This window comes from Streptomyces sp. NPDC059452 (assembly GCF_042750035.1).
In the GTDB taxonomy this organism is placed as follows: Bacteria; Actinomycetota; Actinomycetes; order Streptomycetales; family Streptomycetaceae; genus Streptomyces.
Genome location: NZ_JBHYVE010000021.1, coordinates 1 through 57,671, shown reverse-complemented (window position 1 = coordinate 57,671; position 57,671 = coordinate 1). Strand labels below are relative to the sequence as shown.

At 71.9% G+C, this 57,671-nt stretch carries 45 protein-coding genes, 8 tRNA genes and 1 riboswitch (1 of these 54 running past the window's edge); of the genes, 30 read left to right on the top strand and 23 right to left on the bottom strand.

Translation table 11 applies throughout. The annotated features are described in order from the left end of the window. From ACFW9Z_RS25615 to ACFW9Z_RS25590, 6 genes are all read right to left on the bottom strand, one after another. Positions 1-710: the 5' portion of a sensor histidine kinase gene (locus ACFW9Z_RS25615; RefSeq protein WP_384644819.1), read on the bottom strand. The gene continues 607 nt to the left of window position 1, outside the view; the window shows 710 of its 1,317 coding nt (coding positions 1-710); it begins with the start codon at positions 708-710; the stop codon falls past the left edge of the window. Between the two features lie 69 nt (positions 711-779). Beyond that, positions 780-1,604 (bottom strand): ABC transporter permease, encoded by an 825-nt coding sequence (locus ACFW9Z_RS25610; RefSeq protein WP_384644817.1) that lies wholly within the window; start codon positions 1,602-1,604, stop codon positions 780-782. Further along, positions 1,601-2,707, bottom strand: a complete 1,107-nt coding sequence (locus tag ACFW9Z_RS25605; RefSeq protein WP_384644815.1) for an ABC transporter ATP-binding protein — start codon at positions 2,705-2,707, stop codon at positions 1,601-1,603. Before ACFW9Z_RS25605 ends, ACFW9Z_RS25610 begins: the two co-directional genes overlap by 4 nt. 172 nt (positions 2,708-2,879) lie before the next feature. After that, a tRNA-Gly gene (locus tag ACFW9Z_RS25600) sits at positions 2,880-2,955 on the bottom strand. Between the two features lie 78 nt (positions 2,956-3,033). Next, positions 3,034-3,105 (bottom strand) — tRNA-Gly (locus ACFW9Z_RS25595). Between the two features lie 200 nt (positions 3,106-3,305). Beyond that, positions 3,306-3,641, bottom strand: a complete 336-nt coding sequence (locus tag ACFW9Z_RS25590) for an Lsr2 family protein (protein WP_384644813.1) — start codon at positions 3,639-3,641, stop codon at positions 3,306-3,308. Between the two features lie 421 nt (positions 3,642-4,062). Between ACFW9Z_RS25590 and purS the strand changes: the two genes are divergently transcribed. The 9 genes from purS to purM all read left to right on the top strand — a co-directional run bounded on the left by purS (position 4,063) and on the right by purM (position 13,777). Next, the gene (gene purS, locus ACFW9Z_RS25585) at positions 4,063-4,314 is read left to right on the top strand and encodes a phosphoribosylformylglycinamidine synthase subunit PurS (RefSeq protein WP_015610108.1); all 252 of its coding nucleotides are present in this window, start codon (positions 4,063-4,065) and stop codon (positions 4,312-4,314) included. After that, complete coding sequence (gene purQ, locus ACFW9Z_RS25580; protein WP_384644811.1) at positions 4,311-4,991, top strand: phosphoribosylformylglycinamidine synthase subunit PurQ; 681 nt, start codon at positions 4,311-4,313, stop codon at positions 4,989-4,991. The genes purS and purQ overlap by 4 nt, the downstream gene beginning before the upstream one ends. After that, a complete protein-coding gene (purL, locus tag ACFW9Z_RS25575) occupies positions 4,988-7,237 on the top strand; it encodes a phosphoribosylformylglycinamidine synthase subunit PurL (protein WP_384644809.1) in 2,250 nt (749 codons plus the stop codon). The genes purQ and purL overlap by 4 nt, the downstream gene beginning before the upstream one ends. Positions 7,238-7,354: 117 nt before the next feature. Beyond that, positions 7,355-7,897, top strand: a complete 543-nt coding sequence (locus tag ACFW9Z_RS25570; RefSeq protein ID WP_384644807.1) for an ArsR/SmtB family transcription factor — start codon at positions 7,355-7,357, stop codon at positions 7,895-7,897. 29 nt (positions 7,898-7,926) lie between these two features. Then, positions 7,927-8,826 (top strand): M23 family metallopeptidase, encoded by a 900-nt coding sequence (locus ACFW9Z_RS25565; protein ID WP_384644805.1) that lies wholly within the window; start codon positions 7,927-7,929, stop codon positions 8,824-8,826. Between the two features lie 37 nt (positions 8,827-8,863). Continuing rightward, a complete protein-coding gene (locus tag ACFW9Z_RS25560; RefSeq protein ID WP_384644803.1) occupies positions 8,864-9,667 on the top strand; it encodes a sterol carrier family protein in 804 nt (267 codons plus the stop codon). A 185-nt stretch (positions 9,668-9,852) separates the two neighbouring features. Beyond that, entirely contained in the window at positions 9,853-10,740 is an 888-nt protein-coding gene (locus tag ACFW9Z_RS25555; RefSeq protein ID WP_384644801.1) for an META domain-containing protein, read from the top strand. A 373-nt stretch (positions 10,741-11,113) separates the two neighbouring features. Then, complete coding sequence (gene purF / locus ACFW9Z_RS25550) at positions 11,114-12,640, top strand: amidophosphoribosyltransferase (protein ID WP_384644799.1); 1,527 nt, start codon at positions 11,114-11,116, stop codon at positions 12,638-12,640. 63 nt (positions 12,641-12,703) lie between these two features. Beyond that, positions 12,704-13,777: a phosphoribosylformylglycinamidine cyclo-ligase gene (gene purM, locus ACFW9Z_RS25545; protein ID WP_384644797.1), complete on the top strand. Its 1,074-nt coding sequence runs from the start codon at positions 12,704-12,706 to the stop codon at positions 13,775-13,777. A gap of 149 nt (positions 13,778-13,926) precedes the next feature. Here the strand turns inward: purM and ACFW9Z_RS25540 are convergent, their stop codons facing one another. Together ACFW9Z_RS25540 and ACFW9Z_RS25535 are read right to left on the bottom strand one after the other, a co-directional pair. Next, complete coding sequence (locus ACFW9Z_RS25540) at positions 13,927-14,184, bottom strand: DUF3073 domain-containing protein (RefSeq protein ID WP_384644795.1); 258 nt, start codon at positions 14,182-14,184, stop codon at positions 13,927-13,929. A 324-nt stretch (positions 14,185-14,508) separates the two neighbouring features. After that, positions 14,509-15,600 carry a Leu/Phe/Val dehydrogenase gene (locus tag ACFW9Z_RS25535; protein ID WP_384644793.1) on the bottom strand — a complete coding sequence of 364 codons (1,092 nt, stop codon included), beginning with the start codon at positions 15,598-15,600 and terminating at the stop codon, positions 14,509-14,511. A 175-nt stretch (positions 15,601-15,775) separates the two neighbouring features. Between ACFW9Z_RS25535 and ACFW9Z_RS25530 the strand changes: the two genes are divergently transcribed. Both ACFW9Z_RS25530 and bldC read left to right on the top strand, forming a co-directional pair. Next, entirely contained in the window at positions 15,776-16,720 is a 945-nt protein-coding gene (locus tag ACFW9Z_RS25530) for a hypothetical protein (RefSeq protein ID WP_384644973.1), read from the top strand. Between the two features lie 700 nt (positions 16,721-17,420). Further along, on the top strand, positions 17,421-17,627 hold the full coding sequence (gene bldC, locus ACFW9Z_RS25525) for a developmental transcriptional regulator BldC (protein WP_003949541.1): 207 nt from the start codon (positions 17,421-17,423) through the stop codon (positions 17,625-17,627). Positions 17,628-18,332: 705 nt separating this feature from the next. Here the strand turns inward: bldC and ACFW9Z_RS25520 are convergent. The 3 genes from ACFW9Z_RS25520 to hrpA all read right to left on the bottom strand — a co-directional run bounded on the left by ACFW9Z_RS25520 (position 18,333) and on the right by hrpA (position 23,020). Further along, positions 18,333-18,710, bottom strand: coding sequence for a DUF6274 family protein (locus ACFW9Z_RS25520; RefSeq protein WP_384644791.1), 378 nt, complete (start codon positions 18,708-18,710; stop codon positions 18,333-18,335). Between the two features lie 173 nt (positions 18,711-18,883). Then, positions 18,884-18,958: transfer RNA gene (locus tag ACFW9Z_RS25515), tRNA-Asp, on the bottom strand. A 114-nt stretch (positions 18,959-19,072) separates the two neighbouring features. Continuing rightward, positions 19,073-23,020, bottom strand: a complete 3,948-nt coding sequence (gene hrpA, locus ACFW9Z_RS25510; RefSeq protein ID WP_384644789.1) for an ATP-dependent RNA helicase HrpA — start codon at positions 23,018-23,020, stop codon at positions 19,073-19,075. A 126-nt stretch (positions 23,021-23,146) separates the two neighbouring features. Here hrpA and ACFW9Z_RS25505 point away from each other — a divergent pair, with 126 nt between their 5' ends. The 3 genes from ACFW9Z_RS25505 to ACFW9Z_RS25495 all read left to right on the top strand — a co-directional run bounded on the left by ACFW9Z_RS25505 (position 23,147) and on the right by ACFW9Z_RS25495 (position 25,405). Further along, the gene (locus ACFW9Z_RS25505) at positions 23,147-23,596 is read left to right on the top strand and encodes a hypothetical protein (protein ID WP_384644787.1); all 450 of its coding nucleotides are present in this window, start codon (positions 23,147-23,149) and stop codon (positions 23,594-23,596) included. A 64-nt stretch (positions 23,597-23,660) separates the two neighbouring features. Further along, a complete protein-coding gene (locus ACFW9Z_RS25500; RefSeq protein WP_384644785.1) occupies positions 23,661-24,554 on the top strand; it encodes a DsbA family protein in 894 nt (297 codons plus the stop codon). Further along, positions 24,551-25,405: a cytochrome c biogenesis CcdA family protein gene (locus ACFW9Z_RS25495; protein ID WP_384644783.1), complete on the top strand. Its 855-nt coding sequence runs from the start codon at positions 24,551-24,553 to the stop codon at positions 25,403-25,405. Before ACFW9Z_RS25500 ends, ACFW9Z_RS25495 begins: the two co-directional genes overlap by 4 nt. A 42-nt stretch (positions 25,406-25,447) precedes the next feature. Here the strand turns inward: ACFW9Z_RS25495 and ACFW9Z_RS25490 are convergent. The 4 genes from ACFW9Z_RS25490 to ACFW9Z_RS25475 all read right to left on the bottom strand — a co-directional run bounded on the left by ACFW9Z_RS25490 (position 25,448) and on the right by ACFW9Z_RS25475 (position 27,462). Next, a tRNA-Phe gene (locus ACFW9Z_RS25490) sits at positions 25,448-25,521 on the bottom strand. Positions 25,522-25,542: 21 nt separating this feature from the next. After that, positions 25,543-25,617 (bottom strand) — tRNA-Asp (locus ACFW9Z_RS25485). A 39-nt stretch (positions 25,618-25,656) separates the two neighbouring features. Then, positions 25,657-25,729, bottom strand: a tRNA-Glu gene (locus tag ACFW9Z_RS25480). Between the two features lie 80 nt (positions 25,730-25,809). Further along, the gene (locus ACFW9Z_RS25475) at positions 25,810-27,462 is read right to left on the bottom strand and encodes a metallophosphoesterase (RefSeq protein WP_384644781.1); all 1,653 of its coding nucleotides are present in this window, start codon (positions 27,460-27,462) and stop codon (positions 25,810-25,812) included. A gap of 111 nt (positions 27,463-27,573) precedes the next feature. Between ACFW9Z_RS25475 and ACFW9Z_RS25470 the strand changes: the two genes are divergently transcribed. From ACFW9Z_RS25470 to ACFW9Z_RS25445, 6 genes are all read left to right on the top strand, one after another. Then, complete coding sequence (locus tag ACFW9Z_RS25470; RefSeq protein ID WP_199863126.1) at positions 27,574-27,924, top strand: metallopeptidase family protein; 351 nt, start codon at positions 27,574-27,576, stop codon at positions 27,922-27,924. Beyond that, on the top strand, positions 27,921-28,397 hold the full coding sequence (locus tag ACFW9Z_RS25465; RefSeq protein WP_384644779.1) for a CrcB family protein: 477 nt from the start codon (positions 27,921-27,923) through the stop codon (positions 28,395-28,397). Before ACFW9Z_RS25470 ends, ACFW9Z_RS25465 begins: the two co-directional genes overlap by 4 nt. Then, a complete protein-coding gene (locus tag ACFW9Z_RS25460) occupies positions 28,394-28,774 on the top strand; it encodes a fluoride efflux transporter FluC (protein WP_384644777.1) in 381 nt (126 codons plus the stop codon). Before ACFW9Z_RS25465 ends, ACFW9Z_RS25460 begins: the two co-directional genes overlap by 4 nt. A 391-nt stretch (positions 28,775-29,165) precedes the next feature. Next, positions 29,166-29,750, top strand: coding sequence for a hypothetical protein (locus ACFW9Z_RS25455; protein ID WP_384644776.1), 585 nt, complete (start codon positions 29,166-29,168; stop codon positions 29,748-29,750). A gap of 228 nt (positions 29,751-29,978) precedes the next feature. Beyond that, positions 29,979-32,075, top strand: coding sequence for a DEAD/DEAH box helicase (locus ACFW9Z_RS25450; protein ID WP_384644774.1), 2,097 nt, complete (start codon positions 29,979-29,981; stop codon positions 32,073-32,075). Positions 32,076-32,292: 217 nt separating this feature from the next. Beyond that, positions 32,293-32,366 (top strand) — tRNA-Lys (locus tag ACFW9Z_RS25445). Between the two features lie 136 nt (positions 32,367-32,502). Here ACFW9Z_RS25445 and ACFW9Z_RS25440 read toward each other — a convergent pair. Next, positions 32,503-33,075, bottom strand: coding sequence for an SMI1/KNR4 family protein (locus tag ACFW9Z_RS25440; RefSeq protein ID WP_384644772.1), 573 nt, complete (start codon positions 33,073-33,075; stop codon positions 32,503-32,505). 87 nt (positions 33,076-33,162) lie between these two features. Between ACFW9Z_RS25440 and ACFW9Z_RS25435 the strand changes: the two genes are divergently transcribed. From ACFW9Z_RS25435 to ACFW9Z_RS25410, 6 genes are all read left to right on the top strand, one after another. Then, complete coding sequence (locus ACFW9Z_RS25435) at positions 33,163-33,552, top strand: hypothetical protein (RefSeq protein ID WP_384644770.1); 390 nt, start codon at positions 33,163-33,165, stop codon at positions 33,550-33,552. Between the two features lie 15 nt (positions 33,553-33,567). Further along, positions 33,568-33,641 (top strand) — tRNA-Met (locus ACFW9Z_RS25430). Positions 33,642-33,776: 135 nt separating this feature from the next. Next, on the top strand, positions 33,777-34,595 hold the full coding sequence (locus tag ACFW9Z_RS25425; RefSeq protein WP_384644768.1) for a MerR family transcriptional regulator: 819 nt from the start codon (positions 33,777-33,779) through the stop codon (positions 34,593-34,595). A 142-nt stretch (positions 34,596-34,737) separates the two neighbouring features. Beyond that, entirely contained in the window at positions 34,738-36,066 is a 1,329-nt protein-coding gene (locus tag ACFW9Z_RS25420) for a PP2C family protein-serine/threonine phosphatase (RefSeq protein WP_384644971.1), read from the top strand. A 207-nt stretch (positions 36,067-36,273) separates the two neighbouring features. Next, positions 36,274-36,426: riboswitch (cyclic di-AMP (ydaO/yuaA leader) on the top strand. 11 nt (positions 36,427-36,437) lie between these two features. Then, positions 36,438-37,481 carry a M23 family metallopeptidase gene (locus ACFW9Z_RS25415; RefSeq protein ID WP_384644766.1) on the top strand — a complete coding sequence of 348 codons (1,044 nt, stop codon included), beginning with the start codon at positions 36,438-36,440 and terminating at the stop codon, positions 37,479-37,481. A 254-nt stretch (positions 37,482-37,735) separates the two neighbouring features. Further along, complete coding sequence (locus ACFW9Z_RS25410; protein ID WP_384644764.1) at positions 37,736-38,680, top strand: aldo/keto reductase; 945 nt, start codon at positions 37,736-37,738, stop codon at positions 38,678-38,680. 188 nt (positions 38,681-38,868) lie between these two features. Here the strand turns inward: ACFW9Z_RS25410 and ACFW9Z_RS25405 are convergent, their stop codons facing one another. From ACFW9Z_RS25405 to ACFW9Z_RS25390, 4 genes are all read right to left on the bottom strand, one after another. Beyond that, entirely contained in the window at positions 38,869-40,443 is a 1,575-nt protein-coding gene (locus ACFW9Z_RS25405; protein WP_384644762.1) for a PrsW family intramembrane metalloprotease, read from the bottom strand. A gap of 196 nt (positions 40,444-40,639) precedes the next feature. Then, complete coding sequence (gene trmB / locus ACFW9Z_RS25400; protein WP_384644760.1) at positions 40,640-41,638, bottom strand: tRNA (guanosine(46)-N7)-methyltransferase TrmB; 999 nt, start codon at positions 41,636-41,638, stop codon at positions 40,640-40,642. Beyond that, a complete protein-coding gene (lhgO, locus tag ACFW9Z_RS25395; protein WP_384644758.1) occupies positions 41,631-42,887 on the bottom strand; it encodes an L-2-hydroxyglutarate oxidase in 1,257 nt (418 codons plus the stop codon). The genes trmB and lhgO overlap by 8 nt, the downstream gene beginning before the upstream one ends. 233 nt (positions 42,888-43,120) lie before the next feature. Then, a complete protein-coding gene (locus tag ACFW9Z_RS25390; RefSeq protein WP_384644755.1) occupies positions 43,121-44,707 on the bottom strand; it encodes a sporulation protein in 1,587 nt (528 codons plus the stop codon). Between the two features lie 877 nt (positions 44,708-45,584). Between ACFW9Z_RS25390 and ACFW9Z_RS25385 the strand changes: the two genes are divergently transcribed. After that, positions 45,585-47,696 (top strand): asparagine synthase-related protein, encoded by a 2,112-nt coding sequence (locus tag ACFW9Z_RS25385; RefSeq protein WP_384644754.1) that lies wholly within the window; start codon positions 45,585-45,587, stop codon positions 47,694-47,696. A gap of 162 nt (positions 47,697-47,858) precedes the next feature. On the opposite strand, the gene ACFW9Z_RS25380 is transcribed toward ACFW9Z_RS25385, so the two are convergent. Continuing rightward, on the bottom strand, positions 47,859-49,961 hold the full coding sequence (locus ACFW9Z_RS25380; RefSeq protein WP_384644753.1) for a sigma-70 family RNA polymerase sigma factor: 2,103 nt from the start codon (positions 49,959-49,961) through the stop codon (positions 47,859-47,861). 284 nt (positions 49,962-50,245) lie between these two features. Then, positions 50,246-51,223 (bottom strand): TetR/AcrR family transcriptional regulator, encoded by a 978-nt coding sequence (locus tag ACFW9Z_RS25375; protein ID WP_384644751.1) that lies wholly within the window; start codon positions 51,221-51,223, stop codon positions 50,246-50,248. A 343-nt stretch (positions 51,224-51,566) separates the two neighbouring features. On the opposite strand from ACFW9Z_RS25375, the gene ACFW9Z_RS25370 reads away from it, so the two are divergent. Together ACFW9Z_RS25370 and ACFW9Z_RS25365 are read left to right on the top strand one after the other, a co-directional pair. After that, complete coding sequence (locus tag ACFW9Z_RS25370) at positions 51,567-53,048, top strand: NAD(P)/FAD-dependent oxidoreductase (RefSeq protein WP_384644749.1); 1,482 nt, start codon at positions 51,567-51,569, stop codon at positions 53,046-53,048. A gap of 471 nt (positions 53,049-53,519) precedes the next feature. Continuing rightward, positions 53,520-55,262: a SpoIIE family protein phosphatase gene (locus tag ACFW9Z_RS25365; RefSeq protein ID WP_384644747.1), complete on the top strand. Its 1,743-nt coding sequence runs from the start codon at positions 53,520-53,522 to the stop codon at positions 55,260-55,262. A gap of 27 nt (positions 55,263-55,289) precedes the next feature. Here the strand turns inward: ACFW9Z_RS25365 and ACFW9Z_RS25360 are convergent, their stop codons facing one another. Then, positions 55,290-56,633 (bottom strand): MFS transporter, encoded by a 1,344-nt coding sequence (locus ACFW9Z_RS25360; RefSeq protein ID WP_384644969.1) that lies wholly within the window; start codon positions 56,631-56,633, stop codon positions 55,290-55,292. 149 nt (positions 56,634-56,782) lie between these two features. Here ACFW9Z_RS25360 and ACFW9Z_RS25355 point away from each other — a divergent pair, with 149 nt between their 5' ends. After that, on the top strand, positions 56,783-57,340 hold the full coding sequence (locus ACFW9Z_RS25355) for a MarR family winged helix-turn-helix transcriptional regulator (RefSeq protein WP_384644745.1): 558 nt from the start codon (positions 56,783-56,785) through the stop codon (positions 57,338-57,340). Positions 57,341-57,671: the final 331 nt, after the last annotated feature.

Below are 57,671 nucleotides of genomic sequence, written 5' to 3'. Positions count from 1 at the left end.
ACGTCGTGCATGTCCCGGCCGAACCGCAGCCGCTCCTCCGCCACCGCCAGCCGGGCCTGCATGTCCCGCGCCTCCTCCGCCTGCCACATCACCGTCAGGCTCCAGGCGCTCGGCCGGGCCGAGACGAGCACCAGCAGGATGACGACGAGCAGCGAGAGGGCCGCCCCGAACAGCAGGCCGCCGGGCACCCCGACGGCTGCCAGGAGCCCCACCACGACTGCCGCGAAGGCCGCGCTGCGGAGCAGGTACGTCCGGACGGGGACGAGGAGCACGTACGGGGTGGCGAACGCCAGGGGGAGGTCCAGCACCAGCAGGGCCAGCCCCGCCTCGGTGATGGCGTCCACCGCCGCCAGGGCCACCAGCAGGCCGGTCAGCACCGCCAGGAGCGCCAGCGGGAGCCGCAGCCGACGCGGCGGGAAGGGCTCCGCGCCCCGGTAGTGGGCGAAGGCGGGCCCCACGTTGCGGTTGCTCAGCACGCACTGGAGGGCGTTCACGGCGAAGAACGCCACGCCGAGGGCCACCGGCACCGGCCCCTGGCCCAGGACCGTGCCGAGCGGCATCAGGCCCCAGGACAGCAGGAAGGCCCAGGGGAGGGTGCAGAGGGTGACCCGGGTGTAGAGGTCGATGCGCTGGAGCTTGGTCCGCTCCTGCCAGCCGCGCCGCCAGCCCCGTACCCGACCGAGCCCGATCACCTCGTCCAGCTCCTTCATCTCATCCCCGTGACCATGACCGTGACCATGACTGTGACTGTGACTAGCGCTTTCGCCGTGGCCCGGTGCTCAGCCGCGCGGGTCCCAGCGGAACCACCGCTGCACAGCAAACACCGCCAACGCGGTCCAGGCCAGCGCCGCCACCCCGGCCGTGACCAGGTCGCCGCTCTCCGCGCCGCCGAGCCAGCCGTGCCGTACGAGGGTCATCACACCGGTCAGCGGCAGCAGTTCCATCATCGAGGCCAGCCGGTCCGGGAAGATCTCCAGCGGGACGAAGATCCCGGAGCCGAAGAGCGAGACGAAGAACAGCGGCAACGTGGTGAGCTGCGAGGTCTGGACCGTCCGGGTCACCGCGGAGGTCGCGGCGGCCAGCGCGGACATCATCACGAGGCCCACGACCAGGCCCAGCAGGAACAGTTCGGGGCGTTTCGGCGCGGTCAGGTCGAAGGCGACCGCCCCGGCGCCGACCAGCAGCACGCACTGGAGGAGCGCCAGCGCGATGGCGGGCAGCGCGGTGGCGGTCAGGATCTCGCGGTCGGTGATCTCGCCGGTCCGCAGCCGCTTGAGGACGAGTTCTTCGCGCCGGGTGACGTACCCGGTGACCAGGGTCATGTAGACGACCTGGACCAGCACGATGCCGATCCCCCCGGTGAGGGCGACGCCCGCGATGGAGAAGCCGGTGCCGGCGAGGTCGATCTGCTGGAGCGAGGACCGGATCGCGAAGATCATCACGACCGGCAGCACCAGGGCCACGAAGATCGCGGACCGGTTGCGGATCAGCAGGATCAGCTCGGCGCGGGCGAGGGCGGTGAGCCGCCGTGCGGAGGCGGACGCCTTCGAGGGGGCGGGGCGGGGCGCCACGCGGTCGTTCGCGAGGGCGGTGGGCGTCGTCATGCCGTCACCTTCTTCTTCGTCTTGTCCATGAAGCGGGCGGCCGAGGACTTGGTGTCCGTGGAGCCGGCGGCCCCGGTTTCCGCCCCGGCCCGGCGCGGGTCGTCGGCCCGGGAGCGGAGCTGGGTGTTCGCGATCTGGAGGAACGCCTCCTCCAGGGAGGCGGAGCGCGCGTCGAGCCCGAGCAGCGCGACGCCCGACTCCTTTGCCCATCCCAGGAGTTCGTGCAGCGACTCCTGGAGCGTGGCGGTGCGGATCTCGATCCGCTGCCCCTCCGCCGCGGCCCGCAGCCCGAGCGGAAGGTGCCCCGCCGGTACGCCGTCGGGCAGCGTGAACCGGATCCGGGCGGGCTGCGACGCCGTGACCTCGGCGGTCGTCCCGGACGTCACGATCTGCCCCTGGTGCATGATCGCCAGCCGGTCCGCGAGCGCCTCGGCCTCCTCCAGGTAGTGCGTGGTCAGGAGTACGGTCGTGCCGCCGTCCCGGAGCGCCCGGATCAGCTCCCAGGTGTCCCGCCGGCCCTCCGCGTCCAGCCCCGTCGTCGGCTCGTCCAGGAAGAGCACCTCGGGCCGCGAGGTCAGGGCCAGCGCCAGGTCCAGGCGCCGCTTCTCCCCGCCGGAGAGCTGCTTGACCCGGACCCCCGTACGGCTCGTGAGCCCGACCATCTCCAGGGCCTCGGCGGCGGGGCGGGCGCCGGTGGTGCACGCCGACCACATCCGCGCGGTCTCCATGACGGTGAGGTCGGAGGGGAAGCCGCCCTCCTGGAGCATCACCCCGGTCCGGGGCCGGACGGCGGCGCGTTCGCGGTACGGGTCGTGGCCGAGGACCCGGATGGTCCCGGAGGTCGGGAGCGCCAGGCCTTCCAGGAGCTCCACGGTGGAGGTCTTGCCCGCGCCGTTCGTCCCGAGCAGGGCGAACAGCTCGCCGCGGGCCACGGAGAAGGAGACGCCGGAGACGGCCTCGAAGCCGTCCTTGTAGCTGCGGCGGACCCCGTCCGCCGCGATCACGGTCTCCGTGGCCGCCGCCCCCGTGATCACCGTCGTTCCCGCGTCGGTCGTGCCACCGTCTCCGTGCGGTCGGTCGCTGAGAAAGTCGTCGCTGGTCATGCTTCGAGCTTTCCGCCGCAGCGGGCCCGCGAGCAGTGCGCGCTGTCACCACTGCTCATGACAAACGTCATGCCCGTCATGTCATGCCCCTCATGACATGACGGGCATGAGGGGAGAGGACTCGGACAACGGCAAAGGCCCTGACCGAAATCGGTCAGGGCCTTTGCCTTTCTGGAGCGGACGACCAGGTTCGAACTGGCGACCTCAACCTTGGCAAGGTTGCGCTCTACCAACTGAGCTACGTCCGCAGTGCACCCACTCGGCTTTCACCGGTGGAGCGAGCACTACTCTACCTGATCCACCGGAGTGGTCGAAGAGTCGTGCAGAGCGGGTGACAGGAATTGCACACTGCGCCTTCCCCCTGGAAGGAGGATGTTCTACTACTGAACTACACCCGCACGCTGCTGGGGGTTTCGGCTTTTCGGCCTCGCCCCTCGGCGTGCTCCAGACTCTAGCCGACCTGCGGGGGTGTCGCGCAAGTCGGCTCCCGGTGGGGCCCGGTCGCGGCCCCGCGCACCCCGCCTGACGGAGCGTCCGCCACCCGGCGAGCGTCCGCCCGTGGGACGGACGCTCGCGCCCCGCTCCTCAGCCGGCCGAGTCAGTCGGCCGCGTTGAACGCCTCGTAGACCTTCTTCGGGATGCGGCCCCGGGCCGGCACCTCCATCCGGTGCGAGCGGGCCCAGGCGCGGACGGCCGCGGGGTCCGGGGCGAGGGAGGTGTGGTGGTACGTGGCGGGGGTCCTGCCGTGCTTGCTGGCATTTGTCTGCTTTCGGCCCGCTGCCATGTAAGGCGCCAGGGTCTTCCGCAGTTTCTTCGCGTTGGCGGGATTGAGGTCGATCTCGTACGTCTTCCCGTCCAGGGCGAAGGTGACCGTTTCCGCCGCTGTTCCCCCGTCGATGTCGTCGGAGAGCGTAACCACTACGCGCTGGGCCACGGATATCGGTCCTTTCCTACGGCGTCGGCGCGTCGGGCGTGCGCCGGTGGGCCGGCCTTCCGGCTGTTAGGCGGATACGGATCGACTGATGTCGACTGTTCCGGTGTTCCCGGGGCAATGCTGCTTTCCCCGGTAATCATTTGTACAGCGGTGGGTACCGCATTGTGAAGCCCAGCCAATTACATCCGCGTGTCCGTGCGCAATCCGGGGCGTGATTTTTTCCCAGGACTTTTCCCGTACGTTGTCGCGGCCGATATCCCGGCGTGATCCGGTCCGGGCGCGGGGCGTCTCCCCGCCGCGTCCGTTCCGTCCGATATCTACCCGCGTAGAATTTTCGGCCAGGTACGCTGAGTGGACCCGCGGGGGTCTGGGGAACCCCCCGGAGAGACAGCCGCACCACACCACCACACCGGGAGTGCCAGTGGCACGCGTCGTAGTCGACGTCATGCTCAAGCCGGAGATCCTCGACCCGCAGGGACAGGCGGTGCAGCGTGCGCTGCCCCGTCTCGGCTTTGAGGGAATCGCGGACGTTCGTCAGGGAAAGCGTTTCGAGCTGGAGGTCGAGGGGCCGGTGGACGACGCCGCCCTCGCCCGTATTAACGAGATGGCCGAGACCTTCCTCGCCAACACCGTCATCGAGGACTTCACCGTGAAGGTGGAGGAGGAGAAGTGACCACCCGTATCGGCGTCGTCACTTTTCCCGGCACCCTCGACGACCAGGACGCCCTGCGCGCGGTCCGGATCGCGGGCGCGGAGCCCGTATCGCTCTGGCACCGCGACAAGGATCTGCACCAGGTCGACGCGGTCGTCCTGGCCGGTGGCTTCTCCTACGGGGACTACCTCCGGGCCGGAGCCATCTCGCGCTTCTCGCCGGTGATGGAGACGATCATCGAGCAGGCGAAGGCCGGTATGCCGGTCCTCGGCATCTGCAACGGCTTCCAGATCCTGACCGAGGCGCACCTGCTGCCCGGCGCGATGCTGCGCAACAACCACCTGCACTTCATCTGCCGGGACCAGACCCTGCGGGTGGAGAACGCGGAGACCGCCTGGACCTCGGACTACAGCGCCGGCCAGGAGATCAGGGTCCCGCTCAAGAACATGGACGGCCGCTACACCGCCGACGAGCACACGCTCGACGAGCTGGAGGCCGAGGGCCGCGTCGCCTTCCGCTACCTGGACGGCAACCCCAACGGCTCGCTCCGCGACATCGCGGGCATCACCAACGCGGCGGGCAACATCGTCGGTCTGATGCCGCACCCGGAGCACGCCGTGGAGCCGCTCATCGGCACCGGCCGCACCGACGGCCTCGGTTTCTTCACCTCGATCATCAAGAAGCTGGTCAACGCATGAGCCTGGATACGGTCAAGCACGCGGCCGAGACCCCGGACGCCGGGCAGCCCTGGAAGGAGCTCGGCCTCAAGGAGGACGAGTACGCCCGGATCCGCGAGATCCTGGGCCGCCGTCCCACCGGCGCCGAGCTCGCCATGTACTCGGTGATGTGGTCGGAGCACTGTTCGTACAAGAGCAGCAAGGTCCACCTCGCCCAGTTCAGCGAGAAGAAGCCGCAGTCCGACGCCATGCTCGTCGGCATCGGCGAGAACGCGGGCGTCGTCGACGTCGGCCAGGGGTACGCGGTCACCTTCAAGGTCGAGTCGCACAACCACCCCTCGTACATCGAGCCCTACCAGGGCGCGGCCACCGGGATCGGCGGCATCGTCCGCGACATCCTCGCCATGGGCGCCCGCCCGGTCGCGGTCGTCGACCCGCTGCGCTTCGGCGCCGCCGACCACCCCGACACCAAGCGCGTCCTGCCGGGCGTCGTCGCGGGCATCGGCGGCTACGGCAACTGCCTGGGCCTGCCCAACATCGGCGGCGAGGTCGTCTTCGACTCCTGCTACCAGGGCAACCCGCTGGTCAACGCCGGGTGCATCGGCGTGATGAAGCACGAGGACATCCACCTCGCGCAGGCCTCGGGCCCGGGCAACAAGGTCATCCTGTACGGCGCCCGTACCGGCGGCGACGGCATCGGCGGCGTCTCCGTGCTGGCGAGCGAGACCTTCGAGTCGACCGGCCCGGCCAAGCGCCCCGCCGTCCAGGTCGGCGACCCCTTCCAGGAAAAGCTCCTCATCGAGTGCACCCTGGAGATCTTCAAGGAGAAGCTCGTCGCGGGCATCCAGGACCTCGGCGGCGCCGGGCTCTCCTGCGCCACCAGCGAGCTGGCCTCCGCCGGCTCCGGCGGTATGCGCGTCGAGCTGGACACCGTGCCGCTGCGCGACTCCTCCCTCTCGCCCGAGGAAATCCTCATGAGCGAGTCGCAGGAGCGCATGTGCGCGATCGTCGAGCCGCAGCACGTGGACCGCTTCCTGGAGATCTGCGAGAAGTGGGACGTCATCGCCACCGTCATCGGTGAGGTGACCGAGGGCTCCCAGCTGGAGATCTTCTGGCACGGCGAGCAGATCGTGGACGTGCCGCCGCGTTCGGTCGCCCACGACGGCCCGGTCTACCACCGCCCGTTCGCCCGCCCGTCCTGGCAGGACGCGCTCCAGGCGGACGACGCCGGCAAGCTGCCCCGGCCGCAGACCGGCGCCGAGCTGAAGGACCAGGTCCTGAAGCTGGTCGCCTCCCCGAACCAGGCCTCCAAGGCGTGGATCACCGACCAGTACGACCGCTTCGTGCAGGGCAACACCGTGCTGGCGATGCCCGAGGACGCGGGCATGGTCCGCATCGACGCCGAGTCGAACCTGGGCGTGGCCATGGCGACCGACGGCAACGGCCGGTACGCCAAGCTCGACCCGTACACCGGCGCGCAGCTCGCGCTGGCGGAGTCGTACCGCAATGTCGCCGCCTCCGGCGCCAAGCCGCTCGCCATCTCGGACTGCCTCAACTTCGGCTCCCCCGAGGACCCGGACGTCATGTGGCAGTTCGCCGAGGCCACGCGCGGTCTCGCGGACGGCTGCCTGGAGCTGGGCACCCCGGTCACCGGCGGCAATGTCTCGCTCTACAACCAGACCGGCGAGACGGCGATCCACCCGACGCCGGTCGTGGCCGTGCTCGGCGTGATCGACGATGTCACCCGGCGTACGCCGGTCGCTTTCGCGGAAGAGGGCCGGCTCCTCTACCTGCTGGGCGACACCCACGAGGAGTTCGGCGGCTCGGCCTGGTCCGAGGTCGTCCACGACCACCTCGGCGGCCTGCCGCCCAAGGTGGACCTCGGCCGCGAGAAGCTGCTCGCGGAGATCCTCATCTCGGCCTCGCGCGACGGCATGATCGACGCCGCGCACGACCTGAGCGACGGCGGCCTGATCCAGGCGGTCACCGAGTCCTGCCTGCGCGGCGGGAAGGGCGCCCGGCTGGTCGTGCCGGACGGCCTGGACGCGTTCACGTTCCTCTTCTCCGAGTCGGCGGGGCGCGCGGTCGTCGCGATCCCGCGCAGCGAGGAGCTCCGCTTCAACGACATGTGCGGCGCGCGGGGTCTGCCCGTCGCCCGTATCGGTGTCGTGGACGGCGAGGAGATCGAGATCCAGGGCGAGTTCAGCATCCCGCTGAGCGAGCTCCGTACGGCGCACGAGGCGACGATCCCGGCGCTGCTCGCCTGAGCCGCGCGCCGACCGGCGTTTTTCGAAGCCCCCGACCGGGTCCTCCGGGCGGGGGCTTCGGCCTTCCCCCCCCCACACCTGTTGTCAATAATTACGTAACTACGTAAGGTTGGTGTCATGGAGCTGGAGCAGCGGGTCGCCGAGCTGGAGAGGCGGCTCACGGCGCTGGAGCGGCAGGACCGTGAGTCCCCCCGCCTGGGCGACGGCGACTTCTGGGCGTTGAACGGGCTGAAACAGCAGCTCGCCGACGTCGGGGAGGCCGGGGCCGACGGGGGAGTGCTCTTCACGGGAGCGGTCCGGCTGCCCACCGGCGAGCAGTACGAGTGGCAGTACGGCGCCTTCACCGGGACCCTCCTGGACGAGGGCGACGGAGAGGGCGAGGGCGGTGACGCGGCGCCGGACGCTCCGGCGACGGCGGATTCGCTCGCCGCGCTCGGCCACCCCGTACGGCTGCGCCTGCTCCGCGAGATCCTCGGCGGCCGCCGAACGGCCGCCGAGCTGGCCGCGCTCGACGCGGTCGGCACCACCGGCCAGATCTACCACCACCTGCGCCAGCTGACCGGCGCGGGCTGGCTCCACACGACCGGTCGCGGCCGGTACGAGGTGCCGGGCACCCGGGTGGTGCCACTGCTGGTGGTCCTGACGGCGGCGACGCCGTAGACCAACGGGAAAACAGGGGGAAACCGAACATGTCCGTCCGTACATCCGCCACACCCACCACGTCCGTCACATCCATCACATCTGTCCGCAAAGCCGTGGAGACCGCCCACCGGGTTTCCTGGGTCGTGCTGCTCGCGCTGGTGACCGCCGAGTTCTTCACCGACCTGCCCGGGCCGAGGTGGACGACCACGCTGCTGCCCGCGGGGATCGTCTCGGTCCTCCTGCTGACCGTGCTCGCGCTCCAGAGCAGGGCCGCCGCACCGAAGGGCGATCCCAGGGACCCGGTGGAGGTCGAGCCGCCGGTGACCGGCCGCTGGAGTGCGCTGAACAGCCCGGCGGACAAGACGCCGAGCCACGGGACGCACGTGTACGGGCAGACGTACGCGGTCGACATCGTGGTGGAGCCGGAGACCGGCGCCGACGAGCCTCCGGCCCGCCCGCCGTTCCGCTTCTTCTGGCCGGTGGTCCGCCGCAACCGCGACTTCCCGGCGTTCGGCGTCCCGCTGCTCGCGGTGGCCGATGCCACGGTCGTACGAGTGAGCGACGGGCAGCGTGACCACCTGAGCCGCAACTCGCTGCCGGCTTTTGTCTTCCTGATGCTCATCGAGGGCAACATCCGCATGGTCCTGGGCGCGCACCGCATCTTCGGCAACCATGTGGTCCTCGACCTCGGCGACGGTACGTACGCGGCCTACGCCCACGTCCAGCGCGGCTCGATGAAGGTGAAGGCCGGGGACACGGTCCGGGCCGGGCAGCAGATCGGGCGCGTGGGGAACTCCGGCAACAGCACCGAACCGCACCTCCACTTCCAGCTGATGGACCACCCGGACCTCGACACCGCCCGGGGCATCCCGTTCACCTGGCGGGGCGTCGGACTCCCCGGAGGCGGCGAGACGTTCAGCGTCGGGGAGCAGGTCGCACCGGTCTGACCGGGCGATGTCAGTGCTGCCGGATACGCTCGCACCCATGCCCCCGGCCAAGAAGCGCCCGCGCGCCTACGACCACCTCAGGACCCGGACGGCGGTCCTCGCCCAGTTCGCCCATGTCCGCGATGCCGTCGCCATGTTGACGCCCGATCAGCTCGCCCGGCCGACCCGGCTCGGGGGCTGGACGGTCCGCGAGCTCGCCGCGCACATGGCGATGGGCCTGGGCAGTGTGAGCCGGTCCCTGGCCCTGCCGGAGCCGCCCGGGCCCAGGCCCGGGCTCACCCTCCTGGAGTGGCCGCCCGCCACCTCCGCGTACGCGGCCCGGATCGCGGAGGACGTCGAGGAGCAGGCGGGCGCCCGCCCCGACCTCCCCGCGCTGTACGGGGAGGTGGAGGCGGGTTTCCTCGCGGACGTCCCGGCCTCCGGTGCGGGGGAGCGGCTGCTGGCCACCCGGGTCGGCTCCATGCGGCTGGCCGACTATCTGGTCACCCGGACCGTCGAGCTGGTCGTCCACACGGACGACCTGAACGAGGCACTCGGCCTGGAGATCCCGTACGACCGGCAGGCGCTGGCCGCCTGCACCCGGCTGCTGGCGGACACCCTCGCCGACCGGGCGCCCGGCGGTTCGGTGGAGGTGCGCATCCCGCCGTTCGCGGTGGTCCAGTGCATCGGCGGCCCCAAGCACACCCGGGGCACCCCGCCCAACGTCGTGGAGACCGGCGCGCTGACCTGGGTCCGGCTCGCCACCGGGCGTACGGAGTGGGCGCGGGCCCTGGCGGACGCCGAGGTCAGCGCGAGCGGCGAGCGCGCCGACCTGGCGGAGCTGCTGCCCCTGCTGGGCTGAGCCGGTCCGCCGCCCCTCGGCGTAAGGCCCCGCCCTCGGGGTAACGGCCCCGCTCCTCGGCGTAACGGCCCCGCTCCTCGGCGTAACGGCCCCGCCCCTCGGCGTACCGGTCGTCCGTCCCTTGGCGTAACGGACGGAACCGGATCGGGGGCCCGTTCCGTCACATCGCCATGCACACACAACGTATGGCTGTCAGCGTCAGCGTCCTGGCCCTCCTCACCCTCGCCGCCTGCGGTACGGAGTCGGGTTCCGGCTCCGGCTCCGGCTCCGGCTCCGGTGACGGCGGCAGCGACACCGTGCAGAGCGATGTCCCCGTCACGGGGGTGGCGTGGCGCGTCGACTCCCTGACCGTCGGGGGGAAGAAGACCGAGGCCCCCGAGGGCTCCCGGCTGGAGATCGACCCGAAGGGCCGGGCCACGGCCTATTTCGGCTGCAACCACATCGGCGCCCAGGCCCGGGTGGCGGGCGACCGGATCACCCTGAGCGAGCAGGGGTACACGCAGATGGCGTGCGGGAAGACCGTCGACGCGTTCGAGGAGGCCGCCGTCGGCGCGCTCGACGGCGAACTCATCGCGAAGCTCTCCGGCGAGAAGCTCACCCTCACCACCGGGAGCGGCGACACCTTCGCGCTCCGCGAGGAGCCGACGGCCGACCTGGTGGGCATCCGGTGGGCGGTGGAGACCCTGATCAGCGGCGAGACCGCGACCGCCGTCCCGGCCGATCTGCCGAAGGACCGGGTGCCCCACCTGACCTTCGCCGAGGACGGCACGGTCCAGGGGAACTACGGCTGCAACTCCTTCGGCGGCAAGGCGGAGGTCAAGGGCTCCACGATCACCTTCGGGCCGCAGATGGGCACCAAGAAGCTGTGCCCGGAGGCGGAGATGGAGACGGAGCGCGCGGTCCTCGCGGCCCTGGACGGCCCGGCGACGTACACGATCAGGGGCCGCACGCTCACCATCACCGCGGACGACGGCAAGGGCATCGGCGCCACTGCCACACCGGAGAAGACCGACGAGGGCACCGGGACCACCGGGAGCACCGGAACCACCGAGGACCCCCAGGAGCACGGGTGACCCGCCGACAAGCCGGGTGAACCCCTTCCCGGCGTGAGACACCGGTGTGAGGCTCACCACGAAACGAGCGTTCGGCCGACGGCGGGAGCGGGCCCGGGGCAGGTTCACCGAGCGCCACGGCCGGACGGTCGCCGCCCGCCCGTCACCAACAGCCCCTACCGGCCGGTAACCGGCCTCTCGGCCCGGCAGTGAGCCCCGCGTCCGCTCCTCGGAGCCCGTAACGCCTGCCCGGTCGTCACCCACCGTGACCGGCCGAAGTCCCGCGAATCGCCCGCCCGGCGCGGCGGGCGGAGCCGTTCCCCGTGCTCCGCCCCGGCTTTGCCGACCGGTCCCCAATTCGGACCAGTGGTCGATCTCGCCTACACTCGGTGCCGTGCCCCGTGGTGATGGACGACTCAACCACGACCTGCTCCCCGGAGAGAAAGGCCCCCAGGACGCTTGTGGCGTCTTCGGTGTCTGGGCTCCGGGTGAAGAGGTCGCCAAGCTCACCTATTTCGGACTGTATGCCCTGCAGCACCGCGGACAGGAATCCGCGGGCATCGCAGTGAGCAACGGGTCCCAGATCCTGGTCTTCAAGGACATGGGACTGGTCTCGCAGGTCTTCGACGAAACTTCTCTGGGTTCCCTCCAGGGCCATATCGCGGTCGGTCATGCCCGCTACTCCACCACCGGTGCCTCGGTGTGGGAGAACGCGCAGCCGACGTTCCGTGCCACCGCGCACGGCTCGATCGCCCTCGGTCACAACGGGAACCTGGTCAACACGGCCCAGCTCGCGGAGATGGTCGCCGACCTCCCCCGCAAGGACGGCCGGGCGACCCAGGTCGCCGCGACCAACGACACCGACCTGGTGACCGCGCTGCTCGCCGGGCAGCGCGACGAGAACGACAAGCCGCTGACCATCGAGGAAGCCGCCGCCAAGGTGCTCCCCGACGTCAAGGGCGCGTTCTCGCTCGTCTTCATGGACGAGCACACCCTCTACGCCGCCCGCGACCCGCAGGGCATCCGCCCGCTGGTGCTGGGCCGTCTTGAGCGCGGCTGGGTGGTCGCGTCCGAGTCCGCCGCACTCGACATCTGCGGCGCCAGCTACGTACGCGAGATCGAGCCGGGCGAGCTCATCGCCATCGACGAGAACGGTCTGCGCACCTCCCGCTTCGCAGAAGCGAAGCCCAAGGGCTGTGTCTTCGAGTACGTCTACCTGGCCCGTCCCGACACCGACATCGCCGGCCGGAACGTCTACCTCTCCCGGGTGGAGATGGGCCGCCGACTGGCCGCCGAGGCCCCCGTCGAGGCGGATCTGGTCATAGCGACCCCGGAATCCGGCACCCCCGCCGCGATCGGGTACGCGGAGGCCAGCGGTATCCCGTTCGGCGCCGGACTGGTGAAGAACGCCTACGTCGGCCGGACCTTCATCCAGCCCTCGCAGACCATCCGCCAGCTCGGTATCCGGCTCAAGCTGAACCCGCTGAAGGAAGTCATCAAGGGCAAGCGCCTGGTGGTCGTCGACGACTCGATCGTCCGCGGCAACACCCAGCGCGCCCTGGTCCGGATGCTCCGCGAGGCCGGTGCGGCCGAGATCCACATCCGGATCTCCTCGCCGCCGGTGAAGTGGCCCTGCTTCTTCGGGATCGACTTCGCGACCCGCGCCGAGCTGATCGCCAACGGCATGACCGTCGACGAGATCTGCACCTCGATGGGGGCCGACTCCCTCTCGTACATCTCGATCGACGCGATGATCGAGGCGACGACGATCGACAAGCCCAACCTGTGCCGCGCCTGCTTCGACGGTGAGTACCCGATGGAGCTGCCGGACCCGGAGCTGCTCGGCAAGCAGCTGCTGGAGACCGAGCTGGCGGCAGGGCCGGCGGCCACCGCCGCGGCCGACGCGCTGCGCCGTCCGTGACCCGGACCGGTTCCGCGCCCCTTCCTCCCCAGCCCCGTATCTCCACACGAAAGATCCCAGGCCATGTCTGAGACAACAGGTGCCTCCTACGCGGCGGCCGGCGTCGACATCGAAGCCGGCGACCGCGCCGTCGAGCTGATGAAGGAGTGGGTGAAGAAGACGCAGCGCCCCGAGGTCGCGGGCCTCGGCGGGCTCGGCGGCTTCGCCGGCCTCTTCGACGCCTCGGCGCTCAAGCGGTACGAGCGTCCGCTCCTCGCCTCCGCCACCGACGGTGTCGGGACCAAGGTGGACCTGGCGCGTCAGATGGGCGTGTACGACACCATCGGCCACGACCTCGTCGGCATGGTCGTGGACGACCTCGTCGTCTGCGGGGCCGAGCCGCTCTTCATGACCGACTACATCTGCGTCGGCAAGGTGCACCCCGAGCGTGTCGCGGCGATCGTGAAGGGCATCGCGGAGGGCTGCGTCCTCGCGGGCTGCGCCCTGGTCGGCGGCGAGACCGCCGAACACCCGGGTCTGCTCGGCCCGGACGACTTCGATGTGGCCGGTGCCGGTACGGGCGTGGTCGAGGCCGACCGGCTGCTGGGCCCGGACCGTATCCGCACGGGTGACGCGGTCATCGCGATGGCGTCCTCCGGTCTTCACTCGAACGGGTACTCACTGGTCCGCCACGTGGTCTTCGACCGGGCCGGCTGGACGCTGGACCGCGAGATCGAGGAGTTCGGCCGGACGCTCGGCGAGGAGCTCCTGGAGCCCACCCGGATCTACTCGCTGGACTGCCTGGCCCTCACCCGGACGACCGAGGTGCACGGCTTCAGCCACGTCACCGGCGGCGGCCTGGCCAACAACCTGGCCCGGGTCATCCCGGACGGGCTGCACGCCACCGTGGACCGCTCCACCTGGACGCCCGGCGCGGTCTTCGACCTCGTTGGCAAGGCCGGTCAGGTCGAGCAGCTGGAGCTGGAGAAGACGCTGAACATGGGCGTCGGCATGATCGCGATCGTCCCGGCCGACTCGGTGGACGCCGCCCTGACGACGCTGGCCGACCGCGGGGTCGACTCCTGGGTCGCCGGGGAGATCACCGAGCGCGGCGACCACACCACGGGCGCCGAGCTGACCGGCAGCTACGCACGCTGAGCAGTCGTACGCCGGTGTGTGCGCCGGGCGGGCCGAACAGGCCGAATCCGCCCGGCGCACACACCGGGGGAACCGCATCCGGACCGGATCAGGACACACAGAACCCGGCCCGGGGCAGGCCCGGACCGGGTTGATGTGTCAGCGCGAGGTCAAGCGCCGCGGCGCTGTGACGACGGACCGGACTGATCGTCCTGATCCTCGTCATCGTCCTTGTTGTAGCGATCCGCGTACTGTGCGTACGGGTCATCTTCCTCGTCGTCGTCCTCGAACGGCTCGGCGTTCGGTGGCTGACTCGAAGGCGATGCGCCCAGCTCATTGGCCAGACGCGACAGGTCCGTCCCGCCAGTGCTGTACTTCAGCTGGCGGGCGACCTTGGTCTGCTTGGCCTTTGCCCGGCCGCGCCCCATGGCTCGACCCCCTCGGTGACGGGGCTCGACGGCCCCAGAGTCTTGACACGCGTTCATGTTTCAGGACGGACTCTCGACAGAGAGACCGCGCCCGTAGGGCTTTAACGGTACCTGCTTCCGTGGCCATACGGTACGCCGCCCGCGTCTTGCGCCCCGGTGCAGGGCCAGTGAGGAGCCCCGTCCCCGCTGGTCAACTGCGATTTTAACCTCTTCTGCGCGGACGACCCGCCGACCGGCGTGAGTCTTGTCTCCCGCCGGCCGCCGGGCCGCCCGTCCGCGTGGGCGGCCGGGTCGCGCGCCGCCCGTCCGCGTCAGCCGTGCGCGTCAGCGGTTGCGCGCCTCCGCCATCCGCTGCTCGGCGATCCGGTCGGCCGCCGCGGCGGGCGGAATCCCGTCCGCCTTCGCACGTGCGAATATTTCCAGCGTGGTGTCGAAGATCTTCGTCGCCTTCGCCTTGCACCGGTCGAAGTCGAACCCGTGCAGTTCGTCGGCGACCTGGATCACGCCACCGGCGTTGACCACGTAGTCGGGGGCGTAGAGAACCGACCGGTCGGCCAGGTCCTTCTCGACGCCCGGGTGGGCGAGCTGGTTGTTGGCCGCGCCGCACACCACCTTCGCCGTCAGCACCGGGACGGTCTCGTCGTTCAGGGCGCCGCCGAGCGCGCAGGGCGCGTAGATGTCCAGGCCCTCGGTGCGGATCAGGGTCTCGGTGTCGGCGACCACGGTGACCTCGGGGTGCAGATCGGTGATGCGGCGCACCGACTCCTCGCGGACGTCGGTGATCACGACCTCGGCCCCGTCGGAGAGCAGGTGCTCGACGAGGTGGTGGCCCACCTTGCCGACCCCGGCGACGCCGACCTTGCGGCCGCGCAGCGTCGGGTCGCCCCACAGGTGCTGGGCCGAGGCCCGCATGCCCTGGAAGACGCCGAAGGCGGTGAGGACGGAGGAGTCGCCGGCGCCGCCGTTCTCGGGGGAGCGGCCGGTGGTCCAGCGGCACTCCCGGGCGACCACGTCCATGTCGGCGACGTAGGTGCCGACATCGCAGGCGGTGACGTACCGGCCGCCGAGCGAGGCGACGAACCGGCCGTAGGCCAGGAGGAGTTCCTCCGTCTTGATCTTCTCGGGGTCGCCGATGATGACGGCCTTGCCGCCGCCGTGGTCGAGTCCGGCCAGGGCGTTCTTGTACGACATCCCGCGCGACAGGTTCAGCGCGTCGGCGACGGCCTCGGCCTCGGTCGCGTACGGGTAGAAGCGGGTGCCGCCGAGGCCGGGGCCCAGGGCGGTGGAGTGGAGGGCGATGACAGCCTTGAGGCCGGTGGCACGGTCCTGGCAGATGACTACTTGCTCGTGGCCCCCCTGGTCCGAGTGGAACAGGGTGTGCAGTACATCGACAGGCGCGCTGGTCACATCGGTCACTGTGGTGACTCCCAAGTACGAAGCGGCGGAAGACCCTCCTAAGGGTGGGGAGGGCCACGGACCGGCCGGCACGACGGGTCCGATGGGCAAGAGCGTAAGTCCTCCGGCGGCGCGGATCTGCCCCCGTGCGGAGGATCACCCCATGGGGGTGTACGCGCGTGGCACGATGCGCTCCATGTCGGTGGTGTCTTCAGTGGTCGTCCCTTACACGTCCTACCTCCGGGTGTACGAGCCGCTCGCCGCCTTCGCGGAGCCCGAGCGCACGCACTGGGCCCGCTATGCCGAGCGCCCGGTGCTGCCCACGGCCCAGGACGAACTGCGCCGCTCGCTGGCCGACCTGGTGCCGACCCCGCCGGTCGGAGTGCCCGTGCACGAGAGCGGTGACGCGTTCGTGGCGGAGCTCTACGGGGTGGTCTGCGTCTGCCCGTGGCGGACCCGGCTGCGGGGGTGGCTCGCCCTGGAGGAGCTGGAGGGGCCGGGGGCGGCGGGGGGAATGTTTCCGGCCAACGTGCTGGACGCTCTGCTGCCCTCGGTGGTGCGGGGCCAGGCGCGGGCGGACCACGAGCGCTGGCGGGAGCGGAACCCGGACGCGCGGCCGTGGATCCGTACGACGGTGTGGCAGGTCCCGGTGCGCTGGTTCGTCCTCTTCCGCGACGAGGAGCGGGAGTACGTGGCGGCGCCGGACGGGTCGGGCGGGGCAGCCAGGTCGGGCGGGGCGGAAGGGGCGGGCGGACCGGGTGGTCCGGAGGGCTCCGGCGGTACGGCTGCGGGTGCGGGGCCGGTGCTGCGCTACCGCACGCCGATGGTGGAGGCCCGGCGCAGGCTGGCCCGGGCCCTGCGGACGCTGCGCGAGAACGTCGCCGAAGGTCCGCTCACCGAGGGGCTGGTGGACGTGGGGCGCTGGCTGGAGGAGTTCCATCCGCACTCGCTCGTGGAGCTGGACTACGGGGGCCTGGTGCACGCGCTCTCCGCCGAGCAGCTCGCCGGGGACCGGTCGGCCGCGGACGTGGCGGAGGGGCTCGCCGCGCTGGGCAACGGCGACGGCGAGGGCGCCGGAGCGGCGTACGCGCGGCTCGCGGAGCGGTGGCGGGCGGTCCGCGACCGCCAGTTCACCAACTGACCGGCCCGTCGGCCCGCCCCGTTCACCAATTGACGTGAAAAGACCCACAGCGGCATCAACGTGACGGAACCGGGGCATCCTTCATCCAGGACGGACCGGAAGGCCGAGCGGGCGGGAAGGAGGAGGAGCCGAAGCCCGGCGAGGGAGCCGGCCGGATCGCCTGGGCTGAGCCGGCGAAGGGAAGTTGACGGGCCGTGAACCTGCGACCCGTGAGCCACGTGTGATGGGTGGGGCGGAAGAGTACGCCGTTCACCCCAGGACCTACGTCCCGAACCGGGCCTTTGCCTCAAGCGTGATGGATAGCACTAACGGGGCCCTTGCGCCTATCCCTGCTCCTCGTGCCAAAATAGGACAAGGAGTCCGGGGAGGGCTCCTTCCGTCCAAGTAAGGGCGGAATGCTCAGCATTGCACTCTATGGGGGGTCTGACGACTCCTGATCGCTCTGTGACTGATCGTCACGGTGGTGTGACTGTCCGCTATGGCATGGTCCATCGGCTTCCGTCGCTGATGAACACCTGGGAGGGCAATTCCATCGGTTTGGCCGACGCGGCTGGACGGATGGTGTAGTTGTAGTGCCGAGGACAAGCCGTTCGTCCTATAACCGACTCGGCCCGCGTCCGCCATTTCGGGCAACGCGGGTCAAGGTGCAGAATTTAGAGGAAAGAACCGAGAAGGTTCGGTTCTCCCGAGGAGGCCGCTCATGACCGCTCGCACCCCTGATGCCGAGCCGCTGCTGACCCCGGCTGAGGTTGCCACGATGTTCCGCGTGGACCCGAAGACGGTCACCCGTTGGGCCAAGGCTGGCAAGCTCACGTCCATCCGCACGCTCGGTGGACACCGCCGGTACCGCGAGGCAGAGGTCCGCGCACTGCTTGCGGGTATTCCGCAGCAGCGCAGCGAGGCCTGACACACCCCTGTCACGCAGCTCGACCAGCAGTACGCAGCATCACAACCGGGCAGCCGCCAGGTCCCCCAACCCCAGGCCGCCCCTTCATAGCTCCACTCGACGGACGCCTGCCCCAACGGGCGTCATACCTGTGTACAGGTGCGTCGTTTTTGATCGCGCTGGGCTCCGCCGGGTCCAGCGCGATCTTTTTATGCCCCGGGCCGCCGCTTTCCCGGGCCCCTGGGCTTTCTGCGGGGGCCCCGCGCTTTCCGCGCCCCCTGCGCTTTCCACGGGCCTCTGCTTTCCGTCCCGGTCCCCTGGGACGCCATCGCCCTGCCGGGGCTTCTCGTGCCCCCGTAGGCCGCTCGTACACCCTCCGAGGGGTCCTGGAGCAGACCTTTGTAACCGGGTGGTCGGTCGGCTTCCGCGTATTCCGGACCCCGTGGGCCGAAGCGCCGCCCGTCCGCCCCGACGCCGTTCGTGGGTCCTTGAGCGGGTCTGTGCGGGAGTGTGGGTGAGCGTCCCGGACTCGGTGGGACAGCCCCGGACGGAACGGTCCAGGAGAGCGTTCACCCAGGTGCAATTGCACATATTAAATTCGCCACTTGTAGGCGAGGCGTAAAGTACCCCGGTCTGAAAACTCTTTCGGTGACACCCGTCACACTGCCTGATGCTTGCCAACTACGAGCCTGCCACTGCACGGATGCGGAGTCATCCGGCCGATGGTCATGTCGAGGAGGGCCTTTGGTCCTCGCCCCCGTCCGGCGGAACGGCGGCTCGTTCCGCCTCGGCGCGACCGGCGGCCGGACTTTCGGCGCGGCGTGAGGGCTCCGCGGGGCTCCCGGCGCGGCGTGGCGGCTCCCCGGCCCCGGCGCGGCGTGAGGGCTCCTGCGGCTCGTACGGGGACCCTGGAGTCGTCGCGGACTCCCGCGCCTCCCCGCCGCCGCCCTCCCTGCCCTCCCCGCCCTCCCCGTTCTCCATGGCGAGGCGCAGCAGCCGGTGGCAGACCGGGCAGTGGCGAGTGAGGTGACCGAAGCCGGAAGCGGCCGCCAGATGGGCACGGAGCAGTGCGCGGGTCTCGTGTCGTGCTGTGGACGCGGACATACGAGCCACCTCCCGGTGAGCCCGGCCGTCCCCTGCCGTAGGAAGCGCCGAGGGAAACAGGGACAGCCTCTGCTCTACGGGGTACCGGCGGCGGAAGGAGGCGTCAAGAGTGCGAGGGGCCATCGGAACGCGAGAAAGCCCGGATCGCAATGATCCGGGCTTTCTCTTTACTGCGGTCCTGACGGGATTTGAACCCGCGGCCTCCACCTTGACAGGGTGGCGAGCACTCCAAACTGCTCCACAGGACCAGGTTTTCGCTGCTGCCTTGCGGCTTGCTGCGAAACCAGACTGTACAGGAGGTGGGAGGTCCAGGTCGACTTCACTCCTGGTGGTGACACCGTCACCGCCCCGCCCCGCCTGTCTCAGGGCGCGAGGGCGTCGATCGCCTTCACGATCCGCTTGTCCGAGACGGGGAACGCGGTGCCCAGGGCATGCGCGAAGTAGCTGACCCGCAGCTCCTCGATCATCCAGCGGACGTCCAGCACCTCCTGCGGCACCGGCCGCCCCTGCGGGAGCTGTTCGAGCAGCCACGCGTACTCGTCCTGCATCTCGTGGACCTTCGCCATCCGCGTGGTGTCCCGCTGTACGGCCGTCGGCATCTGCTGGAGCCGCCGGTCGGCCGCGACCAGGTAGCGCATCAGGTCGGGCAGTCGGCGCAGCCCCGTCGCCGTAACAAAACCGGGCGGTACGAGACGGGCCAGCTGCTCCCGTACGTCGGTGACGTTGGCGAGCAGCGTCGGGCTGGTGGTCGCCTTCAGCCGGCGCTCACAGGCCTGCCAGGCGGCCAGCACCTGCTGCACCTGGTCGATCGTGCGGACGGTCAGGTCCACCAGATCGGCGCGGACCTTGTCGTACAGCGTCCGGAACGCCTTCTCGTCCCACGCCGGGCCCCCGTGCGCGGCGATCAGCCGGTCGGCGGCGGCGGTGGCGCAGTCCTCGAAGAGGGCCTGGACCGAGCCGTGCGGATTACGGGACAGGGCCAGCTTCTGCTGGTTGGTGAGCCGGTCGGAGGCGAACTTGGCCGGGTTCACCGGGATGTTCAGCAGGATCAGCCGCCGCGTCCCGCGCCACATCGCCTGCTGCTGTTCGGCCTCGGTGTCGAAGAGGCGTACGGCGACGGTGTCGCCCTGGTCGACGAGTGCCGGATACGCCTTCACCGGCTGCCCGGCACGCCTGGTCTCGAAGACCTTGTCAAGCGTGCCGATCGTCCAGTCCGTGAGGCCGGAACGCTCGATGGACTCGCCGGAGGGCCCGGCGGTGGCCGCGGCGGCCTTGGAGAGCGCCTGGCGGGCCTTCGGGCGGAGCTGGAGCTTCAGCGCCTCCAGGTCCTTGTCCTCGGCGACCTTGCGGCGCCGCTCGTCGACGATCCGGAACGTGATCTTGAGGTGGTCCGGGACCCGGGAGAGGTCGAAGTCGTCCGCCGTGACCGGCACGCCGACCATCCGCTGGAGCTCCCGGGCCAGCGTGACCGGAAGCGGCTCCTGGAGCGGGACCGTCCGGTTCAGGAACTTGTCCGCGTAGTTCGGCGCGGGGACGTAGTGCCGACGGATCGGCTTCGGCAGCGAGCGGATCAGCTCGGTGACGACCTCCTCGCGCAGCCCCGGGATCTGCCAGTCGAAGCCCTCGGAGGTGACCTGGTTCAGCACCTGGAGCGGGATGTGGACGGTCACGCCGTCCGCGTCCGCGCCGGGCTCGAACTGGTACGTCACCTTGAACTTGAGCTTCCCCTGCCGCCAGGAGTCCGGGTAGTCGTCCTTGGTGACGGCCCCGGCCTTCTCGTTGATCAGCATGGAGCGCTCGAAGTCGAGCGCGTCCGGCTCCTCGCGCTTCTTGTGCTTCCACCACGAGTCGAAGTGCGCCCCGGAGACGATGTGCTCCGGGATGCGCTGGTCGTAGAAGTCGAAGAGCGTCTCGTCGTCCACGAGGATGTCGCGGCGCCGGGCGCGGTGCTCCAACTCCTCGACCTCGCCGAGGAGTTTGCGGTTGTCATGGAAGAACTGGTGGTGGGTGCGCCAGTCGCCCTCGACCAGGGCGTTGCGGATGAACAGGTCCCGCGAGGCCTCCTGGTCGATACGGCCGAAATTGATCTTGCGCTGGGCGATGATCGGCACCCCGTAGAGCGTGACCCGCTCGTACGCCATCACCGCCGCCTGGTCCTTCTCCCAGTGCGGCTCGCTGTAGGTGCGCTTCAGCAGGTGCTGGGCCAGCGGTTCGATCCACTCGGGCTCGACCTTGGCGTTGACCCGGGCCCAGAGCCGGGAGGTCTCCACCAGCTCCGCCGACATCACGAACCGCGGCTGCTTCTTGAAGAGCGCCGAACCGGGGAAGATCGCGAACTTGGCGCTGCGCGCGCCCAGGTACTCGTTCTTCTCGGTGTCCTTCAGCCCGATGTGCGACAGCAGCCCGGCCAGCAGCGAGACGTGTACCGCCTGCTCGGGAATGGACTCGTCGCCCTTGGGCTCCTCGACGGTGATGCCCATCTGCTTGGCGACCGTCCGCAGCTGCGCGTAGATGTCCTGCCATTCGCGGATGCGCAGGAAGTTCAGATACTCCTGCTTGCACATCCGGCGGAACGAGGACGAGCCACGCTCCTTCTGCTGCTCACGGACATAGCGCCACAGGTTCAGGTACGCCAGGAAGTCGGACGTCTCGTCCTTGAACCGGGCATGCTGCTGGTCGGCCTGCGTCTGCTTCTCCGAGGGCCGCTCGCGCGGGTCCTGGATGGAGAGCGCGGCGGCGATGACCATGACCTCGCGCGCGCAGCCGTTCTTGTCGGCCTCGATCACCATGCGGGCCAGCCGCGGGTCGACGGGCAGCTGGGAGAGCTTGCGGCCGAGCGGGGTGAGCCGCTGCCCCTTCTTCCCCTCCTGGGGGGACTTCTCGCCCTGTTCGAGCGCCCCCAGCTCCTGGAGGAGCTGCACGCCGTCGCGGATGTTGCGGTGGTCCGGCGGGTCGATGAAGGGGAACTTCTCGATGTCGCCGAGCCCGGCGGCGGTCATCTGGAGGATGACGGAGGCCAGGTTGGTCCGCAGGATCTCCGGGTCGGTGAACTCCGGCCGGGTGACGAAGTCGTCCTCGGAGTAGAGCCGGATGCAGATGCCGTCCGACGTACGGCCGCAACGGCCCTTGCGCTGGTTGGCGCTGGCCTGGGAGATCCGCTCGATCGGCAGCCGCTGGACCTTGGTGCGGTGGCTGTAGCGGGAGATACGGGCGTTGCCCGGGTCGATCACGTACTTGATGCCGGGGACGGTCAGCGAGGTCTCGGCCACGTTCGTCGCGAGGACGATACGGCGTCCCGTATGGCGCTGGAAGACGCGGTGCTGCTCGGCGTGCGAGAGGCGCGCGTAGAGGGGGAGCACCTCGGTATGTCTGAGGTTCCGCTTGTTCAGCGCGTCCGCCGTGTCCCGGATCTCCCGCTCACCGGAGAGGAAGACGAGGACGTCACCGGGGGCCTCGTGGCTCAGCTCGTCGACGGCGTCGCAGATCGCGGTGATCTGGTCGCGGTCGGAGTCCTCGCTGTCCTCCTCCAGGAGGGGCCGGTAACGGACCTCCACCGGGTACGTCCGCCCGCTGACCTCCACGATCGGCGCCTCGCCGAAGTGGCGCGCGAACCGCTCGGGGTCGATCGTCGCGGAGGTGATGACGACCTTCAGATCGGGGCGGCGCGGCAGCAGCCGGGCCAGATAGCCGAGCAGGAAGTCGATGTTCAGCGACCGCTCGTGGGCCTCGTCGATGATGATCGTGTCGTACGCCAGCAGCTCGCGGTCCGTCTGGATCTCGGCGAGCAGGATGCCGTCCGTCATCAGCTTCAGATACGTCGACTCCGGGTTCACCTGGTCGGTGAAGCGGACCTTCCAGCCGACGGTCTCGCCCAGCGGCGTCTTCAGCTCGTCCGCGACCCGCTCCGCGACCGTGCGGGCGGCGATCCGGCGGGGCTGGGTGTGCCCGATCATGCCCCGGACGCCGCGCCCCAGCTCCATACAGATCTTGGGGATCTGCGTGGTCTTCCCGGACCCCGTCTCACCGGCGACGATCACGACCTGGTGGTCGCGTATCGCCTCCAGGATCTCGTCCTTCTTCTGGGAGACCGGCAGCTCTTCCGGGTACGACAGGGCCGGCAGCCGGGCCGCGCGCGCCGCGAGCCGTTCGGCCGCCTTGCCCGCCTCGGCCGCGATCTCGTCCAGCACGGACTGGCGGGCCTCGGGCTTGCGGATGCGGCGCGCTCCTTCGAGGCGCCGGCCGAGCCGGTTCGCGTCACGGAGCGAGAGCTGTCCGAGCTGGGACTGGAGATCGGCGAAGGAAGTAGACATACGGATCCCAGGATCTCACCCGGGCGTGAGGAGTGGCGACCTCATTTCGGGCGGACTGCGTCACGTGCCACGTACCATTTCGGGCAGTCGAACGCTCAGTCTCCTCGCACGAAAGGTGCCGGTCCCGTGTCCCGTACGCAGTGGTGCTGCCTGACGGCGCTGCTCGCGATCGTGATGGGGCTGCTGTGCGGGCCGCTGGGCGCGACTCCTTCTTATGCTGACGCGGCACCCTCTGAGGGCGTCGCGATCACTGTTGGGGAGGCGGTTACGGCGACGGTCCCGGCCGCTGCGGATGCCACGGCCACCGCTGTACGGGCCGCCGCTCCGGACCCCGTCGTGGAGGCCCTCGACGCGGGCACCCCGGTCCCCGGCTGCCGGGAGCCCGGCGACCACGACAGCGAGCCCGCCGTGCCGACCCGGGCCCGTGCCGCGTACGACCAGGCCCCCGGCCTCGCCCCGTGGGGGCTGCCCGCCGCGACGGGCGCCCTGCCGGCCGAGCCGCCGCCGGGGATACGGGGCCGGGCCCCGGTCCCCGCCACACCGACCCCCGTAGAGCTCTCCGTGCTGAGGGTGTAGGCCCGGCGACCCGCCTGACCCGCACCTTCACCTCTCCTTCCGCACCACCAGCACGGAGTGCCGCATGCCCACGCCCAAGAAGTCCACGTCCAAGAAGCCCACGCCCAAGAAGTCCACGTCCGGGTCGAAGAAGCCCCTCGCCTACGGCGCCGTGATCGTCGTCGCCGCCGGTCTCCTCGGCTTCGCCTCCTACAAGGCCACCGCCCCCGGCAACACCTCCGGGAACTCTTCCGGGAACACCGCCCCCGCCGCCGAGGTCTCCGCCGATCCGCAGGAGGGCGTCTACCCGGAGCTCGCGAAGCTGGCCCGCCGTGACGCGGACGACAAGCTGGCGGTCGGCCGCGCGGACGCCCCCGTCGTCCTGATCGAGTACGCCGACTTCAAGTGCGGCTACTGCGGCAAGTTCGCCCGGGACACCGAGCCGGAACTGATCGAGGAGTACGTGGAGGACGGCACCCTGCGCATCGAGTGGCGCAACTTCCCGATCTTCGGCGAGGAGTCCGAGAACGCCGCGCGGGGCGCCTGGGCCGCCGGGCAGCAGGACCGCTTCTGGGAGTTCCACGCGGCCGCCTACGCCGAAGGGGCGAAGGAGAAGGGGTTCGGCAAGGACCGGGTCAAGGCCCTCGCGCAGGAGGCCGGGGTCAAGGACCTGGCCCGGTTCATGAAGGACCTGGACGGCCCGGACGCCCGCGCGGCCGTGGCGAAGGACCAGGAGCAGGCGTACGGGATCGGCGCCACGTCCACCCCGTCGTTCCTGATCAACGGCCGCCCGATCGCGGGGGCCCAGCCCAAGGAGACGTTCACCCGGGCCATCGAGGCGGCGGCGGAGCAGGCGAAGACCACCGGCAAGGCGGGAAGCGACGCGTCCGGGGCCTCCGAGGGCGCGGCGGACTCCAAGGGCTCCGGGGCCTCCGAGACCATCAAGGACTCCGAGACCACCGAGGACTCCGCCAAGTGACGGCGGACATCGGCTACTTCGCCGCCTTCCTCGGCGGGCTGCTCGCCCTGGTCAGCCCGTGCAGCGCGCTGCTGCTCCCGGCCTTCTTCGCGTACTCCATCGACTCCACCTCGCGCCTGCTCGCCCGTACCGGCATCTTCTACGCCGGGCTCGCCACCACCCTCGTACCGCTCGGGGCGGCGGGCTCGTACGCGGGCAGGCTCTTCTACGGCCACCGGGACGCCCTGGTCACGGGTGCGGGCTGGCTGATCATCGCGCTCGGCGTCGCGCAGATCGTCGGCCTGGGCTTCGCGTCGAAGCGGATCGCGGAGATCAGCGGCCGCATCCGCCCCACCACCGCGTTCTCCGTCTACGCCCTGGGCGCGGTCTACGGCCTCGCGGGCTTCTGCGCGGGCCCGATCCTCGGCAGCGTCCTCACCGTGGCGGCGGTCAGCGGCAGCCCGGTCTACGGGGGCCTGCTGCTCGCGGTCTACGCGCTCGGGATGGCGGTCCCCCTCTTCGTACTCGCTCTGCTCTGGGAGCGGTTCGACCTGGGCCGCCGCACCTGGCTGCGCGGCAAGGCCGTCCGGCTCGGCGGCAGATTCCAGCTGCACACGACCTCGCTGCTCTCGGGCCTGTTCTTCATCGGCCTGGGCGTGCTCTTCCTCGCGTACGACGGAACGACCGCGCTCCCCGGCCTCCTCGGGGTCGACGCCTCGTTCGCGGTGGAGCAGTGGGCGCAGAGGCTCGGCGAACGGGTGTCGGACGCGGTGCTGCTGGGGGCCGTGGTGCTGGTGGTGCTGCTGGTTCTCGGCGTACGGGCCTGGCGGCGGCGCGAGCCGGCGGTCGAGGAGGCCGCCGAGAAGGGGTGAGAACGGCGAAGGCCCCGTCCAGCGGACGGGGCCTTCGAGAGGTGGCTGGGGCCGGGATCGAACCGGCGACCTATCGCTTTTCAGGCGATCGCTCGTACCAACTGAGCTACCCAGCCACGCAGCCGCTGGGGCTGCAGCGGTCCTGACGGGATTTGAACCCGCGGCCTCCACCTTGACAGGGTGGCGAGCACTCCAAACTGCTCCACAGGACCAAGCAATGTGCGAGAACAAGTCTCGCACACGGTGAAACGTGCCCCCAACGGGATTCGAACCCGTGCTACCGCCTTGAAAGGGCGGCGTCCTGGGCCACTAGACGATGAGGGCTATTGGCCCGCCGGTTCGCTTTGCAGCGCGTCGGGGACGTCAGAAGCATATGGGATGGATGGAGCTATCGCCAAAACGGTTTAGGGCGAGGGGGTGGGCCGCCCCGGAGAGCCGGTGGGGGAGGGCGTGGGAGCCGGGGAAGTGGGGGCGTCCTTCTCGGGACCCTCCTCCGGCTTCTTCAGGTTCTCCTCCGGAAGATGGCGGCTGACCTCGGCCGTCGTCAGCCCGAGGCCACCGAGCGTGATCTCGTCCCAGGCCTGGAGGCGGCGGGTCGGACGGTCGAGGTAGAGCACCGACGCACGCACCTTCTCGGGCTTCTCGTTCTGCACCGCGCGCAGCCCGCCGCCGCCCGTGGAGCCCTCGATCTTGAGCCGCGTACCGCCCTTCATCAGTTCGTTGGTCCGGTTGTGGAAGTGGCCCGCGAGGACCAGCGGGACGGTGCCGTCGGTCTGCCGGGCGGTGTCCGGGTCGTGGGCGACCGCGATGTCGACCGGGGTGCCGGCCTGTTCCTGGTCGCGGAGGGCGGAGGCCAGGCGCATGCCCTCCAGCTCCGCGGCCGCCTTGCCGCCGACCGGCTTGGAGCGGTCCGGGGTGAACTGGGCGTCGCCGGTGCCGGCGATCCGGAGACCGGCCACGTCGACGGCCCGCCCGTCGTCGAGGACACGTACGTTCCCGAACTTCTCCAGGTACTTCTGGGTGACCATCGAGTCGTGGTTGCCGCGCACCCAGACGTAGGGCGCCCCCAGGTTGCGGATCGGGTCCAGGAAGCCGTTCTCCGCGGCCGAACCGTGGTCCATCGTGTCGCCGGAGTCGATGATCACGTCGATCTCGTACTGCTCGACGAGCGAGGCGATGATGTGCCAGGCCGCCGGGTTCAGATGGATGTCGGAGACGTGCAGGGCGCGGATGGTCCCGGGGTCCGGCTGGTAGACGGGGAGCGTGGAGGTGGCGTCGTACAGCCGGGTGACGTTGGTGACCAGGCGGGCCAGCTCCTGCTGGTAGATGTCGAACTCGGTGACGATCGAGCGGGCGTCGCCGACCAGGGAGGGCGCGCTGGAGAGCAGCCCGGAGAACTTGGGCTCCAGGACGGACTTCGGGTTCCAGGTGGCGTACGCGCTGACGCCCGAGGCGGCCAGCAGGGTCAGCGCGAGCCCGCCGGCGGCCAGGGCACGGCGCGGGCGGCGGTAGACGACGAGGCCGAGCGCGGTCGCCCCGGAGATCACGGCGACACAGGACCGTACGGCCAGCTCCCGGGTCCCGGCGGCGACATCCCGGGTGACCTCGTCCTGGAGGCCGGAGAACCGTTCCGGCTGGTCCACCAGGGCCTGGGAGCGCGCGGGGTCGAGGCGGTCCACGTCCACGTCGAGGCGGAGCGGGGCGATGTGCGAGTCCAGTTCCAGGGCGCCGAGCGGGGACACGTTGATCTTGCTGCCGCCGGTGAGGGAGGGGCGCAGGGTCATGTTGGTGTCCATGGGGCCGACCGGCGTACGGATGGACCCCACGGCGAGCAGCCCGAGCCAGGCCCCGATCACGACGACGGCGAGCATGGAGAGAGCGCGTACGTACGGCTTGGGGGCGGCGCTTCCCATGGCCGGGTCGCCGGGGGTGCGGGCGGCGGACTTCGCGGCGGACGGGGTGCGGGCGGCGGACTTCGCGGCGGACTTCGGGCGGACGAGCTGGCTGAGGCGGTGCCGGACGCGGTCGGCTGCGGCACGGAACGGGACGCGGACCATTGGGCGCGTATGCCCCGGTACGGTCCCGCCCATGCGGGAAGGGGGAGGAGAAGTGGATCAGGGCCCGCCGCCACCTGCCCGGAGCGGGCCCCCGTACGTGACAATGGCGGGGTGCTGGAGATGACGCGGGAGCAGTTCGAAGAGCTGGTGAGCCAGGCTCTTGACCGGATTCCGCCGGAGCTGATGCGGCTGATGGACAACGTGGCGGTCTTCGTCGAGGACGAACCGGAGCCCGGCGACCCCGACCTGCTCGGGCTCTACGAGGGCACGCCGCTCACCGATCGCGGTGAGTGGTACGCCGGGGTGCTGCCGGACCGGATCACCATCTACCGGGGGCCGACGCTCCGGATGTGCGAGTCCCACGAGGACGTCGTGGCCGAGACGGAGATCACCGTGGTCCACGAGATCGCCCACCACTTCGGCATCGACGACGAGCGGCTGCACGCCCTGGGCTACGGGTGAGCGAGCAGGTACCGGACGAGCCTCCGGAACCCGGCCCCCCGGCCGCCCCGCAGGCCCGCGTCCTGGGTGCGGTCGCGGCGGGCGGGGCGCTCGGCGCGCTCGCGCGGTACGGGGCCCTGGTGCTCTGGCCGGCGACCGAGGGCGGCTTCCCCTGGACGATCTTCGCGGTCAACGTGAGCGGCTGCGCCCTCATCGGCGCCCTGATGGTCCTGACCGTCGAACGGGGCCGGGTGACCCACCCGCTGGTCCGGCCGTTCCTCGGGGTCGGCGTACTCGGCGGATTCACGACCTTCTCCACGTACGCGGCCGATGTTTCCGGCCTGCTGGTGCGTCAGGAACTGGTGGTGGCGGTGGCGTACATGTTCGCGACGGTCGTGGCGGCGCTGGCGGCTGTCTGGGCGGGCGCGGTGGCGACCCGGCGGCTGCTGGACCGGGGTGCAGGGGGCGTACGGGACGGGGAGCGGGCCACGTGAACGGGCACTGGCTGCTGGTGGTGGCCGGCGGGGCGGTCGGCGCGCCCCTGCGCTATCTGACGGACCGGGCGGTGCAGGCGCACCAGGGCGCGGGGGTGGCGTACGTCTTCCCCTGGGGCACCTTCACGGCCAATGCGGCGGGCAGCCTGCTGCTCGGCCTGCTCACGGGCGCGGCGGTCTCCGCCCCGGCGCACGCCCTGCTGGCCACGGGGCTGTGCGGGGCGCTGACGACGTACTCGACGTTCTCGTACGAGACCCTGCGCCTGGCCGAGACGGGCCGCGCCTTCCTCGCCACGGCGAACGTGGTGGCGTCGCTGCTGGTGGGGCTGGGGGCGGTGTTCCTGGGGGCGGAACTGGCGGGCGGGTTCGGGGGGTAGAGGGCTTTCGGGCGGCTGGGCGGGGCCGGGTGGTCCGGGGCTGTCGTGCGCTGGGCCTGACGCGCGCTGTGGCCCGGGTCCGAGGCGAACTGTGAGCCGGGTCCTACACGCGCTGCGGGCAGGCCCCGTCACGTGCGGCGGGCAGCCCCCGACACGCGGCGCGGGCAGGCCCCCGGCACGCGCTGCGGGCCGGGCTGCCCGGGACGTCGGTGCTTCGGGCGTGTCTCCGGCGGGGTCCGGGGAGTTGGGCACAGCACCACGCCATCCGCGTACGGCGCGCTCGCGCCCGTACGGCTCGCTCCGCCCCTCCCGCTCCCTTCCCTTCCCTTCCCTTCCCTTCCCTTCCCTTCCCCTCCCCGTCCCCGCTCTCCTCGCCCCGGAGGTGCCGCCCGTGCGCCACTTGTCCGTCCCTGCCCGTTGGGCAGCCGTCACCGCGCTGACGATCGCCGCGTCCACCGGCTGTATGAGCGTCGGCGAAGACGCCGCCAGGCCGGGACCCACCGCCTCCTCCGACCCGAAGGGCCGGGCTGTCGAGCCGAACGGTGAGACGGCGCCCGTGTCCGGGGGCGCAGCGCGCCGGGGCGGCGGCGACGCCCACACCCACTCCGACGCGGACTCCGACCGGAAGAACCCCAAGGGCAAGCCGAGCCCCACGGCGTCCGGCGCTGTGCCGTCGGACACACCGAAGGGCGTGCGCCCGGAACCCGGCGCTCCGCAGCCCTCGCGCCCCGGTCAGCCGCCGGCCCCGACGCCCTCCACGCCGGGCCCGGGGGAGCCGCCGCCGGTCGCTCCGGAGCCGTCGGCCCCGCCCGTTCCGGACCCGGACCCGGAACCCGAGCCGGAGCCCACCGAACCCTCCGAACCGCCCCCCTCCGCGTCGCCCGCGGCGCAGTTCCGGACCCAGGCGATGGGGGGTGCGGAGGAGGGCCGTCCGTTGCGGACGCCGGAGGCATCACCGCAGGTGGGACCGGTGTAGCGGGAGGCGGGTTGCGCAATGTGGGTGAGAGTGCGTATGGTGGTAGATCGTTTGATCCCATTGCCCGGCGCCGACACAGAAGAGCGCCGTGTGGCGCGTACTCTCCCTTGCCGTGGCTGGACCGCATTGAGGCGGTCGAAATTGCGAATCACGGAGTTACGGGCGCGTGCCGAGACTCCGGAAGGTTTCGCATTTCGCATGTCAATTTCCAGTTCTGACCGCACCGTCATGCCCGAGAACATCGACAGCGCCGAGCTCACCGAGCTCGTCGAGGCCGCTGTGACCGAGGCCCCCGCCGGCGCCACCGCCGCAGCCGAGAAGGCTCCGGTGGCCGAGAAGTCGGTCGCCGACTTCCTGGACGACACCAAGACCGCCGCTGCCTCCACCACGGAGGACAAGCCGGCCAAGGCTTCGGCCGAGAAGGCCGACGAGGCCGACGAGACCGACACGGCCCCCGAGGCGGAGGCCGAGATCGAGGCCGACGCCGAGCCGACCATCACCTTCGGCGACCTGGGCCTGCCCGACGGCATCGTCCGCAAGCTCGCGCAGAACGGTGTGACCGCCCCCTTCCCGATCCAGGCGGCGACCATCCCGGACGCCCTGGCCGGCAAGGACATCCTCGGCCGCGGCCGTACGGGCTCCGGCAAGACGCTCTCCTTCGGCCTGCCGCTGCTGGCCTCGCTCTCCGGTGGCAACACCGAGAAGAAGAAGCCGCGCGGCATCATCCTCACCCCGACCCGTGAGCTCGCGATGCAGGTCGCGGACGCGCTGCAGCCGTACGGCGACGTGCTCGGCCTCAAGATGAAGGTCGTCTGCGGCGGTACGTCGATGGGCAACCAGATCTACGCGCTGGAGCGCGGTGTCGACGTCCTCGTCGCCACCCCGGGCCGCCTGCGCGACATCATCAACCGCGGCGCCTGCTCGCTGGAGAACGTCCAGGTGGCCGTCCTCGACGAGGCCGACCAGATGTCCGACCTGGGCTTCCTGCCCGAGGTCACCGAGCTGCTCGACCAGATCCCCGGTGGCGGTCAGCGGATGCTCTTCTCCGCCACCATGGAGAACGAGATCGGCACGCTGGTCAAGCGCTACCTCTCCAACCCGGTGACGCACGAGGTCGACAGCGCCCAGGGCAACGTCACGACCATGTCGCACCACGTCCTCGTCGTGAAGCCGAAGGACAAGGCGCCGGTCACGGCCGCCATCGCCGCCCGCAAGGGCCGCACGATCATCTTCGTCCGCACCCAGCTGGGCGCCGACCGCATCGCCGAGCAGCTCATCGAGTCCGGCGTGAAGGCCGACGCGCTGCACGGCGGCATGACCCAGGGCGCCCGTACGCGGGTCCTGGAGGACTTCAAGAAGGGTTACGTCAACGCGCTCGTCGCGACCGACGTGGCCGCCCGGGGCATCCACGTGGACGGCATCGACCTGGTCCTGAACGTGGACCCGGCCGGTGACCACAAGGACTACCTGCACCGCTCGGGCCGTACCGCCCGTGCCGGCAAGTCCGGTGTGGTCGTCTCGCTGGCTCTGCCGCACCAGCGCCGTCAGATCTTCCGCCTGATGGAGGACGCGGGCGTCGACGCCTCGCGCCACATCGTCCAGGGCGCGGGCGTCTTCGAGCCGGAGGTCGCCGAGATCACCGGCGCCCGTTCGCTCACCGAGGTCCAGGCCGACTCCGCGAACAACGCCGCCAAGCAGGCCGAGCGCGAGGCCGCCGACCTGACGAAGCAGCTGGAGCGCGTCCAGCGCCGCGCCGTCGAGCTCCGCGAGGAGGCCGACCGCCTGGTCGCCCGTGCCGCGCGCGAGCGGGGCGACGACCCGGAGGCAGCGGTGGCCGAGGTCGCCGCCGAGGCGGAGGCCGCCCTGGTGGCCGCCATCTCCGTCCCCGAGCAGCCGGCCGCCCGCGACGAGCAGCGCCGCGACGAGCGGGGCAACTACGAGCGCCGCGACAACCGCGGTGGCGACCGCGGCGGCTACCGAGGCGGCAACGACCGCCGCGACGACCGCCCGTCCGGTGGCTTCCGCTCCGGTGGCGACCGTCGTGACGACCGTGGTGGCCGTCCGTTCGAGCGCCGGGACAACGACCGTCCGTCGTTCAACCGCGACCGCCGCGACGACCGCCCCTCCGGCGGCTTCCGCTCCGGCGGCAGCGACCGCCCGTTCAACCGTGACCGTCGCGACGACCGCCCCGCGGGCGGCTTCCGCTCGGGTGGCAGCGACCGCCCGACCGGCCGTCGTGACGACCACCGCGGCGCCAACACCGGCACCAACACCGGTTCCTTCGGCCGCCGCGACGACAAGCCGCGCTGGAAGCGCAACGGCTGACCCCGCACCGGCCGACCCCCGGCCGGGCAGGCCCGCCTGACAGACCGGCAGGGCCCGTACGCCACCGAACCGACTCGGTGACGTACGGGCCCTGTTGCTGTCCCCCGGGGGAGCGAACCGGTGCGAAAGGGACGCGCTGGGCGCGTGACAGGGCCCGACACCGATACCGGATCGGCTGCCGGGACCGGGCGGGCTATGCTCGGGGGTGATGTTGCAGGGGCCGTTAGCTCAATTGGTCAGAGCAGCGGACTTTTAATCCGTTGGTTGTGGGTTCGAGTCCCACACGGCCTACCGGCAGCAGGGGAGGGGTGACCCTCTGGCCTGTGGTGGAGTGCCCCGACCGGTTCCGACCGGTCGGGGCACTGCGCTGTTCGGGGCCCTGTGCGTGAGCGGGCAGGCCGGGCAAGGGCCGGGGCCGGGCCCCCGGCTAAAGGCGTGAGGCGGCGTCGGGCCAGGGGGCCATGGTGAACTCCTCGTAGATCGTGCCCTCCTCGTACCAGCCGGAGCCGGTCAGCCAGGTCTCCAGCCACTCGGCCAGGCTGCCCGCGTCGACGAACCAGCCGCTGGTGACGTCCTGGCCGGTGATCGCGTTCGGCTCGAAGAGCAGGACCGTTCCGTCCTCGCTGAGGCAGTCGACGGCGGCGATCATGGCGCAGCCCCAGTGGAGGATCGGTACGACCGCCTTGGGCCAGGCCCACCAGGTGTCCGTCTCGGGCGGCGGTATGCGGGCCAGATAGCCGTCGACCACGCTGTCCTCCTCGGTGGCCGTTGTCCCGTGGAGAGGGCTGTTGTCCCCGAGAAGGAGGGGGAAGAGCAGGTAATCAGGGCCGTAACCGCCGTCCCCGGCCCTGCGGTAGAGCGCGGCGAGGAGCGGATGCAGCGGGAATCCGAGGCGCTTCTCGGCCGTGGCGAGGGCCTCCGCGGAGACGGGGGGCCGGTGCTCCTTGCTCGTCCTGGCCCTCGCCGAGACACGCTCGATCAGATCGTCGTACTCGTTCATGCCGGGCATCCTCGCCGATACGTCCGACATTCGGCGGCGAGGCTGATGGTGCTGCCCCTCCGTCACGGTCCGGACGCTCCCTCCCTCATGGCCCGGACGCCCCCCCACACCCGGTCCAGGAACCTCGCGATCAGCGGTGCGACGGCGGACAGTTGGTCCTCCAGGGCGAAGTGGCCCGTGTCGAACCGGCACCTCCGGGCGCAGGGCGATGAAGGCGCGGGCGTCCGGTGGCAGGCCCTCCTCGTACTGATCGCGGACGTGTCCGGGGCGCGGGCCTGGCCGGCGCTGGAGGCAGACCGGCTGGAGGAGGCGGTGGGCACGCTCGACGGCGACGATCTGGTCGCCGTCCATCGCGTACGCGAGCACATCGCCTCGGCCCTGTACACCGCCCGCTGCGGCGACCGGGCCCGCTGGCCTGCTGCCCTGCGGAGACGGTGCCTCGGAAAAGTGGTCGGAGCGGTCGCTCCCATGGCGTAGAGTGGTGTTCACCGACGCGGGGTGGAGCAGCTCGGTAGCTCGCTGGGCTCATAACCCAGAGGTCGCAGGTTCAAATCCTGTCCCCGCTACTGAAGATCCGGGCCCGGCACGCAGACTGCGTGCCGGGCCCGAGTCGTTCCCCGGCGTTTCCAGGCCTCGTTGCCCTCAGTCGTCGGCTTTTCCGGGTTGACCTTGACGCAACGTAAAGATCTAGCGTTTCCGGCATGGAGTGGTCCATCCAGGAAATCGCCCGAAGGGCCGGCACCACGAGCCGCACGCTCCGGCACTACGGGGACCTCGGTCTCCTGACGCCGAGCCGGGTCGGGAGCAACGGTTACCGCTACTACGACCAGGACGCCCTCGTCCGGTTGCAGCGCATCCTGCTGCTGCGGGAGCTGGGGCTGTCCCTGCCCGTCATCAAGGGTGTGCTCGAAGGGCAGCGGGACACGGCCGTGGCCCTGCGGGCCCATCTGCTGCTGCTGGAGCAGGAGCAGGCACGCATCGGGCGGCAGATCGCCTCGGTGCGGACCACTCTCCACAAGACGGAGGAGGGGATCGAACTCATGGCCGAGGAAGTGTTCGACGGTTTCGACCACACCGCTCATGAGCGGGAGGTGACCGAGCGCTGGGGGCGTGAGGCGTACGAGGAGGGCGACCGGTGGTGGCGTTCGCTCGGGGAGGAGGGGAAGAAGGCCTTCCTGGACGAGCACGAGGCCATCGCGCGGGACTGGGGGCGGGCCAGGCAGGCCGGGCTCGACGCCGGCGGTGACGAGGCGCAGGACATCGCGCGGCGGCACTGCGCCTGGCTGTCGTCGTCCACGGCACGGGACGAGGGGCCGGGCAGGGCGTCAGGCGAGGAGCTGGGCAGGGCGCCGGGCCACGAGCCGCGCAGCGCGCCGGGCCGCTCGTACGTGATCGGGCTCGGCGAGATGTATGTCGCCGACCCGCGTTTCGGAAAGAACTACGATCGCTACGGAGACGGCACCGCCGCCTTCGTACGGGATGCACTGACGATCTACGCGGAACGGCGGCTCTCCGACTGACCGCGGAGGGCGCGGCGTTCTGGACCGCTTCCCCCTATTTGGCCGATGACGAGTCGCCGCACGGCGCGGCTCCGGGAAGCCTGGACGGGGCGCGGTACCGTCCGCAGCCGTGGCCGGACCGGGCAGGAGTGCACAGGTGGGGATGGCGGAGAAGGGGCGCGGACGCGTGACGGGAAGCTTCGGCGTCCCGGGGCGCGGCATGTCCGGGGCCATGGGGCGCGGGAAGTCCGGTTCTGCCGGGCCGGGGAAGTCCGGGTCCGCGGGGCCGGGGAAGTCCGGGTCCGCCGGGTGGGGGAAGTCCGGGGCCACCGGGCGGGGGAAGCCGGTGGTGGCGCAGAGCCGCGGGACCCGGCGGTTCGTCCGGCTGTTGCCGGTGCTGCTGATCGGCGGCGGGCTCCTCTTCGACTCGATCGCCCCGCCCAACTTCACCGCCGTCCCCCTGTTCGTGGCCGCGCCGCTGATCGCCGCGCCCTTCTTCTCGCTCGCCAGCACCATCCGTACGGGCGTGGCCTCGGTCCTCTCCGTCATCGCGATGCGGCTCTCCGACGGTACGTCCACCGAGGTCGTCCCGGTCATCGAGATGATCACCGTGCTCACCGCCGCGGCCCTGGCCCTCGTCATCAACGGGGTCGTACGCCGCAGCAACGAGCAGCTGGCCTCGGCCCGGGTCATCGCGGAGACCGCCATGCGGGCCGTGCTGCCGACCCCGGCGGAGCGGATCGGCGGGCTCCAGGTGGCCGCGCGGTACGAGGCGGCGCAGGCGGACGAGTTCGTCGGCGGGGACCTGTTCGCGGTGGCGGACACCCCGTACGGCGTACGCCTGGTCGTCGGGGACGTACGCGGCAAGGGGCTGGACGCCGTGGAGGCGGTGGCGGTGATCATCGGCGCGTTCCGGGAGGCCGCCGAGCAGGAGCGGTCCCTGGAGGGCGTGGCGCAGCGGCTGGAGCGGGCGCTGGCACGGGAGGGGACGCGGCGGTACGGGCTGGACGCCATGGAGGGGTTCATCACCGCCGTACTGGCCGAGATCCCGCCGGGTTCGGCCTCGCTGCGGCTCGTCAACCGAGGCCACCCCGAGCCGATCCTGCTGTACGCGGACGGGGCCCTGGAGGTCCTCGCGCCGAGTGTGCCCGCGATGCCGCTGGGGATGGACCTCGGGGTGTGGCCCGACCGGTCCGACGAGTGGGAGATGCCCCCGGGGTCGACGCTGCTCGCCTTCACGGACGGCCTCTCCGAGGCGCGGGACGCGAACGGGGCCTTCTACGATCCGGCGGCCCGGCTGCGCGGCCGGATCTTCCCCGGCCCCGAGGAACTGCTCTCGGCGCTCACCGACGACGTACGGCTGCACACCGGAGGCCGGTCCACGGACGACATGGCGCTGCTCGCGGTGAGCCGGCCGGCGGAGGGGCAGCCGCCGCGGCGGACGACGGTCAAGATCGTCGGCCGGGGCGATGACACGGTGCGTGACCGATGAGCACCACTCCGCATAACAGTTGACACACCATCAGAAAAAGAGGTGTGGGCGAGGGGTCGTCAAGTCGTCCGATTCGGGCCGCTTGTGGGTGGTAAATCCCCGTCGAAGCCGTTAATGATCAACAGGAACAGCTTGGAATCGGGCCCGCCTGTCTATTAACGTTCGATAACGCAGCGCGGTCGTCCCAGCCGTCGTCAGAGACGGCGCCGTGCGCGAGCGCCGAATCCCGCAAGGGAACCGGGGAACCACCTACATGGGGTGAATCGGACGCCTGCGTCTCGTGAGAGGCGGAGGGGCCCGTAGGAGACCTTCCTGCTCCGAACCCGTCAGCTAACCCGGTAGGCGAGAAGGAAGGAAAGGAGTGCGCCCACGTGGCGTCCAACAACCCTGCCCCTGAGGCCCCGTCACCCTTCACTGCCGACGGTCTCGGTGGCCCGGAGCGGACGTGGGAGGAATGGAACCCCACCGCGGAGTCCATCCGTCCCGTGCGCGGCAAGCACCGCGTGGCCAAGCAGCGAGGCCTCGCCCGTAGCTCCACCGTCCTCGGGGTCGGCGTCATAGCGGCCGTCGGTGCGGGTGGCATGGCCACCGCCCAGAGCAAGCCGCCGGTCTCCATCTCCCTTCCCGATTCCATCGTGGACAACCTCCCCGACGCCAAGTCCCTTCCCGGTGTCGGGGCCTTCATGTCCGAGGAGCCCGCGGAGGCCGCGCCGGTCGCCGCGCCGCTCACGGCCGTGAGCCTCACGGCCGCCGAGGCCGAGGAGGGCACGACCGACGCGGGCGAGGCCCTGCGCGCCCGGATCCTCCAGCAGGCCGAACAGCAGCAGGCCAGCGCTGACGCGGAGGCCAAGGCCGCCGAGGAGAAGGCGGCCGCGGAGAAGGCCGCCGCCGACGCGAAGAAGCAGCAGGACGAGGCGGAGGCCGAAGCCAAGGCCAAGGCCGCCGCCGAGAAGAAGGCGGCGGAGGAAGCGGCGGCGAAGAAGGCCGAGGAAGAACGCCTCGCCAAGCTCCGCGCCAGCTTCACCCTGCCCGCCTCCGGGTACACGATCACCTCGACCTACGGCCAGTCCGGCGCGATGTGGTCGTCCGGCCAGCACACCGGCACGGACTTCGCCGGGGCGGCCGGTTCGCCGCTCAAGGCCGTGCACAGCGGCACGATCACGTCGGCCGGCTGGTCCGGTTCGTACGGCTACCGAACGGTCCTCCAGCTGGAGGACGGTACGGAGATCTGGTACGCGCACCAGTCCTCGATCGACGTCTCGGTCGGCCAGAAGGTCAGCACCGGTGACACCATCGGCCGCATGGGCGCGACCGGCAACGTGACCGGCGTCCACCTCCACCTGGAGGTCCGCACCGCGGGCGGCTCGGCCATGGACCCGATCGCCTGGCTGAACAGCAAGGGCCTCAACGTCTGAGACCCCGGTACGTCGTTCGTCGTCGTACCGGAGAGAAACCCCGGTACCACCCAGAACCCTGGTACCACCCAGAACCCCCGGTGCCACCCAGAAGCCTCGGCACCACCCAGAACCCCGGCAGCCCTGACGCTCACCCCCCGACGTCAGGGCTGCCGGTCTGTGCGGGCGCGTTGCGAGTGCCTGCGTCGCGCGCGCGGGCGTGTACGGGCGAGCGGGTGGAATACCGGGATCCGCCACCGCCGTTGAACACCCACATGACTTCTCTGCGCCCGCTCGGCAGCTCCGACCTCCAGGTCTTCCCCCTCTCCCTCGGCGGCAACGTCTTCGGCTGGACGGCGGACGAGGACCAGTCCTTCGCCGTCCTGGACGCGTACGTCGCCGCCGGCGGCAACTTCATCGACACCGCCGACGCCTACACCGCCTGGATCGAGGGCAACCACGGCGGCGAGTCGGAGACCGTCATCGGCAAGTGGCTCGCCTCGCGCTCCAACCGCTCCGACATCGTCGTGGCCACCAAGGTCGGTGCCCACCCCGACTACAAGGGGCTCTCCGCCGCCACCATCAAGGGCGCGGCCGAGCAGTCGCTGCGCCGGCTCGGTACCGACCACATCGACCTCTACTACACGCACTTCGACGACGAGACCGTCCCGGTCGAGGAGATCATCACCGCCCTCGACCAGCTGGTGAAGGACGGCAAGGTCCGCCAGATCGCCGCCTCCAACATCAGCCCCGAGCGCCTCCAGGCCTCCCTGGACTTCTCCGAACGCGAGGGGCTGGCCCGGTACATCGCGCTCCAGCCGCACTACAACCTGGTCTCCCGGCACACCTACGAGGGCCCCCTCCAGGAGACCGCCGCCCGCGCCGGACTCGCCGCCGTCCCGTACTTCGCGCTGGCCGCCGGCTTCCTCACCGGCAAGTACCGCCCCGGTACGACGGTGGAGAGCGCCCGCTCGGCCAAGGCGGGCGAGCACCTGGAGTCGGAGCGCGGCCGCAAGGTCCTCGCCGCCCTCGACAAGGTCGCCACGGAGCGGGACGCCGAGATCGCCACGGTCGCCCTCGCCTGGCTCGCGGCCCGCCCGACGGTCGCGGCCCCGATCGCCTCGGCCCGCACGGTCGAACAGCTTCCGGCCCTGCTGGCCGTGGCGGACCTGGAGCTGACGGAGGCGGAGCGGACCCTCCTCACGGAGGCGTCGGCCTGAGCCGGTCTTCCGTCGACCTCCCTGTGAAGCCTGGGCGGAGCGGTCAAGTGCTCCGGTCGGCCGACGCTTCTTCAGTTCGGCAGTCTCGACCGCTCGGACGAGATGTCCGGCGCTGAGCACGTGCGGCCCATGAGGAGCTGTTCGCTGCCTTCAGGAAGGCGGTACGGAACAGTCCCCTGTGCTGAGGGCTACTGCGGCGGCTGCCGGTGGGTGGTCGGTGCGGGGGTGCCGCTGCTGTGCCAGCCGGAGGGGGTGTGGCCGTACGGGTACTGGGGCGGGGGCTGGGCGCCGTAGCCATAGCCGTATCCGGGGCCGTGACTCTGCGCGTGGCCGTATCCGGGGGCGGGACTCTGTCCGTAGCCGTAGCCGTAGCCGTATGCCTGGCTCTGTCCGTACCCGTATCCCTGGCCGTGCCCGTACGGCATCGGGGGGCGGGGGTACGGGTGCGGGCGCGGGGGTCTGCCTGTGAGGCGGGCGGCCTGGGTGAGGGCCGGGGCCGCGATGTCGCGGCGTTGCCAGAGGTGGTGCAGCAGTTCGCGCTCGCGTTCGGCGAAGTCCGGGCCCACCGCGTCGTGGCGGGCGCGGCGGCGCAGGCCCGCCAGGGAGGTCGCGAACGACTCGTACTCGGCGACCGTGCGCGCCGCCGCCCGGCCCCGGGCCCGGTCCTGCTGACCGTGCCAGTGGCGGGCCAGGTCACGGGCCACGCCCCGGGCCCGCATCGAGGCCAGCGCCAGGGGTTCGGCCGGGGTCAGCCAGCCGGCCGTGGCGTACGCGGGCAGCTCGGCGGCCAGTGTGCGCAGCTCCCGTTGGCGCGACCAGATCGCCAGCCAGGTCAGCAGCCCGAACACCGGGACCATCACCGCCGCGTACACCGCGTAGAAGCCGAGCCCGCCGAAGACCGCCGAACCGTTCCACAGGGCGTGCAGGCCCATCGCGAGCAGCAGGCCGAGCAGCGGCAGGGCGATCCGGCGGACCCGGTGGTGGCGGGCGCTGATGACCGCGAAGCCGAAGCCGAGGCCGGTGAGGACCGTGAACAGCGGATGCGCGAACGGCGACAGCACGATCCGTACGAAGAACGTCCCCACCGTCGTGGCGGCGATGCCCGAACCACCCACCTGCTGGTCCTCGCCGAAGGCGTTGCCCAGGTAGAGGATGTTCTCGGTGAAGGCGAAGCCCGTGGCGGTGAAGCCGGCGATCACGATGCCGTCGACCACGCCCCGGAACTCCCGTCTCCGGAAGATGAAGATCAGCAGGATCGAGAGCGCCTTGGCGCTCTCCTCCACGACCGGCGCGATCACGGTCGCGCCCAGGGCGTCGGCGCTCGCCGGGTCGGCGGTGGCGGTGGCTATCCACCGCATCGCGAGCGAGTTCGCGATGATCGAGACGAGCGCGGCGGCGCACGCTCCCCAGGCGAAGGAGAAGATCAGGTTCCGCCAGGGGCCCGGTTCGACCCGGTCGAGCCAGCGGAAGGCCGCCATCAGGAGCGGCACCGGAAGCACCGCGAGGCCGAGGCCGACGAGGAACCCCTCCGGGCCCGTCTGCTCCCGGACCAGGGCGAGGATCACCAGCCCGCACAGGGCGAGCGCCACGATCACGGCCCCGGCGCGGAACACCTTGCTGCGCCACACCATGCCGACGTGGCGCGGCCGGTACTTCCACCGGCCGCGCTCCGGCACGGCGCCCAGCACCTCGTCGAGCCGCTGCTCGTGGAGGACCGGGACCGCCGGCTGCCGCTGCTGGTACTGCACGGAACCGTCGGACACCCCTTGACCCTAACGAGGAGCACTGACAAACGACGACGGTGCATCCGGCCAGGAGAGGCGAAGACCCCAGCCAGGACCAGCCCAGGAGTGGCCGGGACCAGCCCAGGACCGGCCCAGGACCGGCCCAGGAGTGGCCGGGAGCGGCCAGGAAGTGGGGGGTCAGGAGTGGCTGGGATGTGGTCCTGGCCTGTGCGGGTCAGACGCGGGCGAACAGCAGGTCGTGGACGACGTGGCCCTTGTCCAGGCCCTGGCCCTCGAAGCGGGTGAGCGGCCGGAACGACGGGCGCGGGGCGTATCCGCCGTCCGCCGCCGTGTTCTCGAAGCGGGGGTGCGCGGTCAGCACCTCCAGCATCTGCTCCGCGTACGGCTCCCAGTCCGTCGCGCAGTGGACGATCGCGCCGGGCTTGAGCACCGGGGCCACCAGGTCCAGGAACTCCGGCTGGATCAGCCGCCGCTTGTGGTGCCGGGCCTTGGGCCACGGGTCGGGGAAGTAGACCCGCAGGCCGTCGAGCGAGGCGGGGGCCAGCATCTCGCGGAGGAGGATCACCGCGTCGCCGTTGGCCACCCGTACGTTGGTCGAGCCCGCCTTGTCCGCGAGGCCGAGCAGGTTGCCCTGGCCGGGGGTGTGGACGTCGACGGCGAGGATGCCGGTGCCCGGGTCGTCGGCCGCCATCTGCGCGGTGGCCTCGCCCATGCCGAAGCCGATCTCCAGGACGACCGGGAGGCCGTCGAAGAGCTCGCCCAGATCCAGGACGCGCTTGCCGTCGATGTCCAGGCCCCACGTGGGCCACAGCCGCTCCAGGGCCTCCTGCTGGCCGGTGGTGACCCGGCTGCGGCGCGGCTGGAAGCTGCGGATCCGGCGCTCGTGGTGCGAGCCGGCCGGGTCGGCGGCGGGGCCGCCGGGGAAGCGGGGCTCCTGGCGCAGCCGGCGCGCGCGCTCGAAGGAGGCGGCCCGCAGCGCGGCGGCTTCGTCGGCCGTGAGGTCGGCGGCGGTGGAGTCGACCTTGGCATCCGTGGGATCCATGGCATCCATGGCATCCGTGGCGTCCGTGGGATCCACGGCGTCCGTGGCCGTCGGTCCGGCCAGGACGTCGGCCGCCGTCGAGCCGGTCGCGGCGGGGACATCGGCCGGCGCTTCGGCCGCCCCGGCTTCGGGCGCCGGGACAGGGGTGGGGTTCAGGGGCTGCTCAGACACAATGCCCCGATTCTACGGCGGGCGGCTTCCACCCCGTCTCCTGAGCCCGGCGCAGCGCCCGCCGCGCCACCTCCCGCCCGATCGGCAGGGACGCCGTCGCGGCGGGCGAGGGGGCGTTGAGCACATGCACGGTGTGCGGGGCCTCGCGGATCAGGAAGTCGTCGACCAGCGTGCCGTCCTTCAGCACCGCCTGGGCCCGCACCCCGGCGGGCGACGGGCGCAGGTCCTCCTCCCGCACCCCCGGCAGCAGCCTCCGCACAGCCCGGGTGAAGGCGGACTTCGAGAGCGAGCGGTGCACCTCGCCCGCCCCGTACCGCCAGTGCTTGCGGGCGATGCTCCAGGTGCCCGGCCAGCTCAGCGTGGACAGCAGTTCGGCGGGGCGTACCACCGGCCAGCCGTACCCCTCGCGGGCCAGGGCGGGCACCGCGTTCGGCCCCACGTGGACGGAACCGTCGAACCCCCGGGTCAGGTGGACGCCGAGGAAGGGGAAGGCCGGGTCCGGCACCGGGTAGACCAGGCCGCGCACCAGCTCGGGGCGGGCCAGCTCGTAGTACTCGCCCCGGAACGGCACGATCCGCACCCCCGGGTCGTCGCCCGCGAGCCGGGCCACCCGGTCGCAGTGCAGCCCCGCGCAGTTGACCAGGGTCCTGGCCCGGACCACCAGGCCGTCCGCCGTCCGCACGGCCACGCCCCAGGGGCGCCGGTCCATGGCGGTGACCTCCGCCCCGTACCGCACGACACCTCCGGCGGCGGTCACCTCCGTCGCGAAGCGGGCGGCGACGGCCGCGAAGTCGCAGACGCCCGTGGTGCCGACCCGGATCGCCGCGAGGCCCCGGACCTCGGGCTCGTACTCCGCGATCTGCGCCGGGCCCAGCTCCCGCACCGGCAGTCCGTGCTCGCGGCCGCGCTGGACCAGGCTGTGCAGCCGGGGCAGCTCGGAGCGGTCGGTGGCGACGATCAGCTTGCCGGTGGTGGCGTGGGCGATACCGTGCTCGGCGCAGAAGTCGGCCAGCTCGGCGGAGCCGCGCAGCGCGTACCGCGCCTTGAGCGAACCGGGGCGGTAGTAGATACCGCTGTGGATCACCCCGCTGTTGCGGCCGGTCTGGTGGCGGGCGGGGCCGCGCTCCTTCTCCAGGACCGTGACCCGGGTGCCCGGAGCGGACCGGGTGATCGCATACGCGGTCGACAGACCGACGATCCCGCCGCCGATCACCAGCACATCGCAGTCGTACGCCGCGTGCGTCATCATCACGCCACCTCCCACCCCGATAGTGCACTGACCCACTGACAACGGGCTCAAACCCCATCCGGGCAGGGCGTGGCGCACACGGTGACCGGCGGGCGCCCGGAAACGCACCCGCCGGTCACCCGCAAACGAACGCACCCGCTGGTCACCGCAAACGCACCCGCCGCCCCCAACCTGCGTCCTCAGACCTGCCCCCCGGCCTGCCCCCCCAGGCCTGCCCCCCCAGACCCGCCCCCTCAGACCTGCGTCACCAGCAGCGGCCGGGCCCGCTCCCGCAGCTCGGCCACTCGGGGCTCGTCCCCGTACGGTTCCAGTCGGTGCAGCAGATCGCGTACGTACTCCGTGGTGCGCGCCGAGGAGATCCGCCCCGCCACCTCCACCGCCCGGGCGCCCGCCGCGCAGGCCGCGTCCAGGTTGCCCGACTCCAGTTCGGCGACGGCGGAGACGACGAGCCGCAGTCCGTGGCTGCGGACGAACTCCTCGGTCGGCCGGGAGAGCGCCTGCTCGGTGAAGCGCCGCACCTGCCGGGGCGCCTTGAGGTCCCGGTAGCACTCGGCGGCGTCCGCGGCGAACCGGTCGTAGGAGTAGAAGCCGAGCCACGAGGGGTCGGCGTCGCCCGACCGGGACCGCTCCAGCCACCCCTCGGCCCCCTTGAGCGCGGCCCCCGCCGCCGGCGCGTCGCCCGCCTTCGCATGGGCGCGGGCCTCCACCAGCCGGAAGAAGCTCATGGTGCGGGCGGTGGCGAGGCCCCGGTTGCGCTCCACGGCGGCCTGGGCGAGGTCGACGCCCTCGTCGGCGAAGCCGCGGTAGGTCGCCTGGAGGGACATCGAGGCCAGGACATAGCCGCCCAGCGGTACGTCGGCGGCGGCGCGGGCGAGGCGCAGGGCCTGGATGTAGTAGCGCTGGGCGGCCTCCTGCTGGCCGGTGTCGAAGGCCATCCACCCCGCCAGCCGGGTCAGCTCGGCCGCCGCGCCGAACAGCGCCCGGCCCACCTCGTCGGTGTACGAGCCCAGCAGCAGGGGCGCCGCGTCGACCCTTAAGCACTCCGGGACCATGGAGGAACGCCAGTCCCCACCGCCGTACTTGGAGTCCCAGCGCCGGGCGTCCTGGGCCGCCTCGCGCAGCTTCATCACATCGCTGTGGCCCACCCGCAGCGGCGAGGCGTCCGCGACGGACTCGGGACCGGGCTGTACGGGCACGGAGCCGGAGCCCGGGGAGCCCGCAGGTGTGTGCAGGATGTGTGCGCCCCGCTGCTCCGGTGCGCCCTGCGGTCCGCGCGGACCGGTCGCGCCGGGACCGTCCTGGCCGCCGCCCCGGGCGCCGAGGACCGCCGCCTGTGCCGCCGTCGGATCGCGGGCGACCGACGGATCGGCGGGGGTTATCAGCCAGCGGGACGCGGGTGTCGCGTACGCGCTCACCGAGAACGAACCGGCCAGCGACTGCCAGATCCCGCCGCCGCCCCGGCGCCCGGCCAGATCCAGCCGGTACAGCTCGGTCGCCGACCTGACCGCCTCGCCCACGTCCCGGGGGAAGGCGAGGCCGACCTCCGGCGCGGGGTCCGCGTCGGCGAGACCGATCTCGTGCAGCGGGACCGGCCGGCCGAGTTTGGCCCCGATCGCCGCCGCGATCAGATGGGGTGCCGCACCCTGCGGCACCATCCCCTTGGCGACCCACCGGGCCACCGAGGTCTTGTCGTAGCGAAGTGTCAGACCGCGCTGTGCTCCGAGGTCGTTGACCCGCCGGGCGAGCCCGGCGTTACTGATTCCCGCGAGGGCGAGAACCGTGCCGAGCTTCTCGTTCGGCCCGCGTTGCTCCCTGGACATGCGCCACCCCTCGACACACAGACAGCCGCCGCGTCACCGAGGACGGTGCGCGGCATTCGTACCGATGCCTCCCCAGGTTCGAACCCTCGTACTCCACCTGCACACGCATGTGGCCGAGCCCCGAGGAATATGCCCCCTGCCGAGAACACCAGTAAACACAGCGTAGTTCTCCCCATCCCTACCGTTAAGGGGCAGAGGTCCGTATGGCGGGATTGTTGTCCGTGCGGGCGGCCGGCTCCGCGCTCCGGGGGTGTGCGGACCGGGGTGCGGCGTGCTCCTGGTGTGTGGCCGTGCGCCCGGCCGTGCGCTCTGGCCCGGCCCGTACGGCAGGGGCTTGGCTGGGTACCGCGTGGGTCGGCCCACTGCACTGGACTCAGTGGGCTGGGGGATACCGCCGCTCCATTCCCCGCGGGCGGCGGACCGGTCCGGGAGGTGAGGCCCACCTCCCGGACTGTGCGTGGAGGCCCGCCGCGGGGGGGCGCGGACGGGTGTGCGCGGGCGGCGGAGCCTCATGAGAATGGCTGAATAACGACTGTCCGGTGAGGACTTGGCCAACGGTCCGGCTATGGCCGGATTTCCACCGCTCTTCCCGGGCGGTGGCACTCCTTCCGCTTCCCGGCCCGCCGCCGGTCCGCTGCGGCCGGAGGCGGGGTCACCCCCGGCCGGACACCCCTAACTCCCGGAATTGAAGCTTCCGTTGCCGGAGCCGAGGTGAAGAGACGGGCGGGAGCGCTGCCGGGCCTTTGCCAGGGGCGCATGCTCTTCCGCCGTGCGCCGCCCGTACCCCCTCTCGTACGGCCCTGTCGTGGCAGCATGTCCCGCAGCGGCGGTTCGTTCATGACAGTGCGCCGCTTGTCCACAGCCTGTGGAGGCGGCGATGCGTTGGTTGGTGGGATGGAGCAGTATCGCCGCGAGCTTCGGCACCGTCGGCGCGGTCGGGAACAGCGGTGAGGGGCGCACGGTCCACCCCGTGGGCTCCCAACTCCTGTGGGGCGACCCCGATCCGCTCTGGGCGGTCGGCGACTGGCGCCCCGACGAGATCCGGATCATCGGCGTCGCCACCCCCGAAGGCGCCCCCACCGCCCGCCTCGCCGTCCTCGGCTGCTGCGGGGCCACCGACGAGCAACTGCGCGTCGGGCTGCTCGCCGCGCGCGGCGGGGCGATGCGCCACCTCACCGCCTGGCCGGGCAGCTACACCGCCGTCGTCCAGATCGGCCGCCGCATCACCGTCGCGGGCGATCTGGCCGGAGCCCGGCCCGTCTTCCACACCCCGTGGGCCAACGGCACCGCCTACGCCACCGCCGCCCTGCCGCTGGCCGACCTCATCGAGGCCCAGCTCGACATCGGCCACCTCGCCGCCCTGCTCGCCTGCCCGGAGACGCCGGAGGCGCTCGGCGACGGCACCCCGTACGCCGGGGTGAAGCGGGTCCCGCCGGGCCACGCGCTGATCCTGCGGGAGGGCTCGCGGGAGATCACCGGGTACGAGGCCGTCGCCTCCCTCGCCGTCGCCGCGCCCCAGGTCGACCCGGTGCACGCGGTGGAGGGCGTACGCGACGCGCTCGTCGAAGCCGTACGCGCCCGGCTCACGGCCCCCCGGCACGCCCCCGAGACCCTGCCGCAGGACCCGGGGCCCGTCCCCGGCATGGGCCCCGCCGACCGGCGCGCGGCCCGGGGCGGCCCCGTGGCGGGCATCGGAGCCGACCTCTCCGGAGGCAGCGCCTCCGCCACCCTCGCCCTGCTCGCCGCCGGGCTGCCCGGACTGCCCGGCACCCTCCTCGGCCACGGCACCGGGGCGGGGGAGCGGCTGCTCGCCGTCACCTTCAACGACCTCACCACCCGGGGCCACGAGGACGAGCTGGAGCGGGCCCGCGCCATCGCCGCCAACCCGCGCCTGCACCACGTGGTCGTCGCGGCGGGCGAAGAGGCCCTCCCCTACGTCTCGTTGGGCACGGGCGCGCTCACCGACGAACCGGGCCCCTCCCTCGTCGTCGCCGAACGCCACCGCCGCCGCCTCGCCGCGGGCAGCGCCGACCATCTGGTGGGGCACGGCGCCCGGCAGGTCCTGGACGCCCACCCGGCCCGCCTCGCCGACCTCCTGATGGACCGGCGCAGACGCCACCTCCTGCGTCCCGTCGCCGCCCTCACCAAGGCCGAAGGCCCCTCGGCGCACTCCCTGTTCGTCCCGCTGACGCTCTACCGCGCGGCCCGCCGCCTGGCCCGTACGTCGTACCGCACCGGCCTGGAGACCGCCGCCGGACTCCTCCCCGACGCCAACCGGTACGCCCCCGACCTCGCCACCCCCGCCGACGCCTCGCTCGCCGCCCTCGCCTGGTCGCGCCCGGGCCCGGCGGCCCGCTGGCTGACGGGCGAGGCGCTGGCCGAAGTATCGGTTCGCCTCCAGGAAGCGGCGATCCGGCCCACCTCCGTACAGCGCCCCGGCGAGGCCCGCGCCCGCGCCACTCTCGCCCGCGCCGCCGCCGACCACCGCATCCTGGAGCAGGCGGCGGAGATCCGGAGCCAGCGCCTGCACGCCCCGTTCCTGGACAACCAGGTGGTACGGGCCGCCCGCGCGCTCCCCGAGTCGCTGCGGGTCCAGCCGGGCGCCCGCGCCGCGATCCTGCGCCGGGTGCTGGGCGGGGCGGGCATCCACGACCTGCCGCCCGGCTGGGGCGCCCCCTCCCAGGCCACCTCCACCGCCGTCACCCGTATCGGCCTTCGGACCGCGCTGCCGGACCTGATGGCCCTGTTCGACGCACCGCTCCTCGCCGACGCGGGGCTGGTCGAGGCGCGTGTCGTACGCAAGGCCCTGCGCGCCGCCTCGGAGGGCGAGCCGCTCCCGCTGGACGGCCTGGCCGAGCTGGCCTCCACCGAGCTGTGGCTGCGCCGGCTGCTGGCCCGCCGGGGCACCTGCTGGACGGGTACGGCGGCGCCGCGCCAGCGCGCGGTGGCGGGCGGCGTGGCCCCGTCCCGGCGCACGCTCCAGCCGTGACGTGGCACTGTCCCCGGCAGTGACGTGGCACCGCTCCGGGCGTGACGTGGCACTGTCCCCGGCAGTGACGTGGCACCGTCCCCGGCAGTGACGTGGCACCGTCCCCGGCAGTGACGTGGCACCGTCCCCGGCAGTGACGTGGCACCGCCCCTGTCCGATGGCTCAGGTACAGCTGATCCGGGACTCCGCCCAGTCGGCCAGGGCGACCCCGCCGAGCGGCCCCTCGGGCTCCACCACCAGCCGGATCGACGACTGTCCGGTGATCCCGACGCTGACCGGCACGGCGGGGGCGCCGCCCGCCATGACGGGGGAGCGCCACAGCCGCGTCCCGTCCCCGTCGAACACGGAGAAGCGGACCGCGCCCAGCCCCATCGTCAGGTCGTCGACCCCCACCATCGCCTCGTAGCGGGTGCACGGCCGGTTCAGCTGGATGGTCACCGAGGACCGGGCGTGCACGGTGACCCCGTGCGCGTACCGCGTATCGGCGATCGACACGTTCGAACGCTGCCAGACCCAGCTGCTTTGGCCCGTCACCACTTCCGGCTCGGTGTGGTCGCCGAACACGGAGTGCGAGAGCTCGCTGACCTGGTAGACGGTCGGGGCGGGCGGGGGCGGCTTCGGGCTCGGTGTGGGCGTCGGCGTGGGAGCCGGGGACGGCGGCGGGCTCGGCGCGGGTGGCGCGGGCTCCGGCGGCTCGGGGGAGGGGGTCGGCTCGGCGCTCGGCGGAGTCGGCTCCGGTTCGGGCCGCGTCGGTACGGGCTCCGGATCGGGCGCGGGCGGCTCCGGCTCCGGCGATGCGGGCGGTACGGGGGCGGGTGCGGCCGGAGCTTCCGGTTCCGCAGCGGGCGGCTCGGGAGCGGGCGGCTCCGGCGACGGAAGCGCGGGGGCCACCGCCGGGGGCTTCGCCACGGGCTTGGGCTCCGGCTTCGGCTGGTCGTCGCCGACGAGCGCCCACACCAGACCGGCGGCGGCCGCCACGGCCACGGCGGCGGCGATCCCTGCCTTGGCGGGCGCGCCGAGCCCTTCCGAGGCGGCGGCGCCCCCGGCGGACCCGGTGGAGGAGCCCGCGGCGCCTGTGGAAGCGGCCCCGGCGGAGCCCGATCCGGTGGCCGCCGCTGCGGCTCCCGCCCCGGCCGCCCCGGCGGCTCCGCCCGCCACGACACCCGCTGCCTTGAGCGAGTAACCGGCGGCGAACCAGCCGATGACCGCGATCGGCAGCAGCGCCGGAATCCCGGCGTTCACATGCTCCAGCTCGCCCGCTGCCACCCGGCACTTCGCACATTCGTCGAGGTGCTTGCGCAGCCCGCGCTCGGCTCGCATCCGCAGCCCGCCCCGGGCGTAGGCGCCGAGCCGGTCGGCGTACTGCGCACAGTCGCCGCCGGTCGTGAGCGCCTGGCTCACATGGGCCTGGAGGTACGCCTGCTTGAGCCCTTCACGGGCCCGACTGGCCAGTACGGCGGTGGCGTTGGCGGTCAGCCCGAAGAGCGGGGCGATCTCGCTGGGCGACTCCTCCTCCACCGTGGTGTGCCAGAGCACCGCCTGCCAGCGCTCGGGCAGGCTCCGGAACGCCTCCATCGCCATCGACTGGTCGGCCTCGTGCATGGCCAGCACATCGGCGCCGAGGTCGAGGGTGTCGTCGTCGGAGAGCTCCGAGGTGCGCGAGGCCTGCGCGGCGAACACCGCGAAGTCGTCGACCAGCTGCTCCCGCTTGGCGCTCTTCGTCCAGGCGGCGGCGACATGGCGGACGGCGGTCATCAGATAGGCCCGGACGGCCTCCTGCGGCCCCTTCCCGCCCCGTACGGCCTGGAGCGTGCGCGCGAACACCTCGGCGGTCAGGTCGTCGGCGGTGTGCCCGTCCCGGCAGCACGTACGGGCGTACCGGCGGACCGCGCCCGAGTGGCGCCGGAACAGCTCCTCGTAGGCGAGGTTGTCCCCCTCGCGCATGCCCTCGATCAACTGGGCGTCGGACAGCCCGGTGTCGGGGGACCCGACGCGCCCCTCGCGCTGGGGCGGCACCGCGTACGCACCGGGCCCCTCGTCCTCGGCAGGGGCGGGCCACGGACCGGGCAGGACCGTTCCGCCCTCGGCATCACCCTCCGACGGTCCGCCGCCCGACGAGGCGCCGCCCGACGAGCCGCCGTTCGATGACCCGCCGCGCCCGGTCTGGGCCGGCACCTGTCCGGAGGGCAGCCCGCCGGCCTTCGTGCCCCCGCCCGCCGCAGCGATCTCGTCGAGCGGCTCTTCCTGCTGCTCGTTACCGCTCATCGCGGAAGCCCCCGTATACACCCTCGGACCCGAATACCGGCCAAGAGTGCCACATGGCTCAATCGCGTTGGACCCTCAGTCCTGGCAACCACTCATCCGGGGCGTTTTCTCGAATATGAGTACTGGAGATCACCCTTTCGGGGAATGGATGCCTGCTGTTTCGCCTCCCGGACCCCGCTCACCCGTTCGTGGCGGCTGGGCGGCTGGGCGGCTGGGCGGCTGGGCGGCGCGGCGGCGCGGCGGGACGACGACAACATGCCGCCCACCCACCACGCCACCCACCGTCATACACCAGGCCGGGACCGCAGCCCCTCCAGCAGGATGTCCAGCAGCCGGGTCGAAGCCGCCGCCTGCTGGGCGGCGTCCGGCAGTGACGGGGCGGCCGTGGCGATGACCAGCAGCACATCGGCCACCGTCACATCCCGGCGCAGCTCACCCGACTCCCGGGCCCGGTCCACCAGTCGGCCCACGACCTCCAGCAGCTCCGCCGCGCCCGAGTCCTCACCGAGCCCGTCGAACCCGTCGCCGCCCCCGGTCCGCCGCCCGACGGCGCGGAAGTCGGCCTGGGCCACTCCCTGCCGCTGCTGCGGAACGCGGGCCTCGTCCCCCGCCTCACCCGGAGCCGAACCCGGCACCGGCACCGGCGTCGGCACCGCACCCGGCTCCTCCGCCTCGGCCTCGACCCGCAGCACCTGCGGCGGCAGCAGCCTGCCCGCCCCCGATGCCACCGAGGTCCGCAGGAAGCGGGAGAGCGCCGACCAGGGCTCCTCCTCCTGCCCCAGAGCCGTACGCGCCTGCTCGGTCAGCCGGGAGGTCTCCTCCTCGGCTATCCGCCGCACCAGCACGTCCTTGCTGGGGAACCGCCGGTAGACGGTGCCGACCCCGACCCGGGCGCGGCGAGCCACGTCCTCCATCGGGGCGCCGTACCCCAGCTCACCGAACACCTCACGCGCGGCCCGCAGCACGTGCTCCAGGTTGCGCTGCGCGTCGACGCGCAGCGGAGCCGAACGCGGAGCGCCCGCAGGTGGTGAGGTGGCCGTGACCGCGCCCGTCGGCCCGTTCGCGGCAGGACCGGCCGGAGCCGCCCCTGCCGCGGCCGCGCCTGTCACGGCCGCGCCGATCGCCGCCGCGCTCACCGCCGCCGCCGAACGGACGGCGTCGGCCGAGCTCATGACGCCGAGCGCTCCCACGGAGCCCAGGCGACCGTGGTCCCTGGACGTGTGCGAGAGCGCGGACTGCCCATGCGAATCCTGAATATGCATAACTTTCCCCCGGTTATGACGTCTCCCCCCGGAGACTTCCCCGCCGTGTCAGTCGGGGAGCGAGCACAACGAAATCCGCACCCGGTACCCGACGGGATACGAACATAGTTGAGCCTGCGTCAATTCAGAAGGGGGTAGTTCCGTATGGTGAGCACCCCGATCAGGCCAGAAACGGGCAGATCCCCCGCAGACTCCCGCCCAGGTGTCTCCCGCACCCTGCCTGACCTGCACGGCTGTCGTCCCGCCTGCTCGACCGGCCGGGGCCGCCCCGCCGGGCCCTCCGGTCACACAATTTGCCGGGCCTGTGGACAAACCACTGACTCCGTTGCGTCATGGGGTGGTGATGGCTCCAGATTCCCGGGGGACGACCCCCGGCACCCGGCCAGGTGTGCGCATTCTCGTCGTCGGCGGCGGCTACGTGGGCATGTACACAGCGCTGCGTCTCCAACGGAAGCTGAAGCAGAGACTCAGGAGCGGGGACGCCGAGATCGTGGTCGTCACGCCCGAGCCGTACATGACGTACCAGCCGTTCCTCCCCGAAGCGGCCGCCGGCTCGATCTCGCCGCGCCATGTCGTCGTACCGCTGCGCCGCGTCCTGAACCACTGCACGATCGTCATCGGCGAGGCCGACCGCATCGACCACGCCAAACGCACCGCGACCGTCACCACCCTGGCCACGGCGGAGGACGGCACCGGCGCCCTGGAGATCGGGTACGACGAGATCGTCATCGCCCCCGGGTCCGTGTCGCGCACCCTCCCCGTGCCCGGCCTCGCCGACTTCGGCATCGGGTTCAAGACCGTCGAGGAAGCCATCGGGCTCCGTAACCACGTCATCGAACAGATGGACATCGCGTCCGCCACCCGCGACCCCGCGATCCGCGACGCCGCGCTGACCTTCGTCTTCGTCGGCGGCGGCTACGCGGGCGTGGAGGCGCTCGCCGAGCTGGAGGACATGGCCCGCTACACGGCGCGGTACTACCACAACATCAAGGCCACGGACCTGAGATGGATCCTGGTCGAGGCCTCCGACCGCATCCTCCCCGAGGTCGGCGAGGCGATGGGCCGGTACGCCGTCGGCGAGCTGCGCGGCCGGGGCGTCGACGTACGCCTCGAAACCCGCCTCGCCACCTGTGAGGACCGCGTCGCCGTCCTGAGCGACGGCTCCCGCTTCCCCACCCGCACGCTCGTCTGGACCGCGGGCGTCAGACCGGCCCCGCTCCTGGCCGCCACCGACCTCCCCCTCACCGAACGCGGCCGCCTCCGCTGCACCGCCACCCTCGGCGTCGAGGGCGTGCCGCACGCCTGGGCCGCGGGCGACGCCGCCGCCGTCCCCGACCTGACCGCCGCCGAACCGGGCACGGAGACCGCCCCCAACGCCCAGCACGCCGTCCGCCAGGCGAAGGTCCTCGCCGACAACGTCCTCGCGGCGGTCGAGGGCCACCCTCCGAAGGAGTACCGGCACGCGTACGCGGGATCGGTCGCCTCCCTTGGCCTGCACAAGGGCGTCGCCCACGTCTACGGTCGCAAGCTCAAGGGGTACCCCGCCTGGCTGATGCACCGCACGTACCACCTCAGCCGGGTGCCCACGTTCAACCGGAAGGCGCGCGTCCTTGCCGAATGGACCCTGGCCGGACTCTTCAAACGGGAGATCGTCTCCCTCGGCTCGCTCGAACACCCACGGGCCGAATTCGAACTCGCGGCCGGTGGCGGCGGCGCGGCCACCGCACCACGCCCCGGCACCCTGCCCCGCGCCGACTCCGACGAGAGGCCGGAGGACCCGCCGGAAGCCCCGCCGGGCACCCTGCCACCGCAGACACCGCGCTGACGGCCGGTCGGACCGGCGGCGGCAGGTCCCGGCAGCGGCAGGACCGACGGCAGCACCGACCGCAGGACCAACGGCCGGACCACCGCACGTACGCCGTTCGGACGCCGTCAGGACAGCGGCCGGACGGCGACTGTCAGTACGGTCGGTCACACTGGACGTGTGACCATAGGTGGGCCCACACCTGCACAGAGTGACCCGGCCGGCAGTGACCGACAGTGACGCACCAAGTGACCAGCAGCGACGCACCAACAGCACGACGAGGCCCGGCTGCGCCTTCCCGGGGGTACGGCCCCCGGTGCCTTCGAACCCTGCAGAAGAACCGGCAGATCCGGCAGAAACACCGGCAGAAACACCGGATGAAGAGCCGACTGATGATCCGGCTGAAGAACCGGTAGAAGCGCCGGCGGAGAAACCGGCAGAAGAAGCAGCCCGCCCGAGCGGACCAGACCGACACACGAGGCCAGAAATTCCGTGAACTTCACGCGTTGGAGCGCCCGCCTTCCCGGAACGCAGCGCCGAGCCGCCGCGCGGGACGACCGCAGTCCCGTGCCCGCGGCCCGGGCCGAGTACGCCCAGGCGCAGGCCGCCGCCACCCTGCCCGACGGCGCCGCGCCCCCGGCACCACCCGAATCCGCCCCCGCCCCGGCCGTCCCCGGCCCCGCCCTGGACGACCTCTCGGCCCGCGAGATCCTCGGCCGGCTCCCCGTCGCCGTGGCCCTGCTGCACGGCCCGGACCACCGTGTCGCGTACGTCAACGACGCGTACGAGGCCGCGTTCGGCCCCCGCCCCTCCGGCGCCCCCGCCACCGAGGCCCTGCCCGAGCTCGCCGAGCTGAGCGTGCTGCCCCTGCTGGACCAGGTCCTGCGCAGCGGCACCGCCCGTACGGTCAAGTCCCGCAGGACCGCCGGAGGCAGCTCGTACACCGTGACGTGCACCCCGGTAGCCGCCTGGGAGACCACCGACGACAAGCCCGGCAAGGGCGAGAGCAGGAGCAGGGAAGACGGCAAGGGAGACGGCAGGAGCGAGGGAGGCGTCCTCGTCTACGCGGCCGACGTCACCGACCACGCCGAGGCCGCCGAGCGCCTGCGCACCAGCGAGCGCCGCCACCGCGAGACGGCCGTCACCCTCCAGCGCTCCCTGCTCCCGCAGGAGCTGGAACAGCCCGACGACCTCCGGATCGCCGCCACCTACCAGCCCGGCGGCACCGACGCGGCCGTCGGCGGCGACTGGTACGACGTCATCACCCTCGGAGCGGGCCGCACCGCCCTGGTGATCGGCGACGTGATGGGCCGGGGCGTCCGGGCCGCCGCCGTGATGGGCCAGCTCCGGACGGCGGTCCGCGCCTACGCCCGGCTCGATCTCCCGCCGCACGAGGTGATCCAGCTGCTGGACGTCCTCGCCTCCGAGATCGACGCCAGCCAGATCGCCACCTGCGTCTACGCGGTCCACGACCCGAACGAGGGGCTGCTCGTCTACGCCTCCGCCGGCCACCTCCCGATCCTCGTCTGCGACGACGACGGCACGGTCCACCGCGCCGCCGAACCCACGGGGCCGCCGCTCGGCACCGGCGGCTGGATCCACACCTCGGGCACGATCGCGCTGCCGCCCGGCTCCACCGCCGTCCTCTACACCGACGGCCTGGTCGAGCGCCGTAGCGAGGACATCGACGAGGGCGTCGCCTCCCTCGCCCGCGCCCTCTCCGGGGCCAAGGGCTCACCGCAGGTGGTCTGCGACCGGCTGATCCGCTCCCTGGGGGTGACCGCCGAGCACGACGACGACGTGGCGGTCCTGGTGGTCCAGCACCCCGCGCGTACGGGGGCGAGCGCGGAGCTGTTCCACAACGCCGCGCTCGACCTGCTCGGCGGAATCGAGGCCACCCCGCGCGCCCGCGCCTTCGCCACCGGGGTCCTGACGTCGTGGCGCTTCCCGGTCGAGCTCCGCGACCTCGGCGTGCTCGCCGCCAGCGAGCTGGTCGCCAACTCGCTCCAGCACGGCACTCCGCCGATGCGCCTGGGGCTGCGCCGCACCGACCGCCGCCTGATCATCGAGGTGACCGACGGCGACGACCACCTGCCGCGCCGCCGCCAGGCCGAACCGGCGGACGAGGCGGGACGCGGCATCGAGATCATCGCGTCGATCGCCACCTCCTGGGGCAGCCGCCGCACCCCGGGCGGCGGCAAGGCGGTCTGGTGCGAGTTCGCCCTGCCCCGCTGACCCTCTGCCGGGGCCCCGCCGCCCGGCTCAGCGACCGGCGGTGGCGGCCGCGGCCGTCGGCGCGGTGACCGACACAGCCCGGTCGGCCGCCTCCGCACCGCTCTCCCCGCCCTCGGGCAGCGACACCGCCACCACCCGCGAGGGGGCGGGGGCCAGCAAAGGCTGGTCCTGTACGGGGGTGAGCCGGCGCCCCAGCCGCAGCGCGAGCACCGTGATGCCCAGCGAGAACAGCACGAACGTCACGATGTACGGGCCGTGCAGCGAGGCCCCCATCGGCCCGCCGACCGCGGGACCGACCGCGAGGGCGAGCTGCTTGCACAGGGCGAAGGCCGAGTTGTACTGCCCGACCATCGACTCCGGCGCCAGATCGGCGACCAGCGGCGCCACGGTCGGCGACAGCATCGCCTCGCCGAGCCCGAACAGGGCGTACGTCGAGATGAACGCGGCCGTCGCCATGGCCTGGCTGCCGTGCCCGAGCCCCGCGTACCCGGCCACGATCCAGGCGAGGGCCCAGATGAGGCCGACGGCCGCGATGACCCGGCTGCGCCGCCGCCGCTCCACGAGCCGCAGGACGACGAACTGCGCGATGACGATGACCGCGGTGTTGGCGGCCAGCGCGAAGCCGAGCGTGGAGGGCTGGATTCCGGCGGCCTCGGTGCCGTACGCGGCGAGACCGGACTCGAACTGCCCGTAGCAGGCGAAGAACAGCACGAACCCCAGCACGCACAGCTGGACCATCGCCCGGTGCGAGAGCAGCGCCCGCATCCCGCCCTTCGCGCCGCCGTCACCCGGACGGTCCACGCCGATGGAAGCCGTACGGGGCATCCGCACGGTCACCGCGACGACGCCGAGGACCACGAACATCACGGCCTCGATCAGGAACAGCAGGGTGAAGCTGGCCGGACGGTTCACGTCCACGAGCTGCCCGCCGACCAGACCACCGAGGCCGAGGCCCAGGTTCTGGAGGAAGAACTGCATGGCGAAGGCGCGCGTACGGGTGGCGGTGCTGGAGCACCACACGAGCATGGTGGCCAGGGCGGGCTGCATGACGGCGGTGCCCGCACCCAGGAGCGCGGCCGACAGCACGGCGGCCGGCACGGTGCTCGCGTACCCCAGGGCCGCGGCACCCACGGAGGCGAGGCCGGCGGCCACCACCAGCACGGGCAACGGGCCCCGCCGGTCGATGGCCCGCCCGGTGAACGGCAGAACGGCCAGCGCTGCCATCGCGAAGACGGCCAGCACGACTCCCGCCGTACCGGCGCCCAGATCCCGCACCTGCGCCACGTAGACGTACAGATACGGAACGGTGAACCCAAGCCCGAACGCGCTCAGCGCGCTGCCCAGCTGGATCCGCCGCAGCGCTGCGCCCATCTCCCTGGTCACACTCACCTACCTCAAGGTCTAGAAGTTTCAGAGCCCAGAACGAACTCAGACTCGAAGACTTTAGCACTAAACTTAGAAGGTGAAAACTACAGCCTGAAGGACTTCAAGGGGCGTGAGGGCGTGCCATACTGCCCGCCATGTCTGAGAGCACCGAGGAGCCCGGCCCCCACGAGCCGAGCCTCGACGAACAGATCGCCGCCTATCAGCGCGAGTTCCGCGACCTCGACCCCCAGGTCGAACAGGTCGTCTCCGCGCTGGGCCGCCTGAACCGCCGCATGAACGTCGCGTACGGGAGACAGGTCGCCGCCCTCGGCATCAGCAACGCCGAGTGGGAGGTCCTCAAGACCCTCGTCCTCTCGGGCGCCCCCTACCGCCTCGGCCCCGGCGAGCTTGCGAAGCGCCTCGGCCTCACCCCGGCCGCCATGACCCACCGCATCGACCGGATGGCGGGCGAAGGCCTCGTCACCCGGGACCGCGACGAGAACAACCGGGTCCGCGTCATCGTCGAGCTGACCGACGAGGGCCGTACGAAGTGGCTGGAGGCGATGCGGATGGCCACCGACTTCGAGGAGGACCTCCTCCAGGACCTCTCCGGCGACGAACGCGGAGTCCTGGGCGAACTCCTGATCCGCCTCCTGCGCCGCGTGGAGCACGCCCAGCCGGACGCCGGCGGCCGCCTCACCGACCTGGACTGAGACGACCTGGGCAGGCCCCGGCAACGGGGCGCGGGGCGGGGTTGACACACCCCCGCCCGTTCCGTAAAGTTCTTCGAGTTGTCACGGGGCCGGAACGGTTCTGCGACAACCGATCCCGCCGCACACGCGGCAACCAAACTTCAGCACGACCTCCCAACCGGGAGAATTTCGGCATGCCGGAATTCATTTCGAACGGCCCGATTATGAGCCGCCGGGAGAATCCGCTAGAGTTTGAGCGTCGGAACGGCCCAACGGCCGGGAAGACAAGCCCCGCTGACTGGGAGTCAGGCCCGAAAGGATCTGATAGAGTCGGACTCGCCGGAAAGGGAAA

Bases quoted from the DNA above. Each gene is read 5' to 3' on its own strand.
- ACFW9Z_RS25610 (WP_384644817.1), bottom strand. From the start codon at position 1,604: ATGACGACGCCCACCGCCCTCGCGAACGACCGCGTGGCGCCCCGCCCC.
- ACFW9Z_RS25605 (WP_384644815.1), bottom strand. From the start codon at position 2,707: ATGACCAGCGACGACTTTCTCAGCGACCGACCGCACGGAGACGGTGGC.
- purL (WP_384644809.1), top strand. From the start codon at position 4,988: ATGAGCCTGGATACGGTCAAGCACGCGGCCGAGACCCCGGACGCCGGG.
- ACFW9Z_RS25570 (WP_384644807.1), top strand. From the start codon at position 7,355: ATGGAGCTGGAGCAGCGGGTCGCCGAGCTGGAGAGGCGGCTCACGGCG.
- ACFW9Z_RS25565 (WP_384644805.1), top strand. From the start codon at position 7,927: ATGTCCGTCCGTACATCCGCCACACCCACCACGTCCGTCACATCCATC.
- ACFW9Z_RS25560 (WP_384644803.1), top strand. From the start codon at position 8,864: ATGCCCCCGGCCAAGAAGCGCCCGCGCGCCTACGACCACCTCAGGACC.
- ACFW9Z_RS25555 (WP_384644801.1), top strand. From the start codon at position 9,853: ATGGCTGTCAGCGTCAGCGTCCTGGCCCTCCTCACCCTCGCCGCCTGC.
- purM (WP_384644797.1), top strand. From the start codon at position 12,704: ATGTCTGAGACAACAGGTGCCTCCTACGCGGCGGCCGGCGTCGACATC.
- ACFW9Z_RS25540 (WP_384644795.1), bottom strand. From the start codon at position 14,184: ATGGGGCGCGGCCGGGCAAAGGCCAAGCAGACCAAGGTCGCCCGCCAG.
- ACFW9Z_RS25530 (WP_384644973.1), top strand. From the start codon at position 15,776: ATGTCGGTGGTGTCTTCAGTGGTCGTCCCTTACACGTCCTACCTCCGG.
- bldC (WP_003949541.1), top strand. From the start codon at position 17,421: ATGACCGCTCGCACCCCTGATGCCGAGCCGCTGCTGACCCCGGCTGAG.
- ACFW9Z_RS25520 (WP_384644791.1), bottom strand. From the start codon at position 18,710: ATGTCCGCGTCCACAGCACGACACGAGACCCGCGCACTGCTCCGTGCC.
- hrpA (WP_384644789.1), bottom strand. From the start codon at position 23,020: ATGTCTACTTCCTTCGCCGATCTCCAGTCCCAGCTCGGACAGCTCTCG.
- ACFW9Z_RS25500 (WP_384644785.1), top strand. From the start codon at position 23,661: ATGCCCACGCCCAAGAAGTCCACGTCCAAGAAGCCCACGCCCAAGAAG.
- ACFW9Z_RS25475 (WP_384644781.1), bottom strand. From the start codon at position 27,462: ATGGTCCGCGTCCCGTTCCGTGCCGCAGCCGACCGCGTCCGGCACCGC.
- ACFW9Z_RS25450 (WP_384644774.1), top strand. From the start codon at position 29,979: ATGCCCGAGAACATCGACAGCGCCGAGCTCACCGAGCTCGTCGAGGCC.
- ACFW9Z_RS25440 (WP_384644772.1), bottom strand. From the start codon at position 33,075: ATGAACGAGTACGACGATCTGATCGAGCGTGTCTCGGCGAGGGCCAGG.
- ACFW9Z_RS25435 (WP_384644770.1), top strand. From the start codon at position 33,163: ATGGCCCGGACGCCCCCCCACACCCGGTCCAGGAACCTCGCGATCAGC.
- ACFW9Z_RS25425 (WP_384644768.1), top strand. From the start codon at position 33,777: ATGGAGTGGTCCATCCAGGAAATCGCCCGAAGGGCCGGCACCACGAGC.
- ACFW9Z_RS25420 (WP_384644971.1), top strand. From the start codon at position 34,738: ATGGCGGAGAAGGGGCGCGGACGCGTGACGGGAAGCTTCGGCGTCCCG.
- ACFW9Z_RS25410 (WP_384644764.1), top strand. From the start codon at position 37,736: ATGACTTCTCTGCGCCCGCTCGGCAGCTCCGACCTCCAGGTCTTCCCC.
- lhgO (WP_384644758.1), bottom strand. From the start codon at position 42,887: ATGATGACGCACGCGGCGTACGACTGCGATGTGCTGGTGATCGGCGGC.
- ACFW9Z_RS25390 (WP_384644755.1), bottom strand. From the start codon at position 44,707: ATGTCCAGGGAGCAACGCGGGCCGAACGAGAAGCTCGGCACGGTTCTC.
- ACFW9Z_RS25385 (WP_384644754.1), top strand. From the start codon at position 45,585: ATGCGTTGGTTGGTGGGATGGAGCAGTATCGCCGCGAGCTTCGGCACC.
- ACFW9Z_RS25380 (WP_384644753.1), bottom strand. From the start codon at position 49,961: ATGAGCGGTAACGAGCAGCAGGAAGAGCCGCTCGACGAGATCGCTGCG.
- ACFW9Z_RS25375 (WP_384644751.1), bottom strand. From the start codon at position 51,223: ATGCATATTCAGGATTCGCATGGGCAGTCCGCGCTCTCGCACACGTCC.
- ACFW9Z_RS25370 (WP_384644749.1), top strand. From the start codon at position 51,567: ATGGCTCCAGATTCCCGGGGGACGACCCCCGGCACCCGGCCAGGTGTG.
- ACFW9Z_RS25360 (WP_384644969.1), bottom strand. From the start codon at position 56,633: ATGGGCGCAGCGCTGCGGCGGATCCAGCTGGGCAGCGCGCTGAGCGCG.
- ACFW9Z_RS25355 (WP_384644745.1), top strand. From the start codon at position 56,783: ATGTCTGAGAGCACCGAGGAGCCCGGCCCCCACGAGCCGAGCCTCGAC.